The sequence below is a fragment of the Pseudomonas sp. ATCC 13867 genome (genome assembly GCF_000349845.1).
Taxonomy (GTDB): Bacteria; Pseudomonadota; Gammaproteobacteria; order Pseudomonadales; family Pseudomonadaceae; genus Pseudomonas.
In genome coordinates this window covers 5,479,151-5,536,821 of record NC_020829.1, presented here as the reverse complement: position 1 = coordinate 5,536,821, position 57,671 = coordinate 5,479,151, and the positions used below count along the sequence as shown (strand labels likewise).

48 protein-coding genes (1 of these 48 cut by a window edge) are annotated in these 57,671 nt (G+C 66.6%); 31 read left to right on the top strand and 17 right to left on the bottom strand.

The genetic code is table 11. The features are described from left to right. The 3 genes from oadA to H681_RS24765 all read left to right on the top strand — a co-directional run. Positions 1-771, top strand: partial view of a sodium-extruding oxaloacetate decarboxylase subunit alpha gene (gene oadA / locus H681_RS24775; RefSeq protein ID WP_015479645.1) — the final stretch only. The gene continues 1,044 nt to the left of window position 1, outside the view; 771 of the gene's 1,815 nt are visible here — the last part of the coding sequence; the start codon falls outside the window, past its left edge; its stop codon occupies positions 769-771. Positions 772-927: 156 nt separating this feature from the next. Continuing rightward, positions 928-1,554: a c-type cytochrome gene (locus tag H681_RS24770; protein ID WP_041712275.1), complete on the top strand. Its 627-nt coding sequence runs from the start codon at positions 928-930 to the stop codon at positions 1,552-1,554. 254 nt (positions 1,555-1,808) lie between these two features. Continuing rightward, positions 1,809-2,150, top strand: coding sequence for a zinc ribbon domain-containing protein YjdM (locus H681_RS24765; protein WP_015479643.1), 342 nt, complete (start codon positions 1,809-1,811; stop codon positions 2,148-2,150). 96 nt (positions 2,151-2,246) lie between these two features. Here H681_RS24765 and H681_RS24760 read toward each other — a convergent pair whose 3' ends face one another. The 3 genes from H681_RS24760 to H681_RS24750 all read right to left on the bottom strand — a co-directional run bounded on the left by H681_RS24760 (position 2,247) and on the right by H681_RS24750 (position 5,438). Further along, complete coding sequence (locus tag H681_RS24760) at positions 2,247-3,086, bottom strand: acyl-CoA thioesterase (RefSeq protein WP_015479642.1); 840 nt, start codon at positions 3,084-3,086, stop codon at positions 2,247-2,249. Between the two features lie 78 nt (positions 3,087-3,164). Beyond that, positions 3,165-4,193, bottom strand: coding sequence for a DUF5924 family protein (locus H681_RS24755; protein ID WP_015479641.1), 1,029 nt, complete (start codon positions 4,191-4,193; stop codon positions 3,165-3,167). Positions 4,194-4,529: 336 nt separating this feature from the next. Then, entirely contained in the window at positions 4,530-5,438 is a 909-nt protein-coding gene (locus tag H681_RS24750) for a LysR substrate-binding domain-containing protein (RefSeq protein WP_015479640.1), read from the bottom strand. Positions 5,439-5,747: 309 nt separating this feature from the next. Between H681_RS24750 and H681_RS24745 the strand changes: the two genes are divergently transcribed. The 9 genes from H681_RS24745 (at position 5,748) to H681_RS24705 (ending at position 18,134) form a co-directional block, all read left to right on the top strand. Further along, on the top strand, positions 5,748-7,238 hold the full coding sequence (locus tag H681_RS24745; RefSeq protein ID WP_015479639.1) for an aldehyde dehydrogenase: 1,491 nt from the start codon (positions 5,748-5,750) through the stop codon (positions 7,236-7,238). A 41-nt stretch (positions 7,239-7,279) separates the two neighbouring features. Further along, positions 7,280-8,707, top strand: a complete 1,428-nt coding sequence (locus H681_RS24740; RefSeq protein WP_015479638.1) for an APC family permease — start codon at positions 7,280-7,282, stop codon at positions 8,705-8,707. A gap of 29 nt (positions 8,708-8,736) precedes the next feature. Next, complete coding sequence (locus tag H681_RS24735) at positions 8,737-10,119, top strand: aspartate aminotransferase family protein (protein WP_015479637.1); 1,383 nt, start codon at positions 8,737-8,739, stop codon at positions 10,117-10,119. 219 nt (positions 10,120-10,338) lie between these two features. Beyond that, a complete protein-coding gene (locus tag H681_RS24730) occupies positions 10,339-11,385 on the top strand; it encodes an ABC transporter substrate-binding protein (protein ID WP_041712273.1) in 1,047 nt (348 codons plus the stop codon). 75 nt (positions 11,386-11,460) lie between these two features. Further along, entirely contained in the window at positions 11,461-12,852 is a 1,392-nt protein-coding gene (locus tag H681_RS24725; RefSeq protein WP_015479635.1) for a purine-cytosine permease family protein, read from the top strand. Continuing rightward, positions 12,849-13,961: a class II histone deacetylase gene (locus tag H681_RS24720; RefSeq protein ID WP_015479634.1), complete on the top strand. Its 1,113-nt coding sequence runs from the start codon at positions 12,849-12,851 to the stop codon at positions 13,959-13,961. Before H681_RS24725 ends, H681_RS24720 begins: the two co-directional genes overlap by 4 nt. Positions 13,962-14,114: 153 nt before the next feature. Beyond that, on the top strand, positions 14,115-15,239 hold the full coding sequence (locus tag H681_RS24715) for an acyl-CoA dehydrogenase family protein (protein WP_015479633.1): 1,125 nt from the start codon (positions 14,115-14,117) through the stop codon (positions 15,237-15,239). Between the two features lie 8 nt (positions 15,240-15,247). Next, the gene (locus tag H681_RS24710) at positions 15,248-16,486 is read left to right on the top strand and encodes an acyl-CoA dehydrogenase family protein (protein ID WP_015479632.1); all 1,239 of its coding nucleotides are present in this window, start codon (positions 15,248-15,250) and stop codon (positions 16,484-16,486) included. A gap of 70 nt (positions 16,487-16,556) precedes the next feature. Further along, positions 16,557-18,134, top strand: a complete 1,578-nt coding sequence (locus H681_RS24705) for a fatty acid--CoA ligase (protein WP_015479631.1) — start codon at positions 16,557-16,559, stop codon at positions 18,132-18,134. A 43-nt stretch (positions 18,135-18,177) separates the two neighbouring features. On the opposite strand, the gene H681_RS24700 is transcribed toward H681_RS24705, so the two are convergent. The 8 genes from H681_RS24700 to glyA all read right to left on the bottom strand — a co-directional run bounded on the left by H681_RS24700 (position 18,178) and on the right by glyA (position 28,396). Beyond that, positions 18,178-18,750 (bottom strand): DUF1993 domain-containing protein, encoded by a 573-nt coding sequence (locus H681_RS24700; RefSeq protein ID WP_015479630.1) that lies wholly within the window; start codon positions 18,748-18,750, stop codon positions 18,178-18,180. Between the two features lie 402 nt (positions 18,751-19,152). Beyond that, the gene (gene fdhA / locus H681_RS24695) at positions 19,153-20,352 is read right to left on the bottom strand and encodes a formaldehyde dehydrogenase, glutathione-independent (protein ID WP_015479629.1); all 1,200 of its coding nucleotides are present in this window, start codon (positions 20,350-20,352) and stop codon (positions 19,153-19,155) included. A 251-nt stretch (positions 20,353-20,603) separates the two neighbouring features. Next, a complete protein-coding gene (locus H681_RS24690) occupies positions 20,604-21,461 on the bottom strand; it encodes a formyltetrahydrofolate deformylase (protein WP_015479628.1) in 858 nt (285 codons plus the stop codon). 110 nt (positions 21,462-21,571) lie between these two features. Beyond that, a complete protein-coding gene (locus tag H681_RS24685) occupies positions 21,572-22,207 on the bottom strand; it encodes a sarcosine oxidase subunit gamma (RefSeq protein ID WP_015479627.1) in 636 nt (211 codons plus the stop codon). Between the two features lie 185 nt (positions 22,208-22,392). Continuing rightward, complete coding sequence (locus H681_RS24680; protein WP_015479626.1) at positions 22,393-25,413, bottom strand: sarcosine oxidase subunit alpha; 3,021 nt, start codon at positions 25,411-25,413, stop codon at positions 22,393-22,395. Continuing rightward, a complete protein-coding gene (locus H681_RS24675; RefSeq protein ID WP_015479625.1) occupies positions 25,414-25,743 on the bottom strand; it encodes a sarcosine oxidase subunit delta in 330 nt (109 codons plus the stop codon). A gap of 12 nt (positions 25,744-25,755) precedes the next feature. Next, positions 25,756-27,006, bottom strand: coding sequence for a sarcosine oxidase subunit beta (locus H681_RS24670; RefSeq protein WP_015479624.1), 1,251 nt, complete (start codon positions 27,004-27,006; stop codon positions 25,756-25,758). Between the two features lie 136 nt (positions 27,007-27,142). Further along, entirely contained in the window at positions 27,143-28,396 is a 1,254-nt protein-coding gene (gene glyA, locus H681_RS24665; protein WP_015479623.1) for a serine hydroxymethyltransferase, read from the bottom strand. Positions 28,397-28,663: 267 nt separating this feature from the next. Here glyA and H681_RS26165 point away from each other — a divergent pair, with 267 nt between their 5' ends. The 4 genes from H681_RS26165 to H681_RS24640 all read left to right on the top strand — a co-directional run bounded on the left by H681_RS26165 (position 28,664) and on the right by H681_RS24640 (position 32,208). Then, positions 28,664-29,812: a PAAR domain-containing protein gene (locus tag H681_RS26165; RefSeq protein ID WP_015479622.1), complete on the top strand. Its 1,149-nt coding sequence runs from the start codon at positions 28,664-28,666 to the stop codon at positions 29,810-29,812. Next, positions 29,793-30,311, top strand: a complete 519-nt coding sequence (locus tag H681_RS24650; RefSeq protein ID WP_015479621.1) for a hypothetical protein — start codon at positions 29,793-29,795, stop codon at positions 30,309-30,311. The genes H681_RS26165 and H681_RS24650 overlap by 20 nt, the downstream gene beginning before the upstream one ends. A gap of 62 nt (positions 30,312-30,373) precedes the next feature. After that, the gene (locus H681_RS24645; protein WP_041712272.1) at positions 30,374-31,054 is read left to right on the top strand and encodes a hypothetical protein; all 681 of its coding nucleotides are present in this window, start codon (positions 30,374-30,376) and stop codon (positions 31,052-31,054) included. A gap of 107 nt (positions 31,055-31,161) precedes the next feature. After that, positions 31,162-32,208 carry a threonine aldolase family protein gene (locus H681_RS24640; protein ID WP_015479619.1) on the top strand — a complete coding sequence of 349 codons (1,047 nt, stop codon included), beginning with the start codon at positions 31,162-31,164 and terminating at the stop codon, positions 32,206-32,208. Positions 32,209-32,475: 267 nt separating this feature from the next. Here H681_RS24640 and H681_RS24635 read toward each other — a convergent pair whose 3' ends face one another. After that, on the bottom strand, positions 32,476-32,793 hold the full coding sequence (locus H681_RS24635; protein WP_015479618.1) for a heavy metal-binding domain-containing protein: 318 nt from the start codon (positions 32,791-32,793) through the stop codon (positions 32,476-32,478). A gap of 925 nt (positions 32,794-33,718) precedes the next feature. Between H681_RS24635 and fusA the strand changes: the two genes are divergently transcribed. Continuing rightward, complete coding sequence (gene fusA, locus H681_RS24630) at positions 33,719-35,767, top strand: elongation factor G (protein WP_015479617.1); 2,049 nt, start codon at positions 33,719-33,721, stop codon at positions 35,765-35,767. A gap of 235 nt (positions 35,768-36,002) precedes the next feature. On the opposite strand, the gene gbcB is transcribed toward fusA, so the two are convergent. Continuing rightward, the gene (gene gbcB, locus H681_RS24625) at positions 36,003-37,106 is read right to left on the bottom strand and encodes a glycine-betaine demethylase subunit GbcB (protein ID WP_015479616.1); all 1,104 of its coding nucleotides are present in this window, start codon (positions 37,104-37,106) and stop codon (positions 36,003-36,005) included. Positions 37,107-37,534: 428 nt separating this feature from the next. Here gbcB and gbcA point away from each other — a divergent pair, with 428 nt between their 5' ends. The 9 genes from gbcA to H681_RS24580 all read left to right on the top strand — a co-directional run bounded on the left by gbcA (position 37,535) and on the right by H681_RS24580 (position 48,563). Then, complete coding sequence (gene gbcA / locus H681_RS24620; RefSeq protein ID WP_015479615.1) at positions 37,535-38,824, top strand: glycine-betaine demethylase subunit GbcA; 1,290 nt, start codon at positions 37,535-37,537, stop codon at positions 38,822-38,824. A 692-nt stretch (positions 38,825-39,516) separates the two neighbouring features. Then, the gene (locus H681_RS24615; protein ID WP_015479614.1) at positions 39,517-40,494 is read left to right on the top strand and encodes a dipeptidase; all 978 of its coding nucleotides are present in this window, start codon (positions 39,517-39,519) and stop codon (positions 40,492-40,494) included. 126 nt (positions 40,495-40,620) lie between these two features. Further along, positions 40,621-41,151, top strand: a complete 531-nt coding sequence (locus H681_RS24610; protein WP_015479613.1) for a 4-vinyl reductase — start codon at positions 40,621-40,623, stop codon at positions 41,149-41,151. A gap of 92 nt (positions 41,152-41,243) precedes the next feature. Beyond that, positions 41,244-43,304, top strand: coding sequence for a dimethylglycine demethylation protein DgcA (gene dgcA, locus H681_RS24605; protein WP_015479612.1), 2,061 nt, complete (start codon positions 41,244-41,246; stop codon positions 43,302-43,304). A 190-nt stretch (positions 43,305-43,494) separates the two neighbouring features. Continuing rightward, the gene (gene dgcB, locus H681_RS24600) at positions 43,495-45,462 is read left to right on the top strand and encodes a dimethylglycine demethylation protein DgcB (protein WP_015479611.1); all 1,968 of its coding nucleotides are present in this window, start codon (positions 43,495-43,497) and stop codon (positions 45,460-45,462) included. 142 nt (positions 45,463-45,604) lie between these two features. Then, complete coding sequence (gene etfA, locus H681_RS24595) at positions 45,605-46,837, top strand: electron transfer flavoprotein subunit alpha (protein WP_015479610.1); 1,233 nt, start codon at positions 45,605-45,607, stop codon at positions 46,835-46,837. Between the two features lie 98 nt (positions 46,838-46,935). After that, positions 46,936-47,712: an electron transfer flavoprotein subunit beta gene (gene etfB, locus H681_RS24590; RefSeq protein WP_015479609.1), complete on the top strand. Its 777-nt coding sequence runs from the start codon at positions 46,936-46,938 to the stop codon at positions 47,710-47,712. Between the two features lie 327 nt (positions 47,713-48,039). Continuing rightward, positions 48,040-48,270 carry a hypothetical protein gene (locus H681_RS24585; RefSeq protein ID WP_015479608.1) on the top strand — a complete coding sequence of 77 codons (231 nt, stop codon included), beginning with the start codon at positions 48,040-48,042 and terminating at the stop codon, positions 48,268-48,270. Then, the gene (locus H681_RS24580; RefSeq protein WP_015479607.1) at positions 48,267-48,563 is read left to right on the top strand and encodes a cell division protein ZapA; all 297 of its coding nucleotides are present in this window, start codon (positions 48,267-48,269) and stop codon (positions 48,561-48,563) included. Before H681_RS24585 ends, H681_RS24580 begins: the two co-directional genes overlap by 4 nt. Positions 48,564-48,950: 387 nt before the next feature. Here H681_RS24580 and H681_RS24575 read toward each other — a convergent pair whose 3' ends face one another. After that, positions 48,951-50,375 carry an aspartate ammonia-lyase gene (locus H681_RS24575; protein WP_015479606.1) on the bottom strand — a complete coding sequence of 475 codons (1,425 nt, stop codon included), beginning with the start codon at positions 50,373-50,375 and terminating at the stop codon, positions 48,951-48,953. A 202-nt stretch (positions 50,376-50,577) separates the two neighbouring features. Between H681_RS24575 and H681_RS24570 the strand changes: the two genes are divergently transcribed. Beyond that, positions 50,578-51,492 (top strand): LysR substrate-binding domain-containing protein, encoded by a 915-nt coding sequence (locus H681_RS24570; RefSeq protein ID WP_015479605.1) that lies wholly within the window; start codon positions 50,578-50,580, stop codon positions 51,490-51,492. 220 nt (positions 51,493-51,712) lie between these two features. Here H681_RS24570 and adhP read toward each other — a convergent pair whose 3' ends face one another. Next, positions 51,713-52,741, bottom strand: a complete 1,029-nt coding sequence (gene adhP, locus H681_RS24565) for an alcohol dehydrogenase AdhP (protein ID WP_015479604.1) — start codon at positions 52,739-52,741, stop codon at positions 51,713-51,715. 323 nt (positions 52,742-53,064) lie between these two features. On the opposite strand from adhP, the gene purE reads away from it, so the two are divergent. The 4 genes from purE (at position 53,065) to H681_RS24545 (ending at position 55,819) form a co-directional block, all read left to right on the top strand. Next, a complete protein-coding gene (purE, locus tag H681_RS24560) occupies positions 53,065-53,556 on the top strand; it encodes a 5-(carboxyamino)imidazole ribonucleotide mutase (RefSeq protein WP_015479603.1) in 492 nt (163 codons plus the stop codon). A gap of 56 nt (positions 53,557-53,612) precedes the next feature. Beyond that, the gene (locus H681_RS24555) at positions 53,613-54,698 is read left to right on the top strand and encodes a 5-(carboxyamino)imidazole ribonucleotide synthase (RefSeq protein ID WP_015479602.1); all 1,086 of its coding nucleotides are present in this window, start codon (positions 53,613-53,615) and stop codon (positions 54,696-54,698) included. Positions 54,699-54,946: 248 nt separating this feature from the next. Continuing rightward, positions 54,947-55,192 carry a GlsB/YeaQ/YmgE family stress response membrane protein gene (locus tag H681_RS24550; RefSeq protein ID WP_015479601.1) on the top strand — a complete coding sequence of 82 codons (246 nt, stop codon included), beginning with the start codon at positions 54,947-54,949 and terminating at the stop codon, positions 55,190-55,192. An 84-nt stretch (positions 55,193-55,276) separates the two neighbouring features. Next, the gene (locus tag H681_RS24545; protein WP_015479600.1) at positions 55,277-55,819 is read left to right on the top strand and encodes a DUF3299 domain-containing protein; all 543 of its coding nucleotides are present in this window, start codon (positions 55,277-55,279) and stop codon (positions 55,817-55,819) included. A gap of 186 nt (positions 55,820-56,005) precedes the next feature. Here the strand turns inward: H681_RS24545 and H681_RS24540 are convergent, their stop codons facing one another. Then, a complete protein-coding gene (locus H681_RS24540; RefSeq protein ID WP_015479599.1) occupies positions 56,006-56,917 on the bottom strand; it encodes a D-hexose-6-phosphate mutarotase in 912 nt (303 codons plus the stop codon). 73 nt (positions 56,918-56,990) lie between these two features. After that, complete coding sequence (locus H681_RS24535) at positions 56,991-57,671, bottom strand: GNAT family N-acetyltransferase (RefSeq protein WP_015479598.1); 681 nt, start codon at positions 57,669-57,671, stop codon at positions 56,991-56,993.

Sequence of the window (57,671 nt, the reverse complement as noted above, 5' to 3'; positions counted from 1 at the left end):
ACCCAGGCGTTCTTCAACGTGCTGGCCGGCGAACGCTACAAGACCATCACCAACGAGGTGAAGCTCTACCTGCAGGGCCGCTACGGCAAGGCGCCGGGTACCATCGACGAAGCACTGCGCCGCCAGGCCATCGGCAACGAGGAAGTGATCGACGTGCGCCCGGCCGACCTGCTCAAGCCGGAGCTGAACAAGCTGCGCGAAGAGATCGGCAGCCTGGCCAAGTCCGAAGAGGACGTGCTGACCTTCGCCATGTTCCCGGACATCGGCCGCAAGTTCCTCGAAGAGCGCGCCGCCGGCACCCTGAAACCCGAAGAACTGCTGCCCATCCCCAACGGCAAGGGCGTCGCCGCCGCCGGCGGTGAAGGCGTGCCGACCGAGTTCGTGGTCGACGTGCACGGCGAGAGCTACCGCGTGGACATCACCGGCGTCGGCGTGAAGACCGACGGCAAGCGCCACTTCTACCTGTCGGTGGATGGCATGCCGGAAGAGGTGGTGTTCGAACCGCTCAACGAGTTCATCGGCGGCGGCGGCAACAAGCGCAAGCAGGCCAGCGAGCCGGGCCATGTCAGCACCACCATGCCGGGCAACATCGTCGATGTGCTGGTCAAGGAAGGCGACAGCGTCAAGGCCGGCCAGGCCGTGCTGATCACCGAAGCGATGAAGATGGAAACCGAGGTGCAGGCGGGCATCGCCGGCACCGTGAAGGCCATCCACGTAGCCAAGGGCGACCGGGTCAACCCCGGTGAGATCCTGGTTGAAATTGAAGGCTGACCAAGGACAGACGGGTCTTTAAGGTTCAGTCCCCAGGGGAGCACGATGCTCCCCTTTTTTTGTCCGCACGATTTGTACGTTTGCTTGATCTGAGTCGGAAACTTCCTTCAGAAAGCCTCTATGTTCCATGCTGGGAAGACTGAGCATGGGTGCACGATGGGGAGAGTCGTTCTGCTGTGGGTGCTGTTGTGCGCGACCGCGCAGGCATCGGAGATGATGGACCGGCTCAACGCCCTGGAGAAAGACCCCGCCGCGCGGGAACAGTCTTATGCCGCGGCGCAGGAGCGCATCCTGCTGTGCAGCAAGTGCCACGGCGAAGACGGTAACAGCAAGCGCGACTACATCCCCAACCTCGCCGGACAGAACCCGCAATACCTGTTCGACGCCTTCGAAAAGTACGTGACCGGCCAGCGCACCGACTTCGTGATGAACCAGGCCGCGAAGTTGTTGACGCTCGATGAGCGGGTGAACATCGCCTTCTATTTCAGCCAGCAGCAGGTCCACCCCAGACCCGCCACCGACCCGCTGGACGCGGCGCTGGTGGAACAGGGCGCGCAGCGCTTCGGTACTGTCTGCGCCGCCTGCCACGGTGCCGCCGCCCTGGGCCACGACGGCATTCCGCGCATCGCCGGCCAGCCCGGGCAATACCTGAATCACGCCCTGCAGCGCTACCGGGACAAGGACCCCAGCCGGGCGGGTTCACCCATGCTCGGCGTGGCGGCGACACTCAGTGATGCGGACATCGCCGCTCTGACGGCCTATCTCAGCCAGTTGCAGCCCTGAGGAGCCCGGGCGAGTGATCGCCTGCGCAAGATACCCGGATGCAGAACCGGCGCCGCCGCTATGGCTGACCGAAGCCGGCCAGCTTTGTCGCGCGTTGACGGGGCGGAAATGGTGGAGGTTCCGAGGGTGATCGGGAGTTTTCCGAAGCGCTCTCACAGGCAAGGAAATGACCCACTACTCTCCTGTGGCCGACAGACAGGAGTTAAACCTTATATACTCTGCGGTCTTTCAACCGTTTCAATGTGAGAATCGCCGTGAGCACCTTGCCTGCCTGCCCGAAATGCAACTCCGAATACACCTATGAAGACGGCACCCTGCTGATCTGCCCGGAGTGCGCCCACGAGTGGTCCGCCGACGGCGCGGCCGAGGCCGAGGGCGATGCCCGCGTGATCAAGGACTCGGTCGGCAACCTGCTGCAGGACGGCGATACCGTGACCGTGATCAAGGACCTGAAGGTCAAGGGTTCGTCCCTGGTGGTGAAGGTCGGCACCAAGGTGAAGAACATCCGCCTGGTGGACGGCGACCACGACATCGACTGCAAGATCGACGGCATCGGCGCGATGAAGCTGAAGTCGGAGTTCGTGAAGAAGGTCTGAGCCTTCTCGCAGCCTATGAAAAAGCCCGGCCAAGTGCCGGGCTTTTTCATAGGGCTCTTCGTAGCAGCAAGCTCGCTACAAAAGAAGGCTTGGGGTTTATTCCTTGTAGTAGACGATCTGGTTGCTGGTCGCCAGCAGTTGGCCCGACTCGCTCCACAGTTCCGCCGTCTGGTCGAAGAAACCGTTGCGGAAGGCCTGGCCACGGGCGTCGCCGAGCAGGTAGCCGGTGCCGGCTTCGCTCAGTTGGGCGGTGTCGGTATGGAAATAGGTGGTGATCGACACGGTGCCCGCCGGCACCGGGGTAGCACGGCGTAGCCAGACGCGCGGGTAGAAGATGTCGCTCATCGCCGCCAGGGACAGGAAGTCCAGCGGGCGGGCCTCGGCGTCGCGCAGCCAGAACTGGCTGCGGCTGTGCTCGCCGCCGCCGTCCCAGCGGGTCGGAATGCCGCCGCTGATGGCGCGCAGTTCGTACTGTTGCACCCAGGCCACGCCCTTGCCGAGGTTGGTCATCCGCGCCAGTTCGGCGGCCGGGGCTGCCTGCGGCATGTGCAGGTCGGAGTGGCTCCAGGTTTCGCGGCGCAGGGCGGTGACCAGGGTGGCGGTGGTGGTGACCTGCTGCTCGCCGTTTTCGTCGACCTGGGTCAGCTGCAGCAGCCAGTGCTGGGTGGAACGGTTGGTGCGGACCGGCGTGGCCTGGACCTGGAAGGCCCCGGCCACCACGGCGCTGGCGTAGTTGACCGTCAGCGAGAGAGGGCTGCCGAGCAGTTGCGGATGGCGCAGCGCGCCCTGCAGGAGGACGGCCGCGGTGATGCCGCCGAACGGGCCCACCATGTTCCAGTAGTCCTGGCTGGTGTGGCCATCGTAGAGGCCGGGCTGGCCGTCCACGGGTTGCAGGGCGACGGCGCGGTCGAATGGGTGCAGGGCGGTATCGGTCATGACTCTCTCGGCGCTTTTTGTTCTGGGAAGAGGGTCTTGTAGGGGAAAGCGCCGAGGCGGGTCAAGCGAACCGATGGGTCAGGGCGTGACCTCGAAGCGGAGCGTACCGATGACCTGGCCGGCTTCGGTGAGGACCTGCACCTGCCAGCGTCCGGTGGGGTCGCTGGGGAAGTTCTGCTTGTGCGTCCAGGCGCGGTAGCCGGCTTCGCGGCCGCCCTTGATGTCCAGGGCGATGCGGTCGACTTCCTTACCTTCGTGGCGCCAGGCGTGGTAGATGCGCTCGTCGAGCCCGCGCGGCGCGTTGATCGCGGTGTAGGCGTAGAGGCCCTGGCTCTTGATCTGCGCGAGGCTCACGGTTTCCAGGCTGTCGCCGGGGGTGCGCTGGGCGTTGTCGAAGCTCTCGGTCACCGCCATCTCGGTCATCCACAGGGTCGAGGGCGGCACCCAGGCGCGGGCGAACCAGCCCACCGCGCCGATGGACAGCGTCAGGCCTACCAGGGCGAACCAGCGCCACCATTTGTGGATCTTCACCGTCACCGCCAGGCTCGGGAAGGACAGCAGCACGGCGATGCCCAGGGCCAGCCGGTAACTTTCCGGCGTGCTCAGGTGGAGGATGATCGGCAGCGCGGTGAGCAGCACCGCGAACAGCGTCAGGGTGTGGTAGCCGAGGAAGGTCCAGCGCCGCACCGACAGCCACTTGTAGTAGAGCGGATCGGTGATCGCCATCAACCCGGCCACGGCCAGCGCGCCGGTGAACAGGGCCTGGCCGCTGTTCCAGGTGGTGGTGACGAAGAAGAACGGCAGGCAGAAGAACAGGCTTTCCTGGTGGATCAGCTGGGTCGCGTAGCGCAGCAGCCCCGGCGGCACCTCCCAGCCGAAGCGACGCTTGAAGCGGTCGGTGAGCAGGTTTTCCAGCATCAGCCAGACCCAGCTCACCAGCATGACGATGGCCATCACCCGGGCGAAGCCGGCGCGGTGGCGGTCCACCATGATGAAGCTGAACACCCCGGAACAGAAGCCGAACAGGGCGACGATGTGCGGGTAGCGCTGCAGCAGGCCGAGGACGAGGGTGATCAGGCGCTGCGCGCGCTCTTTCCAGATGAGCATGGGGCGGTGAGGAGAAGAAAAGCTGAAAAGGGGGGCAGGATTGTAACCCCCTGGGGACGATTGGGGGCAGCGGGGGATGACGGGAGGGATTTTCCTGCGCCTGCGATTGCACCGGTGGCTGCATTGTGGCCAGACGGCTCTTCGTAGGAGCGAGCTTGCTCGCGAATCGCACGGCACGGTACCGGGCCGGAAAATCGCGGGCATGGTCCGCTCCTGTGGGGGACGTTTGGACGGCTTTTGCGGGAGCGAGGGGCGCCCAGTCCTTGCTTGCGAACAGCCCTGCAGTTGGGCGGGTTCGCGAGCAAGCTCGCTCCTACGAAAAAGCAAAAAGCAGCCTCAGTGCTTCCCGCTCAACTCTTCCCGCGCGTAATCGACGAACAGCTGCGCCGGCTTGGTCAGCTGGGCGCGCTTGAGCCAGGCGGCGACCAGGCCGGAGGTGCTGACCTCTTCGGCGACATCCACGGTCACCACCTTCTTGCCGTCGTAGGTGCATTCGGAATGCGGGCGGGTCACCAGCAGCGAGAAACCGAAGCCCTGGCCGACCATGCCGCGTACCATCTCGATCGACGGCGAGCTGAAGGCGATGTGCGGGTTCAGCCCCAGTTCCTCGAAGATGCGCACGAAATAGGTACGGCTGGGCTGCACGTCGAGCAGGATCATCGGCTCCAGCGCCAGGTCGCGCAGGGACACCTTGTCCTGCTTGGCGAAGCGGTGGTCCTCCGGCAGCAGCGCGTAGGGACGCTGGGCCGGCATCAGCGGGTCGGTGACGATGGTGGCGTCCAGGTCGTGCTCGTAGAGCAGCGCCAGGTCGAAGCGACCGCCGGTGAGGCCCTGCACCAGCTCCTGCTGTTCGCCGTCGCTGATGCGGATTTCCACGCCCGGATAGCGCTCGCGAAAGCCCGCGATCAGGCGCGGCAGGTAGAGTGGGGCGACGGTCTCGAAGCAGCCGATGTCGATCTGCCCGGCCACCACGTCGTTGTCGGCCAGGGCGTTCTGCTCGAACTCGTGGGCCATGCGCAGCAATTCCTGTGCCTTGCGGTAGAAGCGCGCGCCACTGGGGGTCAGGGAAACGCCCTGGGCATGGTGGCGGATGAACAGCTGTACGCCGAAGCTCTCCTCCAGGCCCTTGATCGCCGTGGAGATGGAGGGCTGTGCGATGTACAGCTTGCGCGAGGCCTCGGCCACGCTGCCGCATTCCACGGTGGTCACGAAATACTTCAATTGCCGCAAGGTATAGGAAGCCACTGCACGCCTCGTTGATGCTTTTTTATACAAGATACCGTGTTGCGCCGGCCCGCGGGGGCCGCCCGTGGCGAAGATTTTCCTCGCCGCCGACCACATTTTTCATGGCCTTGGCCGCCTGCTGCGTCCCGCCGAGCCCGGAGCGCCACATGTCGGTGCGGCGCGAACCGAAGCGGTGCAGGCTGCCCAGCTTTTTCATATACCCCGAAGACAAATTTAATAATTTTCCTTGGCGGGGGGTTGGGCGACCATCGATTGCACATCCAGAACAACAAAGTCGCCGCATGATGCGACTGAAGCAGGAGTGCCTTGGTGTACGAGCTCAATGACTGGCAGCAGCGCGCTGCCCGGCAGACCTTCATCGACAGCGCGCTGATCGGTGGCCGCCGCGTGGCCGCCCGTGACGGCGCTACCTTCGCTTCCATCGACCCGGCGACCAACCGTCTGCTGGCGAATGTCGCCGCCTGCGGCGAGGCCGAAGTCGACGCCGCCGTGCGCGCCGCCCGCCAGGCCTTCGAGACCGGTCCCTGGGCGCGCATGGCGCCGCGTGAGCGCAAGGCCGTGCTGCAGAAGCTCGCCGAGCTGATGATGGCCAACCGCGACGAACTGGCCCTGCTCGACACCCTGAACATGGGCAAGCCGGTGATGGACGCCTGGAACATCGACGTGCCCGGCGCCGCCGGCGTGTTCTCCTGGTACGCCGAAAGCCTCGACAAGCTCTACGACCAGGTCGCCCCGACCGCGCAGGATGCCCTGGCCACCATCACCCGCGCGCCGCTGGGCGTGATCGGCGCCGTGGTGCCGTGGAACTTCCCCCTCGACATGGCCGCCTGGAAGCTGGCGCCCGCGCTGGCCGCCGGCAACTCCGTGGTGCTCAAGCCCGCCGAGCAGTCGCCGTTCTCCGCCCTGCGCCTGGCCGAGCTGGCGCTGGAAGCCGGCATCCCCGAAGGCGTGCTGAACGTCGTGCCGGGCCTGGGCGAGACCGCCGGCAAGGCCCTGGGCCTGCATCCGGACGTGGACGCCCTGGTGTTCACCGGTTCGACCCAGGTCGGCAAGTACTTCATGCAGTATTCCGCCCAGTCCAACCTCAAGCAGGTCTGGCTGGAGTGCGGCGGCAAGAGCCCGAACCTGGTGTTCGCCGACTGCCGCGACCTCGATCTGGCCGCCGAGAAGGCCGCCTTCGGCATCTTCTTCAACCAGGGCGAAGTCTGCTCGGCCAACTCGCGCCTACTGGTGGAGCGCTCGATCCACGACGAGTTCGTCGAGCGCCTGATCGCCAAGGCCCGCGACTGGGCGCCGGGCGACCCGCTGGACCCGGCCAGCCGCGCCGGCGCCATCGTCGATGGCAAGCAGACCGCCGGCATCCTGCGCTGCATCGACCAGGCCGCCAGCGACGGTGCGACGCTCGCCTGCGGCGGCCGTCAGCTGAGCTTCAACGGTTCGGACAATTTCATCGAGCCGACCCTCTTCACCGGTGTGCGTCCGGAGCAGAGCCTGGCCCGCGACGAAGTGTTCGGCCCGGTGCTGGCGGTGATCCCGTTCGACAGCGAAGACGACGCCGTGCGCATGGCCAACGACAGCATCTACGGCCTGGCCGCCTCCCTGTGGAGCGACGACCTGCACCGCGCCCACCGGGTGGCGCGCCGCCTGAACGCCGGCACTGTGTCGGTGAACACCGTGGACGCCCTGGACCCGGCCATTCCGTTCGGCGGCGGCAAGCAGTCCGGCTTCGGCCGCGACCTGTCGCTGCATTCGTTCGACAAGTACACGCAGCTCAAGACCACCTGGTTCCAACTGCGCTGACTTCCATCCGGACCCGATAAACACAATAAGAGAGTCTGCGAATGAGTGTGAACGCACAACAACCCGCTTTGCGCCGCGTGCTCGGCCTGGGCCCGTTGCTGGCCGTGGCCATCGGCCTGGTGGTGTCCCAGGGTGTGATGGTGCTGATGCTGCAGGGGGCCGGCAGCGCCGGCCTCGGCTTCATCGTGCCGCTGGGCCTGGCCTACCTGCTGGCCCTGAGCTATGCCTTCTCCTTCTCCGAACTGGCGCTGATGATCCCGCGCGCCGGCGGCCTGAGCAGCTACACCGAAGTGGCTATCGGGCATTTCCCGGCGATCCTGGCGACCTTCTCCGGCTACGTGGTGGTGGCGATGTTCGCGCTGTCCGCCGAACTGCTGCTGCTCGACATGATCATCGGCAAGGTCTACCCCGGCAGCGTGCCGCCGATGCTCATCGCCTACGGCGTGCTGGGCCTGTTCACCGTGCTCAACCTGCTGGGCATCGACATCTTCGCGCGCCTGCAGAGCGCATTGGCGCTGGTGATGATGATCGTCCTGCTGGCGCTGGGCCTGGGTTCGGTCGGCAGCGAGCAGGCGTCCGCCGAACTGGCCCTGGCCAGTGGCTGGAACCCGCTGGGCGTCGGCGTGCTGGCGCTGACCGCGATGGCCGTGTGGGGCTTCGTCGGCGCCGAGTTCGTGTGCCCGCTGGTAGAGGAAACCAAGCGTCCGGAGCGCAACATCCCGCGTTCGATGATCCTCGGCCTGACCATTATCTTCCTGACCATCGCCCTGTACTGCCTGGGCGCGCTGATGCTGATCCCCGGCGAGGAACTGGCCGGCAGCCTGCTGCCGCACTTCCTGTTCGCCAACCGCGCCTTCGGCGAGTATGGCCAGCTGTTCCTGGTGATCGCCGCCATCACCGCCACCTGCAGCACCCTGAACTCGTCGCTGGCGGCCATCCCGCGCATGCTCTACGGCATGGCGCAGAACGGCCAGGCCTTCCCGCAGTTCCAGTGGCTCAGCCGCGAGGCGCGCACGCCGTGGGTGGCCGTGCTGTTCGTCGCCGCCATCACCGGGCTGCCGATCGTCCTGCTGGGCGACAACCCGGACGCCATCAACATCCTGCTGCTGGCCGCCGCGCTGTCCTGGCTGCTGGCCTACATCATCGCCCACGTCGACGTACTCGCCCTGCGTCGCCGCTACCCGCAGCTGGCCCGGCCGTTCCGCACGCCGTTCTACCCGCTGCCCCAGTTGTTCGGCATCGCCGGCATGCTCTATGCCGTGGTGCACGTGTCCCCGACCCCGGAAATGACCGGCCGCATCTTCGCCAGCGCAGGCGTGGTGCTGGGCGTGGTCTCGCTGGTCGCGGTCGTGTGGATCAAGCTGGTGATGCGCAAACCGCTTTTCGTACCCGAACCGCTCGAGACGGCCGGTGAGACTGCCCAGGGTAAGTCCGTCGCCCTCGATCCCCTGCAATCCCCGACGGCCTGACGTACGCCTCGGGAACTTGGAGAATGTCGATGACCGACCAGACCAGACCGCAACGTGAAACCCGCGATTACCAGAAAGCGGATGCGGCTCACCACATCCACGCCTTCCTCGACCAGAAGGCGCTGAACGCCGAAGGCCCGCGCGTGATGGTGCGCGGCGAAGGCCTGCACCTGTGGGACAACGACGGCAACCGCTACCTGGACGGCATGTCCGGCCTGTGGTGCACCAACCTGGGCTACGGCCGCAAGGACCTGACCGCCGCCGCCACCGCCCAGCTGGACGAACTGCCGTACTACAACATGTTCTTCCACACCACCCACCCGGCGGTGATCGAGCTTTCCGAGACCCTCTTCAGCCTGCTGCCCGAGCACTACAGCCACGCGATCTACACCAACTCCGGCTCCGAGGCCAACGAGGTGCTGATCCGTACCGTGCGCCGCTTCTGGCAGATCGAAGGCAAGCCGCAGAAGAAGATCATGATCGGCCGCTGGAACGGCTACCACGGCTCCACCCTGGCGGCCACCGCGCTGGGCGGCATGAAGTTCATGCACGAGATGGGCGGCCTGATCCCGGACATCGCGCACATCGACGAGCCCTACTGGTTCGCCGCCGGCGGCGACCTGACCCCGGCCGAATTCGGCCGCCGCTGCGCGCTGCAGCTGGAAGAGAAGATCCTCGAGCTGGGCGCCGACAACGTCGCCGGCTTCATCGCCGAACCCTTCCAGGGCGCCGGCGGCATGATCTTCCCGCCGGAAAGCTACTGGCCGGAAATCCAGCGCATCTGCCGTCAGTACGACGTGCTGCTGTGCGCGGACGAAGTGATCGGCGGCTTCGGCCGTACCGGCGAATGGTTCGCCCACCAGCACTTCGGCTTCCAGCCCGACACCCTGTCCATCGCCAAGGGCCTGACCAGCGGCTACATCCCGATGGGCGGCCTGGTACTGAGCAAGCGCATCGCCCAGACCCTGGTGGAAGAGGGCGGCGTGTTCGCCCACGGCCTGACCTACTCCGGCCACCCGGTGGCGGCGGCGGTGGCCGTGGCCAACCTGCGCGCGCTGCGTGACGAGGGTTGGGTCAATGCGGTGAAGAACGACACCGGTCCGTACCTGCAGCAGTGCCTGCGCGAAGTCTTCGGCAACCACCCGCTGGTGGGCGACATCCAGGGCACCGGCTTCGTCGCCGCGCTGCAGTTCGTCCAGGACAAGGCCACCCGCAAGCGTTACGACAACGAGAACGACCTGGCCTGGCGCTGCCGCACCATCGGCTTCGAGGAGGGCGTGATCATTCGCTCCACCCTCGGCCGCATGATCATGGCCCCGGCGCTGGTCGCCGGCCGTACGGAGATCGACGAACTGGTCGAGAAGACCCGCCGCGCGGTCGACCGCACGGCCGAGGAAATCGGCGTGCTGTAACGGCACCCGCTTCCGCTCTTTTGTAGGAGCGAGCTTGCTCGCGAACCCGCCCCGCTGCGGAGTCTGTTCGCGAGCAAGCTCGCTCCTACGAAGAACAAAAGCTCTACAACAACGCCGCGAGCGCGAAGACGCCCGCGCGATGGAACCCTTTTGCCCGGCATTTGCCGGGGGTACTGCCCAGCAACACAACAACGCCAATCCGGCTGTGGGAGTCGTTCCATGAAATCGTCCTTGCTCGTGCGTGTGTCCCTCACCTGTGCTCTCGCCGCCGCTGTCGGCGGCGTTCAGGCCCAGTCCCAAAGCATCACTGTCATCTCCTTTGGCGGCGCCACCAAGGCGGCCCAGGAGCAGGCCTATTTCAAACCCTTCGAAGCCAGCGGCGCCGGGAAGATCGTCGCCGGCGAGTACAACGGCGAAATGGCCAAGGTCAAGGCTATGGTGGACGTCGGCAAGGTCACATGGGATGTGGTGGAAGTGGAAAGCCCCGAGTTGCTGCGCGGCTGCGACGAGGGCCTGTTCGAGCGCATCGACCCGGCGGCCATCGGCGATCCGAAGAACTTCGTTCCCGGCACCCTGAGCGAATGCGGCGTGGCCACCTACGTCTGGTCGATGGTCATGGCCTACAACGGCGCCAAGGTCGCCAAGGCGCCGCAGTCCTGGGCCGACTTCTGGAACACTACCGAATACCCGGGCAAGCGCGGCCTGCGCAAGGGCGCCAAGTACACCCTGGAGATCGCCCTGCTGGCCGACGGCGTGAAGCAGGCGGACCTGTACGAGGTGCTCGGCACCAAGGCCGGCGTCGACCGCGCCTTCGCCAAGCTCGACCAGCTCAAGCCGAGTATCCAGTGGTGGGAAGCCGGCGCGCAGCCGCCGCAATGGCTGGCCGCCGGCGATGTGGTGATGAGCGCCGCCTACAACGGCCGCATCGCCGCCGCGCAGAAGGAAGGCGTGAAGCTGGGCATCGTCTGGCCGGGCAGCCTCTACGACCCGGAATACTGGGCCGTGGTGAAAGGCACGCCGAACAAGGCGCTGGCCGAGAAGTTCATCGCCTTCGCCAGCCAGCCGCAGACCCAGAAGACCTTCTCCGAGAACATCCCCTACGGCCCGGTGCACAAGGGCACCCTCGACCTGCTGCCGGCGGATGTACGCGACGCGCTGCCCACCGCACCGACCAACCTGGAAGGCGCCCGCGCCGTCGATGCCGCCTTCTGGGTGGATCACGGCGAAGAGCTGGAACAGCGCTTCAACGCCTGGGCCGCACGCTGATCCTTCCCTGACGCGTGCCCGGCGTCCGCGCCGGGCACGCGCCTTGCATTCCGCGCTGTGCGGATGAGACAGACCATGACGACGACACAGAACCCGTCGGCGACCCTGGAGCTGAGCACCATTCAGCCCATCGCCGCCCATGAACGCCACGGCCGTGCCCGTGATCTCTTCACCATCTGGTTCGGCAGCAACATCATGCTGCTCACCGTAGTGACCGGCGCACTGGCGGTCACCATCTTCAAGCTGCCGTTCTTCAGCGCCGTGCTGGCGCTGGTGCTCGGCCATTTGCTGGGCGGGATATTCATGGCCCTGCATTCGGCCCAGGGGCCGCAGCTGGGCGTGCCGCAGATGGTGCAGACCCGCGGCCAGTTCGGCTCCTACGGCTCGCTGCTGGTGGTCGCCCTGGTGGTGATCATGTACCTGGGCTTCTTCGCCTCCAACCTGGTGCTCGGCGGGCAGACGCTCAGTGCGCGCTTCCCGGTGATCAGCACTAACCAGGGCATCCTGCTGGTCGGTGCGCTGAGCGTCATCGCCAGCATCTTCGGCTACCGCCTGATCCACGGTTACACCCGGCTGATGTGCTGGCTGTCCGGCGCGGTGCTGCTGGTCTGCTTCATCTGGCTGCTGTTCGTCCACGGCCTGCCGGCGGACCTGCTCGAGCGCAACCAGACCACCATCCCCGGCTTTCTCGGCGCACTGTCCATCGCCGCGCTCTGGCAACTGGCCTACGCGCCCTACGTCTCCGATTACTCGCGCTACATGCCGCAGGGCACCGGCTCGCGCACCGCGTTCTGGTCCAGCTACTGGGGCTGCTGCCTGGGTTCGATCCTGCCGATGCTGCTGGGCGTGCTGGTCGGCCTGTCGGTGGGCGAGGGCGATGTCATCGCCGGGCTGATCGACATGACCGGCGGCTTCAGCGCGGTGATGGTCGCGGTGTTCTCCATCGGCATCGCCGCCACCAACTCGATGAACCTGTACTGCGGCACGCTCTCGACCATCACCGTCGGGCAGACCCTGATTCCGGCGTGGAACGCCCAGGCCGGCTGGCGCGCGGTGATCTCCCTGGTGCTGTTCGGTGGCTCGCTGGCCATCGCCCTGCTCGGCCAGGACAACTTCATGGCCAACTACACCAACTTCATCCTGCTGCTGCTCTACGTGCTGGTGCCCTGGAGCGCGATCAACCTGGTCGACTACTACCTGGTGGCCCACGGCGAATACGACGTGCTGTCGTTCTTCCGCCGCGACGGCGGTATCTACGGCACCTTCAACTGGACCGCGGTGAACTGCTACATCCTCGGCATCCTGGTGCAGATCCCCTTCATGTCCACCGCGCTCTACACCGGCGTGGCCGCCCAGGCCATGAACGGTGCTGACATCTCCTGGGTGGTCGGCCTGGGCGTGGTCTCGCCGGTCTACTGGCTGTTCAGCCGCAAGCGCCAACGCAGCCTGAAGGAGGCCCGCGCATGAGCCGTCGCAGCGGATTCTTCTTCGACGAACGCTGCTTCTGGCACGCCGCCGGGCTGCACGCGCTGATCCTCCCGGTGGGCGGCTGGCTGCAGCCGCCGGCCGGTTCCGGGCATGCCGAATCGGCGGAGAGCAAACGCCGGCTGAAGAGCCTGATGGACGTCTCCGGCCTCAGTGACCGGCTCAGGCTTTCCAGCGCGCCGCTGGCCAGCGAGGAAGACCTGCTGCGCGTTCACCCGGCGGACTACCTGGCGCGTTTCAAGGCCATGAGCGCTGCCGGCCACGGCGAACTGGGCGAGGAAGCGATGGTCGGTCCCGGCACCTACGAGATCGCCCGGCAGTCCGCGGGGCTCGCCATTGCCGCGGTGGACGCGGTGATGCGCGGCGAGCTGGACAATGCCTACGCGCTGTCCCGTCCGCCGGGTCACCATTGCCTGGCCGATCGCGGCATGGGCTTCTGCTACCTGGCGAACATCGCCGTGGCGGTGGAAGCGGCCAAGGCGCGCCACGGCCTCACGCGCGTGGCGGTGCTGGACTGGGACGTGCACCACGGCAACGGCACCGAGTCGATCTTCTATGGCCGCGACGACGTGCTGACCCTGTCGATCCACCAGGCCGACTGCTTCCCCACCGGCTCCGGCGCGGTGGAGGACATCGGCGAGGGCGCGGGCACCGGCTACAACTTCAACGTGCCGCTCTATCCGGGCAGTGGCGACGACGCCTATCGCATGGCGATGGAAACCCTCATCGTTCCGGCGCTGGAACGCTTCCAGCCCGAGCTGATCGTGGTCGCCTGCGGCTTCGACGCCAACGGCGTGGACCCGCTGGCGCGCATGCTCGCCCACAGCGAGACCTTCCGCGCCATGACCGCATCGGTCCGCGACGTGGCGGAGCGTCTGTGCGGGGGCCGGCTGGTGCTGGTTCACGAAGGCGGTTACGCCGAAGCCTACGTGCCGTTCTGCGGCCACGCGGTGATCGAGGAACTGGCCGGCGTGCGCACCGAGGTGGTCGATCCCTTCCTGCCGATGCTCGAAGGCCAGCAGCCGGACGCGGACTTCCGCGCCTTCCAGCGTCAGGCCCTGGAGCGGATGGCGGCGAAGCTGCTGGGCTGAGGCCGGCGCCTGCGTCCATCCAGCGGTTGGCGAATGCCTGCGCGGGTGATGGACGTCGTCCTCGCGCAGTGCGAATAGTTCCTTCGAACGTCGCTGGCGGGGGGCGGCACGACACAGAATGGCTGGATCTCGTTCGCACCGAGGGGCCGCCCCGTGGATTTCCGCTTCAGCGAGGAACAGGACCTGCTGCGCGACATGCTCGCGCGCTACTTGTCCGATCATTACACGTTCGATGCGCGTCAGGCCGCCGTGAACTCGGCAATCGGCTGGCGTCCCGACTGCTGGCGGGCATTCGCCCAGGACCTGGGGCTGCTGGGCATCGGGATTCCCGAGCGCTTCGGTGGCTCGGGCGGCGGCATCGTCGACTACCTCGCGGTGATGGAGCAGTTCGGTCGCCACCTGGTGCTGGAGCCGTACCTCGGCACGGCCATCCTGGCGGTCGAGGCGCTGCAACACGCCGATGAGACGCTGGCGGCCGACGTGCTGCCGGCCATCGCGGCCGGCGAGCGGGTGGTGGGCTGGGCCCATGCCGAACCGGAGCTGCGCTACGGCATTGCGCCGCGGGTCCGCGCGGAGGCCGACGCCGGAGGGTACCGCCTGCATGGGCGCAAGGCGCTCGTCAGCGGGGCGCCCTGGGCTACGCACTTCATCGTCAGCGCGAACACCGCCGAGGGGCCGACGCTGTTCTGGGTCGAGCGCACGGCGCCGGGCCTGACATTGATCGAGTCCCCCACCTTCGACGGCGGCCGGACCGCCGACCTGGTGCTGGCCGGCGTGCGGGTGAGCGCGGCACAGGTGTTGGGAACGCCGGGGGGCGCATTGCCCTTGCTCGAGCGGTTGTGCGACATCGCCACGCTGGCCCTGTGCGCGGAAGCGACCGGCGCCACCGCGCGAATGCTGGAGGACACCGTCGCGTACGCGCGCCAGCGTCAACAGTTCGGACAGGCCATCGGCAGCTTCCAGGCTTTGCAGCATCGCATGGCGGACATGTACATGCTGCACGAGCAGGCCGTCGCCCTCACCCAGGTGGCGGCCATGCGTGTTTCCGACGAGCCCCGGGAGCGCGCGCTGGCCGTCAGCACCGCCAAGGCGCATGTCGACGAGGCCGGCCGGCGCATCGGCCAGGGGGCGGTACAGATCCACGGTGGCATGGGGGTGACCGAGGAAACGGCGGTGGGTCACTACTTCAAGCGCGTCACCGCGATCGGCCTGCAGTTCGGCAACATCGCCTACCACCTGCGGCGCTGCGTCGACCTGCGCTACCCGGCCAACGTATAAGGATCGTCATGGACATCAACGACTCTCCGCAGGACCTGCAGTTTCGCGCCGAGGTGCGCGCCTGGATCGCCGAGGCGTACGACGCCGAACTGCGCGCGATGATGGCGCAGTCGAAGAACGGCTACCTCGACAAGGCGGCACAGGTGCGCTGGCAGAAGGCACTGCACGCGCGCGGCTGGGCGGCGCCGAACTGGCCGCAGGCGCATGGCGGCCCCGGCTGGACGCCCACGCAACGTCATCTCTTCCAGAGCGAACTGGCCGCCACCGGTTGCCCGCCGGTGTCGCCGATGGGACTGAAGATGGTGGCGCCGGTCATCATGAAATACGGCACCCCCGAGCAGCAGGCCCGCTTCCTGCCGCGCATCCTCTCGGCCGACGACTTGTGGTGCCAGGGCTATTCCGAGCCGAACGCCGGCTCCGACCTGGCTTCGTTGCAGATGCGCGCGACGCGTGGTGCCGATGCGAACGGCGAGCACTACGTCCTGAACGGTTCGAAGATCTGGACGACACACGCGCAGTGGGCCGACTGGATGTTCTGCCTGGTGCGCACCTCGCGCGAGGGCAGGCCGCAGGAGGGCATTACATTCCTGCTGCTCGACATGCGCACGCCCGGTATCACCATCTCGGCACTGCCCACGCTCGACGGCCCGATGGAAGGCCAGCAGGAGGTCAACCAGGTCTTCTTCGACGACGTGCGCGTACCGGTCACGCAACGCCTCGGCGAGGAAGGCATGGGCTGGACCGTCGCCAAGTACCTGCTCGAGTTCGAGCGTGGCGGCAGCTATGCGCCGATGCTGCGCCGGCAGCTGGACAAGGTGGCGGCGATTGCCGCCGCGCAGCCCGGTGAAGAGGGCAACGGACGGCTGATCGACGATCCCGTCTTCCGGCAACGGCTGGGCGCCATGCATGTGCGCGTGGCGGCGGCCGAGGCGACCGAGCAACGGCTGTTCTCCGGCGTGGCCTCGGGCGCGTCGATCGGCGCGGCCTCGAGCATGATCAAGGTCGTCGGCACCGAGACGGCCCAGGCCATCTCCGAGCTGGCCGTCGATGCGCTCGGGCCTTATGCGCTGCCATTCGTACGGGACACCTGGGCCGAGATCCAGGGGCGCGCCGCCAGCCCGCGCCTGGGGCCGGACGATGCCGCTCCGGTCGCGCCGCGCTACTTCAACTATCGCAAGGCATCGATCTACGGTGGTTCCAGCGAGATCCAGCGCAACATCATCGCGCGACAGGTCCTGCAGCTCTGAGCGCACCCATCAGCCCCCTTGGCATCGTTACCCACCCTCTCTACAAAAATCAGAACAGGAGGCAAGGTTCATGAAGACGGAATACCTCGCGACGTTGTCCAGCGCGATTCGCCACTTCGCCCGGGAGCGGGCCGGGGCCATTGCATATGCCTTCGAAGGCCGCGAGACCACCTTTGGCGATTTCGACCGGCATACCGATCGCGTTGCGCAGGCCTTGCTGGCCGACGGCGTGAAGGCCGGCGACCGTATCGCCTATGTCGGCAAGAACAGCGACCACTATTTCGAGCTGTTCTTTGGCGCGGCCAAGATGGGCGCCGTCATCACGCCGGTGAGCTGGCGGCTGGCGGGGCCCGAGATCCAGTACATCGTCTCGCATTGCGACGCGACGCTGGTTTTCGTCGGCACGGAGTCATCGGCGCTGGTGCGCGGCCTGCTGCCAGCGCTGCCGCTGGTGCGTCGCGCGGTGGCGATGGAGGGCGGAGAAGCTGATTGGCCGGCCTATCCGGACTGGCGCGACGCCTGCCCGGATACCCCGCCGACGCATGAAGCGCAGCCCAACGACGTGGTGCTGCAACTCTATACGTCGGGTACGACCGGACGTCCCAAGGGCGTGATGCTGATGCATCGCAACCTGACCTGCGGTACCGAGATCGCCCTGCACGACGGAGCGGACTGGTCGCAATGGAGCGACGACGACGTCTCTCTGGTGGCCATGCCGGTGGCGCATATCGGCGGCTCGGGTTGGGGCGTGCGTGGCGTCCTGGTCGGCTGCAAGGGGGTCGTGGCGCGCGAGTTCGATCCGAGCAAGGTGCTCGACTACATCGAGCACGACCGCATCAGCAAGTTGTTCATGGTGCCGGCGGCCATGCAGATCGTACTGCGCGACCCGCGTGCGCGGCAGGTGGACTATTCGCGTCTCAAGCACATGCTGTACGGCTCGTCGCCGATCCCCGCCGCGTTGCTGCGCGAGGGCATGGCGGTCTTCGGCTGTGGCTTCGTGCAGCAGTACGGCATGACGGAGACCACCGGCACCATCGTGGCGCTGCCGCCGGAAGACCACACGCCCGCCGATGTCCCGCGCATGCGCGCCGCCGGCAAGGCCATGCCCGGCAGCGAGGTGGCGGTGGTCGGGCCGGACGGCCGGAGGCTGCCGGCCGGAGAGGTGGGCGAAGTGGTGATCCGCTCGCCGCAGAACATGGCCGGCTACTGGAAGCAGGAGGAAGACACCGCCCGCACCCTCGACGCCGACGGCTGGCTGCGCAGCGGCGATGCCGGCTACATGGACGCGGACGGCTATCTCTACATCCACGACCGGGTCAAGGACATGATCATCAGCGGCGGGGAAAACATCTATCCGGCCGAAGTGGAGAGCGCCATCTACGGTCACCCGGCCGTTGCCGACGTGGCCGTGATCGGCGTGCCCGACGAGCGCTGGGGCGAGGCGGTCAAGGCGATGGTGGTGCTGCGTCCGGGCGTGGCGGCGGACGTCGACGGCATCCTGGGCTGGGCGCGTGAGCGCATCGCGGGCTTCAAGGTGCCCAAGAGCATCGACTTCATCGACGCCATGCCGCGCAATCCGGCCGGCAAGCTGCTGCGCAGGGCGCTGCGGGAGCCGTACTGGGTGGGTTGCAGCCGCCGGGTGAACTAGGCCCACGGATCGAGGCGAAGGGGCTGGGCGCCGCAGCCTGGCTTCAGCCCTGGGGCATCGAGCCTGGCCGGATGAAGGCCAGCATGTGCGCCACATAGTCGGCCTTGCCGAGCTCGATGCCGTGGTGGCGCAGGATCGCGTAGGCGGTGACGCAGTGGAAGTAGAACTGCGGTAGCGCCCAGTCGCGCGCGTACTGCTCGCGGGTCAGGTCGAACACGATGCCGTTGGGCAGGTCCAGCGCGATCGCCGATGGGGACTCGCCATCCAGTGCCGTGGGTTGCAGGTCGCCGAGCACCGCCAGCGCCTCGGCAACGCAGGCCCGTGCGTCGTCCGGCGAACCCGGCCGTTCGTTCGCTTCCCAGCCGTCCTGGCGCACGCCCAGCCAGTGCTCGGGAATGGCCAGGCCACGAAGCCGATAGGTCGGTTCCAGCGCCTGGAAGCAGGTGAAGCGCACCTGTGACGCCAGCGGGTACATGTCCGCCGCCAGCCGCATCGACATCAGCGCTTCGACATCACCGCCCGTGGCCCTCTGGTGCGCCTCGGCCTTGTCGAGCCATTGCCCGAGGTTGGTGAGCATCCGGGTGAAGGTCGGAACGAGCAGATGGGTCAGCGACATGGTGTTCTCCAGGGCAAGGGAGTTTCCAGTTTAGCCCGAGACTGCCTGCCGCGCGGCTCGATACTGCCTTGCGCTAGAGAGTCCGGCTGCCGCCGCCTGAAGGTGATGACCGAGTGCCGCATCGAAGAGTTGCGGACACTCTCGATTGCCAGGACGGCGACTTCGACTGTGCCCTGTGCCCTGTGCCGAAACTGTGATCTTGCGCCTTTCGTAGGAGCGAGCTTGCTCGCGAACAGGCTCCGCAACTGGGCGGTTCGCGAGCAAGCTCGCTCCTGCAGGATCCGTCCGTGACTTGCGGTACGCCTGGGAGCGCGTGGCGTATGGGCAAAAAAAGGGAGCCTTGCGGCTCCCCTGGAGAGACGGCCGCGGAAGTGGAGTCGCGGCCGGGGGGCGGGTGCGTCGTCAGGCGGCGCGGAACAGGTTGTGCGGGTCGATGACGAATTTCTTCGGCACGCCGGCATCGAACTCGCCATAGCCTTTGGGCGCTTCGTCCAGGGTGATGACTTCCACCCCGACGACATCGGCGATCTTGATGCGGTCCCACATGATCGCCTGCATCAGCTGGCGGTTGTACTTCATCACCGGGGTCTGGCCGGTGTGGAAGCTGTGCGACTTGGCCCAGCCGAGGCCGAAGCGGATGCTCAGCGAGCCCTGCTTGGCGGCCGCGTCCACCGCGCCCGGATCCTCGGTGACGTAAAGGCCCGGAATGCCGATCTTGCCGGCGACCCGCACCACACCCATCAGCGAGTTCAGTACGGTGGCCGGAGCCTCGTGCTGCGAGCCGGAATGACCGTGGCCACGGGCTTCGAAGCCCACCGCGTCGACCGCACAGTCCACTTCCGGCTCGCCCAGCAGGTCGGCGATCTGCTCGTGCAGCGGGGTGTCCCTGGACAGGTCGGCGATTTCGAAGCCCTGGGCCTTGGCGTGGGCCAGGCGGGTCGGGTTGACGTCACCGACTATCACCACGGCGGCGCCCAGCAGGCGGGCCGAGGCGGCAGCGGCGAGACCGACCGGACCGGCACCGGCGATGTAGACGGTGCTGCCCGGACCGACGCCGGCCGTCACCGCTCCGTGGTAGCCAGTGGGCAGGATATCGGAGAGGCAGGTCAGGTCGCGGATCTTCTCCATCGCCGCGTCGCGGTTGGGCAGGCGCAGCAGGTTGAAGTCGGCGTAGGGAACCATCACGTACTCGGCCTGGCCACCGACCCAGCCGCCCATGTCGACGTAGCCGTAGGCGCCGCCGGCGCGGGACGGGTTGACCGTCAGGCAGACGCCGGTGTGCTGCTCCTTGCAGGTGCGGCAGTGGCCACAGGCGACGTTGAACGGCACCGAGACCAGGTCGCCGATCTTCATGGTTTCCACGCCTCGACCGATCTCCACCACCTCGCCGGTGATCTCGTGGCCCAGTACCAGGCCTTCGGGAGCGGTGGTACGGCCACGGACCATGTGCTGGTCGGAGCCGCAGATGTTGGTGGACACCACGCGCAGGATCACCCCGTGGTCGATCTGCTTGCCCTGCGGGTCCTGCATCTTCGGATAGGGGATGTTCTGTACCTCGACCTTGCCCGGGCCGAGATAAACCACACCACGATTGCCAGACATACGCATTCCTCATTGTGTTTGTGGGTACAAAGGCGGGCCTTGCGGCTCGCGGTTCTGCACTGGGATGTCGTGTGTTGCGCGACAGGGCCGGGGGATTGGCAGCCGGCGGTCTGTCGATGTTGCTCGGTGGTTGGGTGGGCGCTCAGGGAGCACCTCACTCCAGCCCTCTCCCAGAGGGAGAGGGGGTGTTTGTCGATGTTTCGGCCTCAGCCGGCTGCGTTGCGTGAATGGGTTCGCGAGCAAGCTCGCTCCTACAAAACCACCGTCCGGTTGGCGTTCAGGAACACGCGTTTCTCGATGTGGTAGCCCACGGCTTTCGCCAGGGTCAGGCACTCCACGTCGCGGCCCTTGGCGATCAGGTCCTCGGGGTAGTGGGCGTGGTCCACCGGCTCGACGCCCTGGGCGATGATCGGGCCCTCGTCGAGGTCGTTGTTGATGTAGTGGGCGGTGGCGCCGACCAGCTTCACACCCTTCTGGTAGGCCTGGTGGTAGGGCTTGGCGCCCTTGAAGCCGGGCAGCAGCGAGTGGTGGATGTTGATCGCCCAGCCGTCCAGGCGGCGGCACAGCTCGGGGGATAGCACCTGCATGTAGCGGGCGAGGATCACCAGTTCGGCGCCGGTCTCCTCGATCACCTGCCACACCTTCGCCTCCTGCGCGCCCTTGTCGTTGGGGTCGAGCGCGAAGTGGTGGTAGGGGATGCCGTGCCAGCGCGCCAGGGGTTCCAGGTCCGGGTGGTTGGAGACCACCGCCACCACGTCCATCGGCAGCTGGCCGATGCGCTGGCGGTAGAGCAGGTCGTTCAGGCAGTGGTCGGCCTTGGAGACCATGATCACCACCTTGCTGCGGTAGCCCGGCGGGGTCAGTTCGACGTTCATCTGGAAGGGCGAGACGCGGTCGGCGAGGCCGGCGCGGAAGGCCGCTTCGTCGAAGCCGTCGCCGGCGCGAAATTCGATGCGGATGAAGAAGCGCTGCGCCAGGCGGTCGTCGAAGGAGTGGTGCTCGGTCACATAGCAGCGCTGCTCGAACAGGTAGCGCGTGACCACGTCCACCGTTCCCAGCAGGCTCGGGCTGTCGGCGGTGAGGATCCAGGTATCGGGGGTGCGGCTCATGGTCAGGCTCCGAAGCATTTCTCTCGTTGGAGCGGCTCTCACTGGAGAGGTTGGAGTGAGGTCTCCCTCACCCCGGCCCTCTCCCGGAGGGAGAGGGGGAAGAGCGTTTCTTACGCCGCCACCTGCAGGCCGTACTCGGCGCAGGCGTCCTGCAGCCACAGCCAGAAGTAGTCGGAGAAGCTGCGGCGCACCACCAGCTCCCAGGTGTGCTCGCCGGTATGGCGGATCACCAGCTGGGACTTGGCGAAGTTGGTGCCTACCGCCTTGCCCACCGGGAAGTTGCTTGGGTGCACGTCGTAGCCGGTGGACTTCATCAGCACTTCGCGGACCTTGGCGCCTTCGAGTTCCAGCAGGGTCTGGCCGCCGCTGACGTTGATCACCGAGTAGTGCAGGTCCTCGCCGAGGGCTTCGCGCAGGCGCTGCTCGACGGCGAACTCCTCGCCGCCGGGGACGATCAGCAGCCACTCGTCCGGGCCGAGCCACTGCAGCGAGGTGTCGCCCTTGGCCACCAGGCCCAGGGCTACCGGTAGCTCCAGGCCCAGGGCCTTGTGCACGCCGCCGGCGAAGGCCGGGTCGTGGGCGTCGCCACGCAGGGTCAGGTGGCCGAGGAATTTCTTCTCGCGCAGGGTCACGCCGGCGTTGGCCACCTTGCGGTTGGCGAGCTTGTCCAGCTCGGCGTGGTGCAGGGGCGACTCGGCCTGGATGCCGTCTGCGGGGCGTTGCTGGTAGAGATTGGCTTTGCTCATGTTCTGTTCACCTTGGGGGCGCTTATCGCCTGTTTCCCCTCACCCCGGCCCTCTCCCGCAGGGAGAGGGGGCCGAGCTGAGTGTGCTGTGAGTGTCGTGCTCGCCGGCGGCTCCGAACCGTCCCCTCTCCCTTTGGAGCGGGGCGCGCAGCCAGGGGCAGGGTGAGGGCGGCCGGCGACGCCGCATCAATCCACGTTCTGCCGTTCGCCTTTCGGGTCGTAGAACACCGAGCTGCAGATCTGCGCCTCGATCACCCGGCCATCGGCCAGCGGGGCGTAGACCTTCTCGCCCATGCGCTTGAGCCCGCCCTTCACCACGGCCATCGCGAAGCTGTAGCCGAGGGTGGAGCTCATGTAGCTGGAGGTGACGTGGCCGACCATGTTCATCGGGATCGACTGCTGGGTGTTGAACACCAGTTGCGCGCCTTCGGGCAGCAGGTCCATCGGGTTGGTGGGCTTGAGGCCGACCAGCTGCTTGCGGTCTTCGCGCTGGCAGTCGGCGCGGTTCATGCCACGCCAGCCGATCCAGGAGAACGGCTTGGTGCGACCCACCGCCCAGCCCATGTTCAGGTCGTCCGGGGTGACCGAGGCATCGGTGTCCTGGCCGACGATGATGAAGCCCTTCTCGGCGCGCAGGACGTGCATGGTCTCGGTGCCGTACGGCGTCAGGTTGTACTTGGCGCCGGCGGCGACGATGGCCTCCAGCACACCCATGGCGTAGTTGGCCTGGATGTTCACCTCGTAGGACAGCTCGCCGGTGAAGGAGATGCGGAACACCCGCGCCGGTACGCCGGCGACCTTGCCTTCCTTCCAGGTCATGAAGGGGAAGGCGTCCTTGTCCAGGTCGATGTCGGTGACCTCGGCCAACAGCTTGCGGCTGTTGGGGCCGGACAGGGTGAGGGTGGCCCAGTGGTCGGTGACCGAGGTGAAGTACACCTTCAGCTCCGGCCATTCGGTCTGGTGGTACAGCTCCAGCCACTCCAGCACGCGCGCCGCGCCGCCGGTGGTGGTGGTCATGACGAAGTGGTTGTCCGCCAGGCATGCGGTGACGCCATCGTCGAAGACCATGCCGTCTTCCTTGCACATCAGGCCGTAGCGGGCCTTGCCCACGTCCAGCTTGGTCCAGGCGTTGGTGTAGACGCGGTTGAGGAACTCGCGGGCGTCCGGGCCCTGGATGTCGATCTTGCCCAGGGTCGAGGCGTCCAGCAGGCCGACCGACTCACGTACGGCGCGGCACTCGCGGGCCACGGCGGCGTGCATGTCTTCGCCGCGCTTGGGGAAGTACCACGGGCGCTTCCACTGGCCGACGTCCTCGAACTCGGCGCCGTTCTTCACGTGCCAGGCGTGCAGGGCGGTGAAGCGCACCGGTTCGAACAGGTGGCCGCAGTGACGGCCGGCGACGGCGCCGAAGGTTACGGGGGTGTAGTTCGGGCGGAACATGGTGGTGCCGGTGTCGGCGATGCTCTTGCCCTGGGCGCGGGCGGCAATCGCCAGGCCGTTGATGTTGCCCAGCTTGCCCTGGTCGGTGCCGAAGCCCAGCGCGGTGTAGCGCTTGACGTGCTCGATGGACTCGAAGCCCTCGCGGCAGGCCAGTTCGATGGCGGCGGCGGTGACGTCGTTCTGGGTATCGACGAACTGCTTGGGCGCACGGGAGGTGGGCTTCTCGTGGGGCACCTGGAACAGCGCCAGGGTGGCTTCCTCGACACGCTCGGAAGCGGCCGGCAGGTCGCCTTCGACGGCCTTGAAGCCGGCGTCGACTGCCGCCTGGCTGCCGGCCTGGTAGCCGTCGGCCAGGGCATCGGCGAGGCGGAACACGCCGTTCACCGCACCGGCGCAGATGCGCTTCTGGAAGGCCAGGCCGGGTACGAAGGCGAGGATGTCTTCACGCCATTCCGGCTTGCCGCCCAGGTGCGAAGCCAGGTGCACCACCGGGCTGTAGCCGCCGGAGCTGGCGATCAGGTCGCAGTCCAGCCAGTCGCCCGGGGCGTTGACCTTCATGCGGAAGGTATCGATGGAGGCCACCTTGGCGCCGGTCACGCGCTTGCTGCCGCGGGCTTCGATCACCGAGCTGCCGGTGATGACGCGCATGCCGCGCTTGCGTGCTTCCTCGACCCACTGGCCCTGCGGATTGGGACGCGCATCGGCGATGGCGACCACTTCCAGGCCGGCTTCCTGCCAGTCCAGGGCGACGCGGTAGGCGTAGTCGTTGTTGGTGGACAGCACCAGTTTCTTGCCCGGCGCCACGCCGTAGCGGCGTACATAGGTGGAGACGGCGCCGGCGAGCATGTTGCCCGGCACGTCGTTGTTGCCGTAGACCAGCGGACGCTCGTGGGCGCCGGCGGCCAGCACCACGCGCTTGGCGCGGACGCGGTGCACGCGCATGCGCACCTGGCCCAGCGGGGCGGTTTCGCCCAGGTGGTCGGTACGGCGCTCGTGGATGGTGAGGAAGTTGTGGTCGTGGTAGCCGTTGACGGTGGAGCGCGGCAGCAGGATCACGTCCGGGTTGCCTTCCAGCTCGGCGATGGCCTTGGCGACCCACTCCGCGGCGGGCTTGCCGTCGAGGGTTTCGCGGGTGTCGAGCAGGCTGCCGCCGAACTCTTCCTGTTCATCGGCGAGGATCACCCGCGCGCCGCTGCGCGAGGCAGCCAGGGCGGCGGCCAGGCCGGCGGGGCCGGCACCGACGATCAGCACGTCGGCGTGGTGGTTCATCCAGTCGTAGCTGTCCGGATCCACTTCGGTGGGCGCGCGGCCCAGGCCTGCGGCCTTGCGGATGTACTTCTCGTAGGTCAGCCACATGGACTGCGGGTACATGAAGGTCTTGTAGTAGAAGCCGGGCGGCATCATCTTGCCGCCGACCTTGCCGAAGATCCCCATGAGGTCGTTCTGCACGTTCGGCCAACCATTGGTGGCGCTGGCCACCAGGCCGTTGTACAACGCCTGCTGGGTAGCGCGCACGTTGGGCACCTGGGTCGCTTCGCGCGAACCGATCTGCAGGATGGCGTTGGGCTCTTCGGCGCCGGCGGCGACGATGCCGCGCGGGCGGGAGTACTTGAAGCTGCGGCCGAGGATGTCGACGCCGTTGGCCAGCAGCGCGGCGGCCAGGGTGTCACCGGCGAAGCCCTGGTAGCTCTGGCCGTTGAAGCTGAAGGTGAGCGGCTTGTTGCGGTCGATGCGACCGCCACGGGACAGGCGATTGATCTGGCTCATTTAGGCCTTCTCCACGGCGGGCTGGACGGCAGATTTCTTCTCGGAGTCGGCGGCGGTGACGCTGGGTTTCTCGCCGATCTTGTAGGTTTCGAGAATCTCGTAGGTCACCGTGTGGCGGGTGACGTTGAAGTACTGGCGGCAGCCGGCGGCGTGCACCCACAGCTCGTGGTGGATGCCGCGCGGGTTGTCGCGGAAGAACATGTACTCGCCCCACTCGGCGTCGGTGCAGGCAGCCGGGTCGAGCGGGCGCGGGATGTGCGCCTGGCCCTTGGCGTGGAATTCCTCTTCGGAACGCAGCTCGCCGCAATGAGGGCAGAAGATATTCAGCATGGTCGGGCCCTCTTAGTGTGCGACGGCGGCGGCGCCGTGTTCGTCGATCAGTGCGCCGGTGTGGAAGCGCTCGATGGAGAAGGGCGCGGCCAGCGGATGTGGCTCGCCCTTGGCGAGGGTGGCGGCGAAGACGTTGCCCGAGCCGGGAGTGGCCTTGAAGCCGCCGGTTCCCCAGCCGCAGTTGAAGAACAGGTTCTGCACCGGGGTCTTGCCGATGATCGGGCAGGCGTCCGGGGTGGTGTCGACGATGCCGCCCCACTGGCGGTTCATGCGTACCCGCGAGAGCACCGGGAACATCTCGACGATGGCCTGCAGGGTGTGCTCGATCACCGGGTAGGAGCCGCGCTGGCCGTAGCCGTTGTAGCCGTCGATGCCGGCGCCGATGACCAGGTCGCCCTTGTCCGACTGGCTGATGTAGCCGTGCACGGCGTTGGACATGATCACGCTGTCGATGATCGGCTTGAGCGGCTCGGAAACCAGCGCCTGCAGCGGGTGCGATTCGATGGGCAGGCGGAAGCCGGCGAGCTTGGCCATGTGCCCGGAGTTGCCGGCGGTGACCACGCCGACGCGCTTGGCGCCGATGAAGCCGCGGTTGGTCTCGACGCCGATCACCACGCCGTCCTGCTTGCGGAAGCCGATCACTTCGGTCTGCTGGATCAGGTCAACGCCCAGGGCGTCGGCGGCACGGGCGAAGCCCCAGGCCACGGCATCGTGACGGGCCACGCCGCCGCGACGCTGCACGGTGGAACCCATGATCGGGTAGCGGGCGCTCTTGGTGCAGTTCAGGTAGGGGATCTCTTCCGCCACCTGCTGCGCGTTGAGCAGTTCGCCGTCCACGCCGTTCAGGCGGTTGGCGCTCACGCGGCGCTCGCCGTCGCGCATGTCCTGCAGAGTGTGGCAGAGGTTGTAGACGCCGCGCTGGGAGAACATGACGTTGTAGTTGAGGTCCTGGGACAGGCCTTCCCACAGCTTCATGGCGTGTTCGTAGAGCAGCGCCGACTCGTCCCACAGGTAGTTGGAACGCACGATGGTGGTGTTGCGCGCGGTGTTGCCGCCACCCAGCCAGCCCTTCTCGACCACCGCGACGTTGGTGATGCCGTGCTCCTTGGCCAGGTAGTAGGCCGTGGCCAGGCCGTGCCCGCCGCCGCCGACGATGACCACGTCGTAGACCTGCTTGGGCGTGGGCGTGCGCCACATGCGTTGCCAGTTCTCGTGGTGGCTCAGGGAGTGCTTGAACAGGCCGAAGCCGGAGTAGCGTTGCATGGGGTGCTCCTGAAATCTCTAGTCGCGGTGCCGCTCTTCGTAGGACCGAGGGGGGGCGCCTAGCTCTTGCTCGCGAATGGCCTCGCGGCGGGGCTGGTTCGCGAGCAAGCTCGCTCCTACAAAAGCGCTCCGGAATTCAACGGTAGACCGGGAAGTCCGCGCACAGGCCCGCGACCTGGGTGGCCACCTTGGCCTCCACGTCGGCGTCGCCCAGGTGGTCCAGCACGTCGCTGATCCAGCCGGCCAGCTCGCGGCACTGTTCTTCCTTCAGGCCACGGGTGGTCACCGCCGGGGTGCCGATGCGGATGCCGGAGGTGACGAACGGGCTCTGCGGATCGTTCGGCACGGCGTTCTTGTTCACCGTGATGCCGACGCGGCCGAGGGCGGCGTCCGCTTCCTTGCCGGTCAGGCCCTGCTTCACCAGGCTGATCAGCATCAGGTGGTTGTCGGTTCCACCGGAGACCACGTCGTAGCCGCGCTCGATGAACACCGAAGCCATGGCCTGGGCGTTCCTGATCACCTGGGCCTGGTAGTCCTTGAAGCCGGGCTCCAGCGCTTCCTTGAAGCACACCGCCTTGGCGGCGATCACGTGCATCAGCGGGCCGCCCTGGGCGCCGGGGAAGACGGCGGAATTGAGCTTCTTCTCGATCTCTTCGTTGGATTTCGCCAGGATCAGGCCGCCGCGCGGACCGCGCAGGGTCTTGTGGGTGGTGGTGGTGACCACGTCGGCGTAGGGCAGCGGGTTCGGGTACAGGCCGGCGGCAACCAGGCCGGCGACGTGGGCCATGTCGACGAACAGCAGCGCCCCGACCTTGTCGGCGATGGCGCGGAAGCGCGGGAAGTCGAGGGTCTTGGAGTAGGCGGAGAAGCCGGCGACGATCATCTTCGGCTGGTGTTCCACGGCCAGGCGCTCGACTTCGTCGTAGTCGATCAGCCCGGTGTCGGTGTTCAGGCCGTACTGCACGGCGTTGTACAGCTTGCCGGAGGACGACACCTTGGCGCCGTGGGTCAGGTGGCCGCCGTGGGCCAGGCTCATGCCCAGGATGGTGTCGCCGGCATTGATCAGCGCCAGGTACACCGCGGAGTTGGCCGAGGAACCCGAATGCGGCTGGACGTTGGCGTAGTCGGCGCCGAACAGCTGCTTGGCGCGATCGATGGCCAGTTGCTCGACTTTATCCACATGCTCGCAGCCACCGTAGTAACGCTTGCCCGGATAACCTTCGGCGTACTTGTTGGTCAGCCCGCTGCCCTGGGCCTGCATGACGCGCTTGCTGGTGTAGTTCTCCGAAGCGATCAGCTCGAGGTGGTCCTCCTGGCGCGCTTCCTCGGCGTCCATCGCCGCGAGCAGTTCGTCGTCATAGCCCTGGATCTGGTCGTGCTTGCTGAACATCGCTGCGTCTCCCTGCGGCGCGACAGTCGCGCCGGAATGGCTGGTGCCGGGCCGCATGAGGCCCCTTGGCAGCGATGGTATGACTGGCCCTTGCGCCCCAGATGCCTATGTACGCCACGGGGGAGTGCGTTTGCGACATGGCGCCGCGGGAGGAAGTTGACGGTTTGTGGAAACGACCGCTCCAGACAGGCAGAATTGCGGCAGGACGCCAGGAAGGCGTGAATGGCCCCCGAGGGGAGCCGCCACTATCCAGGAGGGACTCCGCGCATGTCCAAACCCGCCGCACGACTCAGCGACAAGGATGCCTGTCCGAAGCCCGGACACGGTGTCAACCCGACCGTCACCGGCTCTCCCAGCGTCATCATCAACGGCCTGCCCGCGTTGCGCGTGGGTGACAGCAGCGCCTGCGGCGATGCCGTGACCGAAGGTATCGGCAGCATTCTGGTCGACGGCCAGCCCATCGCCTTCCTGGGCAGCGCGACCGCCCACGGCGGCTCGATCATCAGCGGCTCGGGCGATGTCCTGGTCGGCACCCAGCACAGCCCGGCGCCGTTCGTCGCGCCGCTGCCTGTCGCGGTGGGCTTCAGTTGCCAGTTGCAGCTTTCCGCCGCCAACGGCCAACCCTATTCCAGCCTGCCGTACCAGGCCGTGCTTGCGGACGGCTCGGTGCACACGGGCGTGACCGATCTCGCCGGCGCGACGCAGCCCATCCGCTCGGCGACGCAGATGGCCGTCACCAGCCTCCGCCTGCTGCCGCCCGCCATCGCCACGGCCTGCTGCGCCCGGCACGATCCGGCGCAGGGCCAGGGTATTTCCCTGCCGGTGTCGGGTGTCCAGACGTCGAAGGCGCAAGCCCAGGGCGCGACGCTCGTGCCCGTGCAGAAAGACGACAAGTCGCGCCCGCTGACCAGCGGCGAGCTGAGCATGGCGCAGAGCCTGTTCAAGGACTCGGTGGACTACGCCCGGGTGCGCGTGCACAACGAGGAATACCTGCCGTTCGGTCTGCAGCCCGACAACACGGCGATGACGCCCAACGGGGAGATGTACTTCAACCCGGACTTCTACAAGGCGGACTTCTCCGTGGATGCCCGCGACCGCCACTGGTTCATGCACGAGATGGTGCACGTGTGGCAGCACCAGCTTGGCTACTGGGTGCGGCTGCACGGCATGCTGCTGCATCCGGGCACCTTGTGGGGGCTGCTGGGCGACCCTTACGTCTACGAGTTCAAGCCGGGCTCGAAGTTGCAGGACTTCAACATGGAACAGCAGGGCGACATCCTTGCCGACTATTTCAGCTGGTCCACCGGCAACTCGGTCATGAGTGAAAGCGGCAGGAATGTCCGCAGCCTCGCCGAGTTCGAGGCGGTCCTGAGCGATTTCCTGAGGAACCCCAAAGATGCGTCACTGCTTCCCTGAGCTTCTGGGCGGCCTGTTGGCCGTCGTACTCGCCGGCTCCGTACAGGCGACTTCCCGGCACCACGACGGCGAGGCCCGGGTATGGATGAACGGCGAACAGCTCTGCGTCGGTGCGACCGGCACCTATGAGGTGGGCGGTCTGTTCTCAGGCTCGACGAAGGTCGCCGACAACGTCGTCACGCTGCACTCGGTGTCCGTGCTCCGCGACGCGAAGGAAACCTGGGCGCAAAGCGTGCCGCCCGGAACGCCTGGCGCCGGCCTGCGCCTGGTGGCAGATCAGTGCATCGGCTACGGGCGCCTGCCGGCAGACTTCGTGACCAGCACCCCGGCGCAGCCGTTGCAGGCAGGCATGTACGAGGTGTACCTGCTGGCGGGTGACCAGAAGCGTCGGCGGGCGTGGTTCTACAAGCGCTTCTGCCTGGAGCGCGGCGGTGAGGGCTGGCGAGTCGGCGAAGCGCGCTTCGTGGAGAGCGCCGGCCAATGGCAGTGCGTGCCCTGAGGCGATAGGAAAGAATCACCGCGAAGGCATAAACTGCGCGTCTCACGAAATGCGAGGACGCCATGAAACACCCCCTTCCCCTGATGTCCGCCCTGCTGCTCGCCGCGACGCTGCAGGGTTGCGGTGACGACAGCAAACCCGCCAAGGCCGAGGCCCCGGTGGCCGTCGACTCCGCCAGCGCCAGCGCTCCTTCCGGCGACAGTTGCAGCGGCCACGAGCTGGAGAAAGCCCTACCCCCGGCCAAGGCCGTCTACGGCTATCCCTTCATCTCCCGCGAGTGCGGCTACGACGACGCCACCATCGTCTACGGCAAGGCCGACGGCAGCCAGCGCCTGGTGGTGACCCTGACCGACACCGGCATGCCGGCGCCCGGCAGCGATCCGCAGAGCGAGACCGCCAAGCAGTACCAGGCCGCCCAGGCCAAGCTGCGCGACACCACCGCCAAGAACGTCTCGCTGCTCAACCAGGCGCGCCAGGCCGCGCTGCAGAACGGCACCGCCGCGCAGTTCGGCGGCGAACAGTACCTGCCGGTGATCGACAGCACCCGCATGGGCGACCCGCTGGCGATCAGCGTGCCGGCGCCGGACGACAAGACCGGCGAGGCGACCCTCACCGGCCTGATCAAGGGCCGCTACGTGCTCAACATGAGCTCGCCGGACAAGCCCAACGGCGGCACCGCCCAGTCCCTGCGCGAACTCTTCGTGCCCATCTCCGAACAGATGGCGCTGACCAAGCTGCCCTGATCGACCGCCTGGCCTCTCGCGCAGAGAGGCCCCGCGCCCCTCCGGCGGCGAGTGACTATCCGTTGCTACGCTGCTGCCAGACGTACAACGTTTTTCGAGGCCGTCCCATGACCGACAACACCCAACAGTTCGCCAGCGACAACTATTCCGGCATCTGCCCCGAAGCCTGGGCCGCGATGGCCGAAGCCAACCGCGGCCACGAGCGCGCCTACGGCGAGGACCAGTGGACCGCCCGCGCCTCCGATCACTTCCGCGAGCTGTTCGAGACCGACTGCGAGGTGTTCTTCGCCTTCAACGGCACCGCGGCCAACTCCCTGGCCCTGGCGTCGTTGTGCCAGAGCTACCACAGCGTGATCTGCGCCGAGACCGCCCACGTCGAGACCGACGAGTGTGGCGCGCCGGAGTTCTTCTCCAACGGCTCCAAGCTGCTGCTGGCGCGCACCAACGCCGAAGGCAAGCTGACCTCCGAGGCGATCCGCGAGATCGCCCTCAAGCGCCAGGACATCCACTACCCGAAGGCGCGCGTGGTCACCATCACCCAGGCCACCGAGGTCGGCACCGTCTACCGCCCGGACGAGCTGCAGGCGCTCAGCGCCACCTGTCGCGAGCTGGGCCTGCACCTGCACATGGACGGCGCGCGCTTCTCCAATGCCTGCGCCTCGCTGGGTGCCACGCCAGCGGAGCTGACCTGGAAGTCCGGGGTCGAGGTGCTGTGCTTTGGCGGCACCAAGAACGGCATGGCGGTGGGCGAGGCCATCCTGTTCTTCAACCGCGAACTGGCCGAAGGCTTCGACTACCGCTGCAAGCAGGCCGGCCAGCTGGCGTCGAAGATGCGCTTCCTCGCCGCGCCCTGGGTCGGCGTGCTGCAGGACGGCGCCTGGCTGCACTATGCCAACCACGCCAACCAGTGCGCGCGCCTGCTGGCCGAACGCGTGGCGGACGTGCCGGGCGTCAGCCTGATGTTCCCGGTCGAGGCCAACGGGGTCTTCCTGCAGATGTCCGAGCCGGCGCTGGAAGCCCTGCGTCAGCTGGGCTGGCGCTTCTACACCTTCATCGGTGCCGGCGGCGCGCGCTTCATGTGTTCCTGGGACACCGACATCGCCCGTGTCGAGGCGCTGGCGGCCGATATTCGTCGGGTGATGGGCGCAAGGTAATGGGCGCCTGAGCCTGAGTTGTCCCCAGGTGCTGGGGACGGTTGCTCGCGCAAGCTGTCCCCAACCTGTGGATGGATGCCTGCAAGCCACGGTTGGAGCGGCGCGCAGGTTGTTGAACGAAATTTGAACGGCGTGGCTTTTTGTAGGAGCGAGCTTGCTCGCGAGCCGAATCCCGCTTCATCCCACGGTGTGAAGTGAAGCCACGGATGTTCGCGAGCAAGCTCGCTCCTACACGCCATCCTGCGGGCCTGCCAAAGACCGTTGTTTCTACACCCGCACCGCGGTCCCGCTCACGCTGACCATCAGCATGCTGCCGTTCTGCCCCACCACTTCGTAATCCAGGTCGATGCCGACCACCGCGTTGGCGCCCAGTTCTTCCGCGCGCTCCCGCAGCTCTTCGAAGGCGATCTCCCGCGCGCGACCCAGTTCCTTCTCGTAGGCGCCGGAGCGGCCGCCGATGATGTCGCGCAGTCCGGCGAACAGGTCGCGGAACACGTTGGCGCCGAGGATCGCCTCGCCCACCACGATGCCGCGGTATTCCTGGATGGTCTTGCCCTCGATGGTCGGTGTGGTGGTCAGGATCATGGGACTGGCTCCTCTGCTGGGGGAAATCCAGCATAGCTCCTCACCCCACGAGAGACCGTTCCGGCTGTGTTTCAGCGTTTGGCGAAAATCCGCTGCAATCTTGTGATAAAGCTGTGGATAAGCTGGTGGAAAATGACGGCGGCGAGGCACTTTCATGAACAGCGGAAAATCACCGATCATTTTCATGGGACGCCCGTAGTTCGTGGCTTTCAAGTGTTGGTCAGGGTGTTGTGGAGATCTCCACAGCGGCTGTGGAGGCAGGCTTGTCCAACCTGTGGAAAAACTGTTGGGAGGTGCCTGTGGAGCTGATGGCGCGGGGCTTTCCTGAAGCTGGCTATTTTCTGATCAATCCAGTCTTTTCAATCACTTGTGGGCCTGTGTATCGATTGTGGTGGAATTTCTGTGCATGAAGTTTCCAGCGCTATCCCCGGTTTATGTTGACCCTCTTGTGAGCCTCCTGTGGAAAACATCGCCGAAGGAGCATTTGGCGAGGCCTGCGCGGCCTTGATCGAATAATGACCAGGCTTCGGCGCAACTGACTGATCCACAGGGGCTTTTCCCTGACCTCGAGGCCCGCGTGAAACTTTCCACAGTGCCTGTGGGGCGAATCTCGCAGAAGGTGTGGACAACCTGTACCCAGATCGCCGGAAGCCTCGCCGGGCGCGGATCCGTCAGTCCAGGTCATTTTTTGATCAATCGCCGAATGTCCGATGGATTCTGGCTTCCGGCGAATTTCATGCGGTGTTTTCCACATTGGCTGTGCAGCGTTCTGCCGGGAAGGTGTGGGCGGGTTGTGGATGGATGGCTGTAGCCGCGATGGTCACTGGGTTGCGTGGCGCTGGTCAATTTTCGTCCACGGGCGCCGGAGGTGACTGCCTATAATCCATGAACTGCGTGGCAGGAACCCTGGGGGCGGGAGATCAGCATGTCCAGTTACTCGGTGGAACAGATCCGCACGGTCGCCCTGGTCGGCCACGGCGACAGCGGCAAGACGCTGCTCGCGGAAGCGCTGCTGCAGGGTTGCGGCGCGATCACCAGCATGGGCTCGCTGGAGCGCGGCGACACTGCCTGCGACTCCGATCCCCTGGAGCGCGAATACCATCACTCGCTGGCCGCCGCCCTGGTGCATTTCGAGCATGAAGGCGCGCACGTCCGCCTGATCGATACGCCCGGCTATCCCGATTTCATCGGTCACGCACTGCCTGCGCTGGCGGCGGTGGAAACCGCCCTGGTGGTGGTCAATGCACAGAACGGTATCGAACTGACCACCCGGCGGATGATGGACTGGGCGGGCGAGCGCGGCCTGTGCCGGATGCTGGTGGTGAACAAGATCGACGCCGAGCGCGTGGACCTGCCGGCCTTGCTGGCGGATCTGCGCGAGGCGTTCGGCAAGGAGGTCCTGCCGCTGAACCTGCCGGCGGAGGGCGGCGCGCGGGTGGTGGACTGTTTCTTCGAGCCCGACGGCGAGGCGGACTTCTCCTCCGTGGCCGAGGCGCACCAGGCGCTGGTGGACCAGGTGGTGGAGATCGACGAGGCGCTGATGGCGCACTACCTGGAGGAGGGCGAGGTGGTGCCCGAAGCGCTGCACGAACCGTTCGAGCGGGCGCTGCGCGAGGGCCATCTGATTCCGTTGTGCTTCGTCTCGGCGCGCACCGGCGCGGGCATCGCGGAGCTGCTGAATGTGCTGGCGCGGCTGGCGCCCAATCCCGCCGAGGGCAATCCGCCGCTGTTCGTGCGCACCGACGAGAGCGGTGCGGTGGAGGGTTTCCATTCCGTGCCGGACCCCAAGGGCCACGTCCTGGCCCATGTGTTCAAGGTCGTGATCGACCCCTTCGTCGGCCGCCTGGCGGTGTTCCGCGTGCACCAGGGCACGCTGCAACGGGACATGCAACTGTTCGCCGGCGATGGCCGCAAGGCGTTCAAGGTCGGCCACCTGCTGCGCCTGCAGGGCAAGAAGCATGAAGAGGTGTCGCACCTGATTCCCGGCGACTTCGGCGCCCTGACCAAGGTCGACGAGCTGGAGTACGGCGTGGTGCTGCACGACTCCCACGACGAAGACCATATCCGCCTCACGCCGCTGAATTTCCCCACGCCCATGCAGGGCCTGGCGATCGAGGCCAGCCGCCGGGGCGACGAGCAGCGCCTGGCGGAAATCCTCCAGCGCCTGCAGGCCGAAGACCCCTGCGTGCGCCTGGACTACAACGCCTCGACCCAGGAAACCGTGCTGCGCGGCATGGGTGAGATGCACCTGCGCTACCTGCTCGAACGCATGTCCGGCCAGTACAAGCTGGAGGTGCAGACCCGCGCGCCCAGCGTGCCGTACCGGGAAACCGCCACGCGCATGGCCGAGGGGCACAGCCGGCACAAGAAGCAGACCGGCGGCGCCGGGCAGTTCGGCGAGGTGTTCCTGCGGGTGGAGCCGTTGCCGCGTGGCGGCGGGTTCGAGTTCATCGATGCGGTCAAGGGCGGGGTGATTCCCGGCCAGTTCATCGTGTCGGTGGAGAAGGGCGTGCGTTCGGCGCTGGCGGCGGGGCCGCTGGCGGGGTTCCCGGTGGCCGACGTCAGGGTCACCGTCTATGACGGCAAGAGCCATTCGGTGGATTCCAAGGACATCGCCTTCCAGGCCGCCGGGCGCAAGGCGATGCTCGATGCGCTGCGCAACGCCGGCGGGATCGTCCTGGAGCCGGTGGTGAGCATCGAGGTGACCGCGCCGGATACGCGCCTGGGCGACATCACCGCCGACCTGACGGGACGGCGTGGCCAGGTGATGGGCACCGAGTCGCTGTCGACCCATGTCGCGCTGATTCGTGGCCAGGTGCCGCTGGCGGAGCTGGAGGGCTACGCCAACCGGCTCAAGTCGATCACCGCCGGGCAGGGCCTCTACGACCTCTCGCCCAGTCACTACAGCGCAGTGCCGCAGGATGTGCAGCAGCGCCTGTCCAGCGGCTACAAGGCGACGCCGGAAGAAGATTGAAGCAATGTGGATAGTTGTCGCAGCCGGGGCGCGAAAGGCGCTCCGGCCGTGCGGTTGCGCGCCCGTTGCGGCTGACCCCGGCGGGAAGGGAAAAGCCAAGTGGCATGCGGGTTGCAGGCGGGATCGGAGCGGCCATCAGGTTCGGCCAGAGGTGTCTCCGGCCTTGCGCCGGGACACCCTTGGTCTGTGGATAACTCAGTGGGTAACGTGTGCGGCAGGTGGGGGCAGGCTGTGATCAGTACTCAATCACCACGTCGCCCTTGGGCACGCTGCAGCAGGACAGGATGTAGCCTTCGGCGACGTCCTCGTCGGTGATCCCGCCGTTGTGCTCCATCTCCACTTCGCCTGCGCGCTTCATCACCTTGCAGGTGCCGCAGATGCCCATGCCGCAGGCCTTGGGAATGTGCAGGCCGAGCTGCGCGGCGGCGGCGTGGACGGTCTCGCCCGGCGCCACGCGGATGCTCTTGCCGGTCTCGCAGAATTCCACGAGGTTCTGCTCGGCCAGGGGCACGGCCGGCGCCTCGGCGGCTTCGGCGGCCAGTTCCTTCACGTCGGCGCGGACTTCCGGCGGGGTCGGGCCGAAGGCCTCCTCGTGGTAGCGCGACATGTCGTAGCCCTCGGCTTCGAGCAGGCGCCTGACCGCGTGCATGTAGGGCGTCGGACCGCAGCAGAACACCTCGCGCTCGAGGAAGTCCGGCGCCATCAGCTGCAGCATCGCCTTGGTCAGGAAGCCCCGGTAGCCGGCCCAGGACTCGCCCATCTCGTACTTCTCGCAGATCAGGTGCAGCTTGAAGTTGTTGATCCGCGAGTTCATGTGCTCCAGCTCGCGGTGATAGATGATGTCCTTGGGCGTGCGCGCGCTGTGTACGAAGACCATGTCGACGTTGCCGTTGGTGTCGAAGAACCAGCGCGACATGGACATCACCGGAGTGATGCCGACGCCGCCGGAGAGGAACAGCACCTTCTCGGCCGGGAAGTCGATGGCGTTGAAGTTGCCCACCGGCCCGTGCACCGGGAGCTGGTCGCCTTCCTTGAGGTTGTCGTGCAGCCAGTTGGAGACCTTGCCGCCGGGCACGCGCTTGATGGTGATGGAGAAGCTGTAGGGCACCGAGGGCGAGCTGGAGATGGTGTAGGAACGCATGATCGGCACACCGTCGATCTCCAGTTCCAGGGTGACGAACTGCCCGGGCTTGAAGAAGAACATGATCGGCGCGTCGGCCATGAAGCAGAAGGTGCGCACATCCCAGGTTTCCTGGATGGCCTTGACGCAGCGCACCAGGTGGCGGCCGTTGGCCCAGGTCTGGGTGTTGACCGGATTGAGGAAGGTGTTCGTCGACATGCTGTCTCTCCGCGCACGCGGACCGTGCTGGGCCTGATGGGGCAGCGCCGGGGCCCGGTGTGCGCGTCGCGCTCGACGCACAGGTCACGGGGCCTTTCGGCATGCCTGATGGGGCGGATTGTGTGCACGACGATGCCCGCTGCATTTACCTGCCAGCGACATTTGCATGCTTATCGCGACCTGCCGCCTGGCACGTGCGGTTGCGCGTCGGGAAATGATCTGGCCGTGTCGCCCATGGATAAGGGTAATCCCGGGGTGCGGCCCCACACTCAGCTCCATGCCGAGCAACCCCCAAGGTTGAGCGAGACGGCGGGAAACGGCGCACTCGGCGCGCCTGGCACCCGCCGCGAACCCGCCCTGCGTGGCAACCGTATCAGCCACTTATTTCCGCCGGCGGCCCGTCGAGGCTGCGGCATGAGGACCTACCGATGGACGTCACCACTACCCTGAGTCTGGGCGATCCGCTGGAGCCGGCCCGCAAGGCCACCGCCGAGATGCTGCAGAGCCGCGACCACAGCTTCTCGCTGCCGCAGCCCTTCTATAACGACGAGCGCCTGTTCCAGATCGACATGCAGGAGATCTTCCACAAGGAGTGGCTGATTGCCGGCATGACCTGCGAGATTCCGACCAAGGGCAGCTTTCTCACCCTGCAGATCGGCGACAACCCGGTCATCGTCCTGCGCGGCGCGGAAGGGCAGATCCACGCCTTCCACAACGTCTGCCGCCACCGTGGCTCGCGCCTGTGCGTCAGCGACAAGGGCAAGGTCGCCAAGCTGGTCTGCCCCTATCACCAGTGGACCTACGAACTGGACGGCCGCCTGCTGTTCGCCGGCACCGAAATGGGCGCCGACTTCGACATGCAGGACTACAGCCTGAAACCGGTGAACGTGAAGACCGCCGGCGGCTACATCTTCATTTCGCTGGCGGAGAATCCGCCGGCCATCGACGACTTCCTGCGGACGCTCGAGCACTACATGGAGCCGTACGACATGGAGAACGCCAAGGTCGCGGTGCAGACCACGATCCGCGAAGCGGCCAACTGGAAGCTGGTGCTCGAGAACAACCGCGAGTGCTACCACTGCAACGGCTCGCACCCCGAACTGCTCAAGACCCTGCTGGAGTGGGACGATGTCACCGACCCGCGCGCCAGTCAGGCGTTCAAGGATCAGGTCGCCGCCTGCACCAGGGCCTGGGACGAGGAGAAGATCCCCTACGCCCACGAAAGCTTCGGCCTGCGCAACCGCATCGTGCGCATGCCGCTGCTCGACGGCACCGTGTCCATGACGATGGACGGCAAGCAGGGCTCGAAGAAGCTGATGGGTCGCATCAAGAACCCGGACCTGGGCTCCATGCGCATCCTGCACCTGCCGCACTCGTGGAACCACTGCATGGGCGACCACCTGATCGTCTTCACCGTGTGGCCGATCAGCGCCCAGGAAACCGTGGTCACCACCAAGTGGCTGGTGCACAAGGACGCGGTGGAGGGCGTCGACTATGACGTGGCGCGCCTGCGCGAAGTGTGGGACGCCACCAACGACCAGGACCGCCGGCTGGCCGAAGAGAACCAGCGCGGGATCAACTCCACCGCCTACCAGCCGGGGCCGTACTCCAAGACCTACGAGTTTGGCGTGATCAACTTCCTCGACTGGTACAGCGAGCGGCTGCTGAACAACCTGGGCGAGGAATCCGCCCACGCCCGCCTGGTCGCCGAGAAGTAACCCCTGCCCACCCAGCGCCCCCGCTTCCGGGGGCGTTGTCGTTCGGAGGAATCCACGTGGACGCCATGCTCTTCTACAGCAGCTCCGCCTTCGTCACCGGCCTGGTGGCGTGGAACCTCTTCGCCTGCTGGCGCAAGCGCTGAAGCCGCTGACGCGTTCCGCTTCCCTGTAGGAGCGAGCTTGCTCGCGAACCGGCCTGGCGCTGGCCCTGCCGGCGGATCGCGGACTTAGTTCTCTCGCGCAATACCCCCACTCGGCCTCCTGACGGGGCTCTGCGCGCCGGAGGCTCCCCTGGGAAAGCTCAGGAAGCGCTGCGTTTTGGAGCGAAGCGATACCCATCGCGGTGGATAACGCTGCGCGTTATCCATCCTACGGCGCTAGGGAGCCTCCTGTGGCGAAACAGCGGCAGGGTGCGGTTCGCGAGCAAGCTCGCTCCTACAGGTGCAGGCGCAGCGACACCCACAACCCTTCGTTTCCAGCCCGGTTTTCCCCACTGCGACGCAAACGCTGTCGCCCATGTCGCCGGCTTGACGCTTTCGGTATGACCCTGGTCGTTTTCGAAGCGGGTCGCCTCGGGGTGCAGGGATATCCTGCCTGCAAAGCGTCGGGGAAAAACCCGCCGCGCCAAGCCTGACAAGCCTTGCCTGACCAGCCGGCCCCGATAAGCCGACCCCGATAAGAGAGACGCCAAGATGAGCCCAGCCGAACTTCACGCCGACAGCATCGTCATCGATGGCCTGATCATCGCCAAATGGAACCGCGAGCTGTTCGAAGACATGCGCAAGGGCGGCCTGACCGCCGCGAACTGCACCGTGTCGGTGTGGGAAGGTTTCCAGGCGACGGTGAACAACATCGTCTCCAGCAGCAAGCTGATCCGCGACAACAGCGACCTGGTGCTGCAGGTGCGTACCACCAACGACATCCGCAAGGCCAAGGAACAGGGCAAGACCGGCATTCTCTTCGGCTTCCAGAACGCCCATGCGTTCGAGGACCAACTGGGCTACGTCGAGGTGTTCAAGCAGCTGGGCGTGGGCATCGTGCAGATGTGCTACAACACCCAGAACCTGGTCGGTACCGGCTGCTACGAGCGCGACGGCGGCCTCTCCGGCTTCGGCCGCGAGATCGTCGCGGAGATGAATCGCGTCGGCATCATGTGCGACCTGTCCCACGTCGGCTCGAAGACCTCCGAGGAAGTCATCCTCGAGTCGAAAAAGCCCGTCACCTACTCCCACTGCCTGCCGTCCGGCCTCAAAGAGCACCCACGCAACAAGTCCGACGCCGAGCTGAAGTTCATCGCCGACCACGGCGGCTTCGTCGGCGTGACCATGTTCGCGCCGTTCCTCGCCAAGGGCATCGACTCGACCATCGACGACTACGCCGAAGCCATCGAGTACGTGATGAACATCGTCGGCGAGGACGCCATCGGCATCGGCACCGACTTCACCCAGGGCCACGGCCAGGACTTCTTCGAGTGGCTGACCCACGACAAGGGTTACGCCCGCCGCCTCACCAGCTTCGGGAAGATCGTCAACCCGCTGGGCATCCGCACCGTGGGCGAATTCCCCAACCTCACCGAGACCCTGCTCAAGCGCGGCATGCCCGAGCGCGTGGTGCGCAAGGTCATGGGCGAGAACTGGGTGCGCATCCTCGGCGAAGTCTGGGGCGAGTAATCCGCTTTTCCCCCTCTCCCTCCGGGAGAGGGCCGGGGTGAGGGCCTGCCGCGCTCACCCGTAGATCCCCTCACCCCAACCCTCTCCCCAAGGGAGAGGGAGCCAAAAGAATTGGAGCGAAACCTCATGGCCAAACACGCCCCCGAACTGCCCATCGAAGTCGACAGCGAAACCGGCGTCTGGACCACCGATGCCCTGCCGATGCTCTACGTACCGCGGCACTTCTTCGTCAACAACCACATGGGCATCGAGGAAGAGCTGGGCGCCGAGCGCTATGCCGAAATCCTCTACAAGGCCGGCTACAAGTCCGCCTGGCACTGGTGCGAGAAAGAAGCCGAGTGCCACGGCCTGGTCGGCGTGGAAGTCTTCGAGCACTACATGAAGCGCCTGTCCCAGCGCGGCTGGGGCCTGTTCCAGATCGAGCAGATCGACCTCGACAAGGGCACTGCCCAGGTGCGCCTGAAGCATTCGGCCTTCGTCTACGTCTACGGCAAGGTAAACCGCAAGGTCGACTACATGTTCACCGGCTGGTTCGCCGGCGCCATGGACCAGATCCTCCAGGCCCGCGGCAGCGACATCCGCACCGTCGCCGAACAGGTCTACAGCGGCGCCGAGGAAGGCCACGACGACGGCCTGTTCGTCGTCAAACCGCTCTGACCTTCCTCGTGTAGGAGCGAGCTTGCTCGCGAACCAGCGGCCCGCAGGGCCGCCAGACAACAAGAAACCTCTGATCCCGTGAGGATGCCGCAATGGCTTTCGAGGCAATGTTCCAGCCGATCCAGATCGGCAAGCTGACCATCCGCAACCGCGTGCTCTCCACCGCCCACGCCGAGGTCTACGCCACCGATGGCGGCATGACCACCGAGCGCTACGTGAAGTACTACGAGGAGAAGGCCAAGGGCGGCATCGGCCTGGCCATCTGCGGCGGTTCCTCCGTGGTCGCCATCGACAGCCCGCAGGAATGGTGGAGCTCGGTGAACCTCTCCACCGACCGCATCATCCCGCACTTCCAGAACCTGGCCGACGCCATGCACAAGCATGGGGCCAAGATCATGATCCAGATTACCCACATGGGCCGTCGCTCGCGTTGGGACGGCTTCAACTGGCCGACCCTGATGTCGCCGTCCGGCATCCGCGAGCCCGTGCACCGCGCCACCTGCAAGACCATCGAGCCGGAAGAGATCTGGCGCGTGATCGGCAACTACGCCCAGGCGGCACGCCGGGCGAAGGAAGGCGGCCTGGACGGCGTCGAGCTGTCCGCCGTGCACCAGCACATGATCGACCAGTTCTGGAGCCCGCGCGTCAACAAGCGTACCGACGAGTGGGGCGGCTCCTTCGAAGGCCGCATGAAGTTCGGCCTGGAAGTGCTCAAGGCCGTGCGCAAGGAGGTCGGCGACGACTTCTGCGTCGGCATGCGCATCTGCGGCGACGAGTTCCACCCGGACGGCCTCACCCACGACGACATGAAGCAGATCGCCAAGTACTACAGCGACACCGGCATGATCGACTTCATCGGCGTGGTCGGCTCGGGCTGCGACACCCACAACACCCTGGCCAACGTCATCCCGAACATGACCTACCCGCCGGAGCCGTTCCTGCACCTGGCCGCCGGTATCAAGGAAGTGGTCAACGTGCCGGTGCTGCACGCGCAGAACATCAAGGACCCGAACCAGGCCACGCGCATCCTCGAAGGCGGCTACGTGGACATGGTCGGCATGACCCGCGCGCACATCGCCGACCCGCACCTGATCGCCAAGATCAAGATGGGCCAGGTCGACCAGATCAAGCAGTGCGTCGGCGCCAACTACTGCATCGACCGCCAGTACCAGGGCCTGGACGTGCTGTGCATCCAGAACGCCGCCACCTCCCGTGAATACATGGGCGTGCCGCACATCATCGAGAAGACCACCGGCGTGAAGCGCAAGGTCGTCGTCGTCGGTGGCGGCCCGGCCGGCATGGAAGCGGCGCGCGTCGCGGCCGAGCGTGGCCATGACGTCACCCTGTTCGAGAAGAAGGATCAGCTGGGCGGGCAGATCACCACCGCCTCGAAAGCCCCGCAGCGCGACCAGATCGCCGGCATCACCCGCTGGTACCAGCTGGAGCTGGCGCGCCTGAACGTCGACCTGCGCCTGGGCACCGGTGCGGACGCCGACACCATCCTCGACCTGCGCCCCGACGTGGTGGTGCTGGCCAACGGCGGCCATCCGTTCCTCGAGCAGAACGAGCACTGGGGCGCCGCCGACGGGCTGGTGGTCAGCAGCTGGGACGTGCTCGACGGCAAGGTCGCGCCGGGCAAGAACGTGCTGGTCTACGACACCATCTGCGAGTTCAGCGGCATGTCGGTGGCGGACTTCCTCGCCGACAAGGGCGCCCAGGTCGAGATCGTCACCGACGACATCAAGCCGGGCGTGGCCATCGGCGGCACCACCTTCCCGACCTACTACCGCAGCATGTACCCCAAGGAAGTGATCATGTCCGGCGACCTGATGCTGGAGAAGGTCTACCGCGAGGGCGACAAGCTGGTGGCGGTGCTGGAAAACGAATACACCGGCGCGAAAGAAGAGCGGGTGGTCGACCAGATCGTCGTGGAGAACGGCGTGCGTCCGGACGAGACGCTGTACTACGCACTCAAGCAGGGCTCGCGCAACAAGGGCCAGATCGACGTCGAGGCGCTGTTCGCGATCAAGCCGCAGCCGTGCCTCTCCGAACCGGGCGACGGCTACCTGCTGTTCCGCATCGGCGACTGCGTGGCCCAGCGCAACACCCACGCCGCGATCTATGACGCGCTGCGTCTGTGCAAGGACTTCTAAGGCACGCCCCATGAGGGTTTGAAATGTCCGGCAGGCACGGACGGCCCCCTCTCCCTCTGGGAGAGGGCGGGGGGTGAGGGTGGAACAGGTCGCGCCGATGTGTGGCTGGGAACACCCTCACCCTAACCCTCTCCCGGAGGGAGAGGGGACGAGCCCGCTGCCGACCTGAGGTCCCGTAGGGAGACCAGAAATGCTCAACATCATCCTCCCCATCCTGCTCTTCACCGCCCTCGGCCTCGCCGTGCTGGGTGCTGTGAAGCGCTTCTCGATGTGGCGCCGTGGCCGGCCCGCCCAGGTCGACTGGATCGGCGGCCTCATGAAGATGCCGCGCCGCTACCTGGTGGACCTGCACCATGTGGTCGAGCGCGACAAGTACATGTCCAGGACCCACGTGGCGACTGCCGGCGGCTTCGTTCTCGCCGCGCTGCTGGCCATCGTCGTGCACGGCTTCGGCCTGCACAGCCGGGTTCTTGGCTTCGCCCTGCTGGCGGCCACCGCGTTGATGTTCGGCGGCGCGCTGTTCGTCGCCAAACGACGCCTCGACCCGCCGTCACGGCTATCGAAAGGCCCGTGGATGCGCCTGCCGAAAAGCCTGCTGATGTTCTCCGCGAGCTTCTTCATCGCCACCCTGCCGGTGGCCGGCATCCTGCCCGAAGGCTTTGGTGGATGGTTCCTCGCGACGATTCTCGCGGTGGGCGTGGCCTGGGGCGTGTCCGAGCTGTTCTTCGGCATGACCTGGGGCGGCCCGATGAAGCACGCCTTCGCCGGCGCCCTGCACCTGGCCTGGCACCGCCGCGCCGAACGCTTCGGAGGAGGCCGCTCCACCGGTCTCAAGCCGCTGGACCTGCAAGACCCGATGGCACCCCTGGGCGTCGAGAAACCCACCGACTTCACCTGGAACCAGCTCCTCGGCTTCGACGCCTGCGTGCAGTGCGGCAAGTGCGAGGCCATGTGCCCGGCCTTCGCCGCCGGCCAGCCGCTGAACCCGAAGAAGCTCATCCAGGACATGGTCATCGGCCTGGCCGGCGGCAACGACGCCAACTTCGCCGGTAGCCCTTACCCCGGCAAACCGTTAGGTGAACACAGCGGCGGCCCGCACCAGCCGATCGTCTCGCTGGACGGCAAGGCGCTGGTGGATGCCGAGACCCTCTGGTCCTGCACTACCTGCCGCGCCTGCGTCGAGGAATGCCCGATGATGATCGAGCACGTCGATGCCATCGTCGACATGCGCCGCCACCTCACCCTGGAGAAGGGCGCGACCCCGAACAAGGGCGCCGAGGTGCTGGAAAACCTGATCGCCACCGACAACCCCGGCGGTTTCGCCCCCGGCGGCCGGCTGAACTGGGCGGCGGATCTGAACCTGCCGCTGCTGAGCGAGAAGAAGCAGGCCGACGTGCTGTTCTGGGTTGGCGACGGCGCCTTCGACATGCGCAACCAGCGCACCCTGCGCGCCTTCGTGAAGGTCATGCGCGCGGCCAACGTCGACTTCGCCGTGCTCGGCCTGGAAGAACGCGACAGCGGTGACGTGGCTCGCCGTCTGGGTGACGAGGCAACCTTCCAGACCCTCGCCAAGCGCAACATCACGAGCATGGCGCAGTACCGCTTCAAGAAGATCGTCAGCTGCGACCCGCACAGCTTCCACGTGCTGAAGAACGAGTACGGCGCGCTGGGCGGCAACTACGAGGTCCTGCACCACAGCACCTTCATCAACGAGCTGGTCGAGGCCGGCTCGTTGAACCTAGGGGAGCACAAGGGCGGCAGCGTGACCTACCACGACCCATGCTACCTGGGCCGCTACAACGGCGAATACGAAGCCCCGCGCGCTGTGCTCAAGGCCATCGGCATCGAGGTGAAGGAGATGCAACGCTCCGGCTTCCGCTCGCGCTGCTGCGGCGGTGGCGGCGGCGCGCCGATCACCGACATTCCCGGCAAGCAGCGGATTCCGGACATGCGCATGGTCGACATCCAGTCGACCGGCGCGGAGCTGGTGGCCGTGGGTTGCCCGCAGTGCACCGCGATGCTCGAAGGCGTGGTCGCCCCGCGCCCGGAGATCAAGGACATCGCCGAACTGGTCGCCGACGTGCTGATCGAGGCCACCGAGGTGCCGGCAAAAAAGCCGTCGCTGGCCAAGCGTGACGAAATGGCGGAGGTGCACTGATGAACTCATTGCACAGACCTGAACCTGTAGGAGCGAGCTTGCTCGCGAACCGCCCAAACTTCGGTGCTGATCCGTTCGCGAGCAATAACGAGGGCGTCCCCCTCGCTCCTACGAAAAGCACCTTCGCGCTGGAGGTCCAGTCATGAGCGACATCATCCGCCGCGACCCGCGTGCCGAGTGGATCGCCCGCAACCGCCTGCACCCGCTGCACGCGGCCATGCAATCGGCCCAGGGGGGTGAAACCCGCTGGATGGGGCCCAACGGTGTGGTGCGCAAGAACCCCCACGCAGTCGGCTTCATCGGCCCCAATGGCGTCAAGCGCATCGACCGCTCCGGTGGCCAGCAGGGGACCGGCGGCAAGCGCAGCAGCGCGCCGGAAGTGGTGCAGCTGCCGCTGGTGACGATCGAGCAACCGGCGTTCCTGATTGCCGTGGTGCCGGACATGGTCGGCGGCCGCCTCTCCAGCCACGACCGCGACCTGCTGGGCCTGGCCCGCAAGCTCGCCGGCAGCGACGGCGCGGTGCTGGCGGTGATCTTCGGCGAACACAAGGAATCCGCCTTCGATACCGCTGGCGTCGACCGCCTGCTGCAGATCGGCGGCAACGAATACGACGGCTACGCCCCGGAACAACGGGTGCTGGCGCTACGCTCGGTCAACAGCCAGTTCGCCCCGCGCCACTGGCTGCTGCCCGACAGTCGCAGCGGTGGCGGCGAACTGGGCCGGCGCCTGGCGGCAAGCCTTGGCGAGCGCCCGGCGACCCGCGTCTGGCAGGCCGAAGGCGAGCGCTGCGTCGGCCGTGCCGGTGCTGGCCAGCAGGACCTGCACCGCGAGCTGCCGCGGCTGATCCTGGCCGCAGCGGAGTGCGCCGAACCGGTCAGCGAGACCCGCCATGAAGCCCGCGCAGTCGAGTTGGACTCCAGCGTCGCGCGCAACCTCCCGCGTATCGAAGACCTCGGCCCGGTGGCCGTGGACCCGGCGCAGATTCCCATGGCCGAGGCGGAGTTCATCCTCTCCGGCGGCAATGGCGTGAAGGACTGGAGCCTGTTCCACAGTGCCGCCGTCGCCCTCGGCGCCACCGAAGGGGCTTCCCGCGTGGCGGTGGACGACGGCCACATGCCGCGCGCCCGCCAGGTTGGCGCCACCGGCACCTGGGTCACCGCGCGGGTCTATCTCGCCGTCGGCATCTCCGGCGCGATCCAGCACCTGCAGGGCATCGGTTCCTGCGACAAGGTCGTGGCGATCAACATGGACCCGGGCTGCGACATGATCAAGCGCGCCGATCTCTCGGTGATCGGCGACTCGTCGGCGATCCTCCAGGCGCTGATCCGTCTGGCCGAGGAATATCGCAATGGAGCGGCGCGCGATGCGGCATAGCAGTGCAACGTCCCCTGTAGGAGCGAGCTTGCTCGCGAACCTGCTGGGCCAAACGCTTCGCGAGCAAGCTCGCTCCTACACCGCTTCTGAGGTGTCTGATGAATGACCTGAACATCGTCGCCCTGGTTTCCATCGGAGCCCACCCGGCGTCCGGCCGAGCGCGCCGCGCCGACCAGGACGCCCGCGCGGTGGAGCTGGGCATGAGCCTTGCCGGCAAGCGCCTGCGCGTGGTGCATGCCGGCGATGCCGGGGAAGAAGCGCTGCGCGGCTACCTGGGCATGGGCCTGGACGAACTGGCGGTGCTGGAGCAGCCCGCAGGCGCCGATGCCTTGCCGGCGCTGGCGGCCTATCTCGGCGACAGCGATGCGCAACTGGTGCTCACCGGCACCCAGGCGGAGACCGGCGAAGGCTCCGGCATGCTGCCGTTCCTGCTTGCAGAACGCCTGGGCTGGCCGCTGGTGGTGGGGCTCGCGGAAGTGGAAAAGGTGGAGAACGGCAGCGCGCAGGTGTTGCAGGCACTGCCCCGTGGCCAGCGCCGCCGGCTGAAGGTGCGCCTGCCCTTCGTCGCCAGCGTCGACAATGCCGCCCCGGTCGCCCGGCAAAGCGCCTTCGGCCCGGCCCGCCGTGGCTATCTGGAGGCCACCGAGGTGGATGTGGTGGTCGATCCGCTGCTCGCAGAAGGCAACCTGCAATCCGCGCGCCCGCGTCCCAAGCGCCTGAAGGTGATCAAGGCCAAGACCGGCGCCGAACGGATGAAGGCCGCCACCGCCAAGGCTTCCGGCGGTACCGGCCAGGTGCTCAAGGACCTGTCTCCCGAGGCGGGCGCCGAGGCGATCTTCAAGCTGCTGCGCGAGGAAGGTGTGATTCGCGTCTGACCGAGCTGAACTGCTCTTCGTAGGAGCGAGCTTGCTCGCGAACCCGCCCGGCTTCGGTGCGGCCGGCAAACACTGTTCGCGAGCAAGCCCGCTCCTACAAAATCGCGCCTCTGCCTTCCTGGTAATTTCCGTAGGAGCGGACTTAGTCCGCGATTTTCCGGTCCAACCCCCGGTGGCGGCCGGAAACTATTGAAATAACACGAGAATCAGCTCGTAAGCCATTGAATTGACAGCATGCGGCTTATCCGAAGATCGCCGTTTTTGCTGGCCCCGAGGCGTCCCTTTCTTTATCCTCCGCACCCTTTGAAAGGCTTTGCGGAGGCTCCCATGCTCGATTCCACCCTCGAACAACTTGAACAGCTGGTCGCCGAACTGCTGCAGCAGAATGACGTGCTGGTGCAGGACAACGCCGCCGTGCGCGAAGAGCTGCTCAAGGTCCGTGAGGAAAACGACAGCCTGCAATTGTCCCTCATGGAGCAGGAAGAGAAGCACAACGCGACCACCACCCGCCTGCAGGCGCTGATCCGCCGCGTCAGCGACAGCCGCGCCCACGCATGAGTGACGACGGCGTCCGCGTCCTGCGCATTCTCGGGCGCGAATACAGCGTCCGGGCGCCGGCCGGTGAAGAGCGCCGGCTGCAGGACGCGGCCGCGCTGTTGCAGGCGGAGATCGCCGCCAGCAAGAAGAAATTTCCCTACGTCACCAGCAATGAACTGATGGTGCTCTCCGCGCTCAACCTGTGCGCTCGCCAGCTCGGCGAAGAGGGCCAGGCGCTCGACGATGCGGACACTGTCGAGCGTATCGCCGCCCTCAACCGGCGGATTCTCGATCACCTGCAGCGGCAGGACTGATCTCCGCGCATCTCTGCTTTTTGTAGGAGCGAGGGGGACGCCTTCGTTATTGCTCGCGAACCTAATCCTGCACCGGCACCACCGGGGTGAGATCGTGTTCGCGAGCAAGCTCGCTCCTACAGTCTGCGTCGGATAACCGCGAACGGTTTTACGCCCTGTGTCTCGCCACCAAATCGCAGGCAAAAAAAGGGGACACCGGGGTAAGCGGTGTCCCTTCTAAAGGAGAGTGGGCCAAAAGGCCCCTCAACCGGTGAGACGTGGCGCTGCGGGTAAACCCGCGGCGCCGGGTATAAAAGAAGGGATCGGGGGTAACCAATCCCTGAAAGGTGAGGGAGGAATACTCCCCCTCAACCGGTGAGACGTGCCCGGCTCGTGCCGGGCGGATGATCAGGCGCGCAGCGGAATCAGGCGCGGGGCGATCATGTTTTCCGGCTTGAGGATGTCGGCCAGGGTGGCCTCGTCCAGCAGCTTCTCCTCGCGTACCAGTTCCAGGACGCCGCGGCCGGTTTCCAGCGCGGTCTTGGCGATACGGGTGGAGTTCTCGTAGCCGATGTAGGGGTTCAGCGCGGTCACCAGGCCGATGCTGTGCTCCACCAACTGATGGCAGCGCTCGACGTTGGCGGTGATACCGCTGATGCAGTGCTCGCGCAGCATGTCCATCGCGCGCTGGAGCAGGCGGATCGAGTCGAGAACCTTGTAGGCGATCAGCGGCTCCATCACGTTCAGCTGCAACTGGCCGCCTTCGGCCGCGATGGTCAGCGCCAGGTCGTTGCCCATGATTTCGAAGGCGCACATGTTCACCGCCTCCGGGATCACCGGGTTGACCTTGCCCGGCATGATCGAGCTGCCCGGCTGGCGCGGCGGCAGGTTGATCTCGTTGATGCCGGTACGCGGACCGCTGGAGAGCAGGCGCAGGTCGTTGCAGATCTTCGACAGCTTGACCGCGGTGCGCTTGAGCATGCCGGAGAACAGCACGAAGGCGCCCATGTCGGAGGTGGCTTCGATCAGGTCGGCGGCCGGGACGACCGGCTGGCCGCTGATGGCTGCCAGGCGCTCGACGGCCAGCTTCTGGTAGCCGGGGTCGGCGTTGATGCCGGTACCGATGGCGGTGCCGCCGAGGTTCACCTCGGTCAGCAGCTCCGGCGCCAGGCGACGCAGGCGGTCGAGGTCTTCGCCCAGGGTGGTGGCGAAGGCGTGGAATTCCTGGCCGAGGGTCATCGGCACCGCGTCCTGCAGCTGGGTACGGCCCATCTTCAGTACGCCGGCGAACTCTTCGCCCTTGGCGGCGAAGGCCTGGATCAGGCTGTCGAGGCTGGCCAGCAGGGTGTCGTGGCCGAGCAGCAGGCCCAGGCGGATGGCGGTCGGGTACGCGTCGTTGGTCGACTGCGCCATGTTCACGTCGTTGTTCGGGTGCAGGTACTTGTACTCGCCCTTGGCATGGCCCATGGCTTCGAGCGCGATGTTCGCAATGACTTCGTTCGCGTTCATGTTGGTCGAGGTGCCGGCGCCACCCTGGATCATGTCCACCACGAACTGGTCGTGGAAGTCGCCACGGATCAGGCGAGCGCAGGCTTCGCTGATGGCGGCGTGCTTCTCGGCGGGCAGGTGGCCGAGCTGGTGGTTGGCATCGGCTGCCGCCTGCTTGACCATCGCCAGGCCTACGACCAGTTTCGGGTAGTGCGACAGCGGCACGCCCGAGAGGCGGAAGTTGTTCACAGCGCGCAGGGTCTGAATGCCGTAGTAGGCGTCAGAAGGTACTTCGAGGGTGCCGAGGAGGTCTTTCTCGATGCGGAACGATGCAACAGGGGACATGACGGGGATTGTCTCGGAGAAACACGGCCAGTGCCGCGATGCCCGGTAGACTAGGGATTTCGCCGATCGTCGGCCAATGCTGTTAAAAGCTGTCTCATGCACAAACGGCATAATGTACCCTGTGACGAATGGATGACGGCGAGCGTGTGACTGTGCTACGCACGCCCGGCTCCTGACCTTGTGAGAATGCGTTGGAGTTGACGTGAACCTCGAAACCAAATGGCTGGAAGACTTCAGCACCCTGGCCGCCACCCGCAGCTTTTCCCAGGCGGCGGAGAAACGCTTCGTCACCCAGCCGGCCTTCAGCCGGCGCATTCGCAGCCTGGAGGACGCCCTCGGGCTGACGCTGGTGAACCGCCAGCGCACGCCCATCGAGCTGACCGAGGCGGGGCAACTGTTCCTGGTCACCGCCCGCGCGGTGGTCGAGCAGCTCGGCCAGGTGGTGCGTCACCTGCACCATCTGGAGGGCGGGCAGGGCGAGGTGTTGCAGTTCGCCGCCGCGCACTCGCTGGCGCTGGGCTTCTTCCCGGCGTGGATCGCCCGCCTGCGTTCGGAAGGGCTGAACATCGCCAGCCGCCTGGTGGCGACCAACGTCGGTGAGGCGGTGCACCTGCTGCGCGAAGGCGGCTGCGACCTGATGCTGGCTTTCTATGACCCGGACGCCGCGTTGCAGATGGACCCGGAAGTCTTCCCCTCGCTGCACCTGGGCCGCACCGAGATGCTGCCGGTGTGCGCGGTGAACTCCGCCGGCGTGCCGCTCTACGACCTCGACAGCGGCCAGAGCGTGCCGCTGCTCGCTTACAGCGCCGGCGCCTTCCTCGGTCGCGGGGTGAACCTGCTGCTGCGCCAGCGCAACCTGCGCTACACCACGGTTTATGAAACGGCGATGGCCGACAGCCTGAAGAGCATGGCGCTGCAGGGCATGGGCGTGGCCTGGGTGCCACGGCTGAGCATGGAGGCGGAGCTGGCGCGCGGCGAGCTGGCGCTGTGCGGCGGCCCGCACTGGATCGTCCCGCAGGAAATCCGCCTGTACCGCTGTGCCCTGGTGCGCAAGGCGCAGATCCGCTTGCTGTGGCGCAAGCTGGAGGGCGGGCTGGGGCTGGGGGAGACCGCCTGAGGCGGGGAGGTTTGGCCGTTCGGGGGTTGCGTTGCAGTGGTGTGCTGAACTGTAGGAGCGAGCTTGCTCGCGAACCGTGTTTTCTGGTGGCTTCGGTGCTTGGCCTGAAGAGCGCCCTCTCCCTGAAGGGAGAGGGCGCGAAGTAATGCCCCGCTCCAAAGCCCCCGGCAAAACACCTCGCCCGTCACTCCCGCGAACGCGGGAGCCCAGCGCCTGAGTCCTACATCTCGACGACGATCCGCCCTTCGATCTGCCCGGCGCGCATACGGTCGAGGATGGCGTTGATGTCATCCAGCTTGCCGGAGGCGACGGTGGCCTTCACCAGGCCTTCGCCGGCAAAGTCCAGGGCTTCCTGCAGGTCGGCGCGGGTGCCGACGATGGAGCCGGTGATGTGCAGGCCCTTGAGCACCACGTCGAAGATCGGCGTGGGGAAGTCGCCCGGCGGCAGGCCGACCAGCGACACGCTGCCGCCCCGGCGAGCCATGCCGATGCCCTGGCCGAAGGCGCTGTTGGATACCGCCGTGACCAGCACGCCGTGGGCGCCGCCGATATCGCGCTGGACTACCTCGACCGGGTCTTCCGTCTTCGCGTTGACGGTCAGGCTGGCGCCCAGGCGCCTGGCCAGTTCCAGCTTGGCGTCGTCCACGTCCACCGCCACCACATGCAGGCCCATGGCCTTGGCGTATTGCACGGCGACGTGGCCGAGGCCGCCGATGCCGGAGATCGCCACCCACTGGCCGGGGCGCGCGCCGGTTTCCTTCAGGCCCTTGTAGACGGTGACGCCCGCGCAGAGGATCGGCGCGATCTCGAGGAAGCCGACGTCCCTGGGCAGGATGCCGACGTAGTTCGGGTCCGCCAGCACGTATTCGGCGTAGCCGCCGTTCACCGAGTAGCCGGTGTTCTGCTGGCTCTCGCAGAGAGTTTCCCAGCCGGTCAGGCAGTGCTCGCAGCAACCGCAGGCGGTATACAGCCAGGGTACGCCGACGCGGTCGCCTTCCTTCACGCGGGTGACGCCGGCGCCGACCGCGGCGACGAAACCGACGCCTTCATGGCCGGGAATGAACGGCAGGCTCGGCTTTACCGGCCAGTCGCCTTCGGCGGCGTGCAGGTCGGTGTGGCAGACGCCGGAGGCCTCAATCTTCACCAGGATCTGCCCGGGGCCGGGCAGCGGGACTTTGACTTCCTCGATCCGCAGCGGCTCGCCAAAGGCGTGGACGACGGCGGCTTTCATGGTCGTGGGCAGGGTCATGGACATTGCGCTCGCTCCTTGAAGGGTGAGGTGCCTGCCCCATCCGGGCAGGGATGTATCGGAAGAGTCTGAGCCTCTGAGACTAGGTCATCTTGAGTTGAGGCAAGCTTTTCCGAAGTCGCTGCAGGGCGATTCAATCGGGGAATGACGAAATCGGGACCAATGGTCATGCCCAGTGCACTCCGCCGCGCCCTTTGCGGTATACTGCGCCGCCTTCAAGCCGGCACTGCCCGCCGGTTTGGCCACGTACAAGCCACGCCTTTCACGAGCGTGGCTTGTTGGTTTCTGACGCGCCCAAGAGCGCACTTGAGAGAGGCACGACGATGAGCGCACTGGTTGGCGTGATCATGGGCTCCAAATCCGACTGGAGCACCCTGAGCCACACCGCGGACATGCTGGACAAGCTGGGCATTCCGTATGAAGTGAAGGTGGTTTCCGCCCACCGCACCCCGGACCTGCTCTTCCAGTACGCCGAAGAGGCCGACGGTCGCGGCATCGAAGTGATCATCGCCGGCGCCGGCGGTGCCGCCCACCTGCCGGGCATGTGCGCCGCCAAGACCCACCTGCCGGTGCTCGGCGTGCCGGTGCAGTCCTCCATGCTCTCGGGCGTCGATTCGCTGCTGTCCATCGTGCAGATGCCCGCGGGCGTCCCGGTCGCCACCCTGGCCATCGGCAAGGCCGGCGCCACCAACGCAGCGTTGCTGGCCGCCAGCATCCTGGGCGGCAAGTACCCGAAGTACCACGAAGCGCTGAAGCAGTTCCGTACCACCCAGACCGAATCGGTCCTGGACAATCCGGACCCGCGCGACGCGTGAGCAATGGGCGCCCGCGCGGCGCCCCCGAACAGTGTCAGCAAGCACAGGCTCGAACCATGAAAATCGGTGTCATCGGTGGCGGTCAGCTCGGCCGCATGTTGTCCCTGGCGGGTACTCCGCTGGGCATGAACTTCGCCTTCCTCGATCCGGCGCCGGACGCCTGCGCGCAAGCGCTCGGCGAGCATATCCGCGCCGATTACAGCGACCAGGACCACCTGCGCCAGCTGGCCGATGAAGTCGACCTGGTGACCTTCGAGTTCGAGAGCGTGCCGGCCGAGACCGTGGCCTTCCTCTCGCAGTTCGTGCCGGTCTACCCGAACGCCGAGTCGCTGCGCATCGCCCGCGACCGCTGGTTCGAGAAGTCCATGTTCAAGGACCTGGGGATCCCGACCCCGGCCTTCGCCGACGTGCAGTCCCAGGCCGACCTCGACGCCGCGGTGGCCAGCATCGGCCTGCCGGCGGTGATGAAGACCCGCACCCTGGGCTACGACGGCAAGGGCCAGAAGGTCCTGCGCAAGGCCGAGGACGTCACCGGCGCCTTCGCCGAACTGGGCAGCGTGCCCTGCATCCTCGAAGGCTTCGTGCCCTTCACCGGCGAAGTCTCGCTGGTGGCGGTACGCGCCCGCGACGGCGAAACCCGTTTCTACCCGCTGGTGCACAACACCCACGAGAACGGCATCCTGCGCCTCTCCGTGGCCAGCACCGAGCACCCGCTGCAGGCGCTGGCCGAGAACTATGTCGGCCGCGTGCTGGACAAGCTGGAATACGTCGGCGTCATGGCCTTCGAGTTCTTCGAGGTCGACGGCGGCCTGAAGGCCAACGAGATCGCCCCGCGCGTGCACAACTCCGGCCACTGGACCATCGAAGGTTCCGAGTGCAGCCAGTTCGAGAACCATGTGCGGGCCATCGCCGGCCTGCCGCTGGGCTCGACCGCGAAAGTGGGCGAGAGCGCCATGCTCAACTTCATCGGCGAAGTGCCGCCGGTGGCCGACGTGCTGAACATCGCCGACTGCCACCTGCACCACTACGGCAAGGCCTTCAAGGCCGGGCGCAAGGTCGGCCACGTCACCCTGCGCAGTGCCGACCTGCCGACCCTGAAGGTGCGCATCGCCGAGGTCGAGGCGCTGATCTCCAACGGCTGACGCCCCGCCGCACGCCGCGTTCCAGGAAAAGCCGCGTCGAGTTTCGACGCGGCTTTTTTCTGTCCGCTGTCCCGTCCTGAATAAGGTTTACACCTTCGCCCTTATTTTCAGGAGAACTCCGATGGTAGAAGGTGTGCGGCGCCGCCGATCGCTCTGGCCAGTGGCTGGAACACGGAACGCCGGCGTTTTCTACACTGTCCCATGACAGCGCGCACCCACCGCGCTCAAACCCACAAGGAGGGACTGTCATGGGCTTAATCGGAACCATCGTCATCGGCTTGATCGTCGGACTCATCGCGCGCTTCATCAAACCGGGCGACGACAGCATGGGCTGGATCATGACCATCCTGCTCGGCATCGGCGGCTCGCTGTTGGCCACCTACGGCGGCCAGGCGCTGGGCATCTATGCCGTGGGCCAGGCGGCGGGCTTCATCGGCGCAGTGATCGGCGCCATCGTCCTGCTGGTCATTTACGGTCTGATCAAGAAGAATTGACGGTGATTTCCGCCCCTCTCCCATGACGGGAGAGGGCGCTGGAGAAATTCCTGCCTGTGCCCGAGCGGGCCTTTCGAGTCCACGATGCGCCATACATTGCTTGCCTGCAGCCTGGTGCTGCTGACGTCCCTGGCATCCGCCGCCGAACTTCCCGAAACCGATTGGCTGTCCCTGATGCCGCCGAGCGACCGCCAGGCGCTGGAAGACATGCCGGAAATCACCCATGCTGGCCCCGAGGCCAACGGCACCTTCACCAACAAGGGAGGCCTGAAGCAGGCCGACAAGAAGTTGCCGCAGGTGATGTATTCCACGAAGACTGTCGCCGCTCTGAACGGCAAGGCGCTGCGGCTGGGCGGCTACCCGGTGCCGCTGGAGAACGACGCCAAGGGCCGCGTCACCGCGTTCTTCCTGGTGCCTTATCCGGGCGCCTGCATCCATGTTCCGCCACCGCCGCCGAACCAGATCGTGCTGGTGCGCTATCCCAAGGGCATCCAGATCGAGGACATCTACAACCCCCTCTGGGTCAGCGGCACGCTGAAGGTCGAAACGGTCAGCAACGACATGGCCGACGCCGCCTATGCCATCGACGACGCCAAGGTGCGGCCGGTGGAAGAGAGCGATCTGTAGCCGCCAGTTTTCGCAGGAACGGACCCTGTCCGCGATTGGAATGCTGCCGACGTGGTTCGCGAGCAAGCTCGCTTACGAAAATCGCGCCGGCGCAAACCTGTAGGAGCGAGCTTGCTCGCGAACCTGATCCGGCGCCGGCCTTGCCGGTGGATCGCGGACAAAGTCCGCTCCTACGCAGAGCAAGCCTCAGCCTTTCAGCGGCTCGCTCCAGATTTCCACCTTCATCGTCTCGCTGCGCCCCGGCGCGACGCTCATCACGTCATCCCAGACCCGCGCGGTCTCGATGCAGAGCATGTTCTCCCAGGCATCGTCGGGGAACTGCGACAGGCGCGCGGCCTTGTCGATCCAGGGGTTCCACACCACCGCCGAGCGCGAGCCGCTGGCCTGGATGTGAATGCCTCGTTCCCAGAGCGGGTCGCGGATCACCAGGGGTTTCTCCACATCCAGGTAGATGCGGTCGGTTTCCCCGGCGATGCGCACCAGGCCGTGTTGCTGGCGCTCTTCCCAGTTTTCCAGGGTCTCGATGTAGCGGCAGCCCTGCAGGCCGTCGATGCCGATCTCGCGGCTGTTGCTCACCGCGAAGTAGGTGTGCAGCGCCTGGCTGACCGGCAGCGGCTTGTCGCCGAGGTTGTGGGTGGTCAGTTCCAGCGTCAGGCGTTCGCCGAGGCGCATCACCAGTTCCAGGCGCGCCGCGTGCGGCCAGCCGGGCAGGCCGTGGCGCGCGTCGACGCTGAAGTGCACGGCCAGCTCACCCTGCTCGTCGGCGATGTCATCCAGTTGCCAGTCCACCGCGCGTACCAGGCCGTGGGCCGGGGCGCTGTCGCCGGTGAAGGCGGTACGGACATCCACCGGGTTGCGCTCCAGGCTGCCGAACCAGGGCCAGCACACCGGCACACCGCCGCGCAGGGACTGGCCGTAGCGAAACTCGGCGGTTTCGCTCAGCCATACCAGCGGCGGCTGTTCATGGGGCTGGTAGCTCAGCAGCTGCGCACCCTGCTGGGCGATCAGGGCTTCCCCGTGGGCCGTGTGGATGCGCCAGCAGGGCAGTTCATCGACCCGCACCTGTTCGACGCGGGGAGTCTGGATATCGCTGCTCATGATGATCTCCGGTCGGAAAAAGTCAGTATCACCGATCCTCCGCACGCCGGGCAGTTCCCGGAGAATGAAAAGATCAGCGCTGACGCAGCGCCGCCAGGTGCGTTCGCTGCCGCCCCTCGGCGTCGAAGTTGGACCCGTCCAGCCAGGCATCGAAGGCGTGCTGGCAACGCGGCCACTCGCTGTCGAGGATGGCGAACCAGGCGGTGTCGCGGTTGCGGTCCTTCACCACCATGTGCTGGCGGAAGGTGCCCTCGAAGGTGAAACCCAGGCGTTGTGCAGCGCGCATCGAGCGGGCGTTGAGCGCGTTGCACTTCCATTCCAGGCGCCGGTAGCCCAGCCCGAAGGCCAGCCGGGCGAGCAGGTAGACCGCCTCGGTGGAGGCCGGCGTGCGCTGCATGACGCGAGCGAAGGCGATGTGGCCGATCTCGATCACGCCGTCCCTGGGAGTGATGCGCAGGAAGCTGAGCAGGCCGACGGCGTGGCCGCTGGCGCGGTCGATCACGGCGAAGAACATCGGGTCGGCGCTGGCGGCGTTGCCGGCGAGCCAGTCGTCGAAGCTCGCCCGTTCGCTGAACGGGCCGTAGGCCAGGTAGTCCCACAACAGTGGGTCGGCGTCGGGGCCTTGCAGCGCCTGCCACAGGTCGTCGCCGTGGGTGGCCGGGTCCAGGGGCGCCAGGTTCACGTAGCGGCCGGGCAGGGCGCGGCGTTCGGGGCTGGCGAGCGGGCGCCAGTTCAGGGGGTGCGGCTCGGTCAT

Excerpts from the sequence above, each read along its gene's own strand:
- H681_RS24770 (WP_041712275.1), top strand. The coding sequence starts at position 928 with ATGGGGAGAGTCGTTCTGCTGTGGGTGCTGTTGTGCGCGACCGCGCAG.
- H681_RS24760 (WP_015479642.1), bottom strand. The coding sequence starts at position 3,086 with ATGACCGATACCGCCCTGCACCCATTCGACCGCGCCGTCGCCCTGCAA.
- H681_RS24755 (WP_015479641.1), bottom strand. The coding sequence starts at position 4,193 with ATGCTCATCTGGAAAGAGCGCGCGCAGCGCCTGATCACCCTCGTCCTC.
- H681_RS24740 (WP_015479638.1), top strand. The coding sequence starts at position 7,280 with ATGAGTGTGAACGCACAACAACCCGCTTTGCGCCGCGTGCTCGGCCTG.
- H681_RS24735 (WP_015479637.1), top strand. The coding sequence starts at position 8,737 with ATGACCGACCAGACCAGACCGCAACGTGAAACCCGCGATTACCAGAAA.
- H681_RS24730 (WP_041712273.1), top strand. The coding sequence starts at position 10,339 with ATGAAATCGTCCTTGCTCGTGCGTGTGTCCCTCACCTGTGCTCTCGCC.
- H681_RS24725 (WP_015479635.1), top strand. The coding sequence starts at position 11,461 with ATGACGACGACACAGAACCCGTCGGCGACCCTGGAGCTGAGCACCATT.
- H681_RS24720 (WP_015479634.1), top strand. The coding sequence starts at position 12,849 with ATGAGCCGTCGCAGCGGATTCTTCTTCGACGAACGCTGCTTCTGGCAC.
- H681_RS24710 (WP_015479632.1), top strand. The coding sequence starts at position 15,248 with ATGGACATCAACGACTCTCCGCAGGACCTGCAGTTTCGCGCCGAGGTG.
- H681_RS24705 (WP_015479631.1), top strand. The coding sequence starts at position 16,557 with ATGAAGACGGAATACCTCGCGACGTTGTCCAGCGCGATTCGCCACTTC.
- H681_RS24700 (WP_015479630.1), bottom strand. The coding sequence starts at position 18,750 with ATGTCGCTGACCCATCTGCTCGTTCCGACCTTCACCCGGATGCTCACC.
- fdhA (WP_015479629.1), bottom strand. The coding sequence starts at position 20,352 with ATGTCTGGCAATCGTGGTGTGGTTTATCTCGGCCCGGGCAAGGTCGAG.
- H681_RS24690 (WP_015479628.1), bottom strand. The coding sequence starts at position 21,461 with ATGAGCCGCACCCCCGATACCTGGATCCTCACCGCCGACAGCCCGAGC.
- H681_RS24685 (WP_015479627.1), bottom strand. The coding sequence starts at position 22,207 with ATGAGCAAAGCCAATCTCTACCAGCAACGCCCCGCAGACGGCATCCAG.
- H681_RS24680 (WP_015479626.1), bottom strand. The coding sequence starts at position 25,413 with ATGAGCCAGATCAATCGCCTGTCCCGTGGCGGTCGCATCGACCGCAAC.
- H681_RS24675 (WP_015479625.1), bottom strand. The coding sequence starts at position 25,743 with ATGCTGAATATCTTCTGCCCTCATTGCGGCGAGCTGCGTTCCGAAGAG.
- H681_RS24670 (WP_015479624.1), bottom strand. The coding sequence starts at position 27,006 with ATGCAACGCTACTCCGGCTTCGGCCTGTTCAAGCACTCCCTGAGCCAC.
- glyA (WP_015479623.1), bottom strand. The coding sequence starts at position 28,396 with ATGTTCAGCAAGCACGACCAGATCCAGGGCTATGACGACGAACTGCTC.
- H681_RS26165 (WP_015479622.1), top strand. The coding sequence starts at position 28,664 with ATGTCCAAACCCGCCGCACGACTCAGCGACAAGGATGCCTGTCCGAAG.
- H681_RS24650 (WP_015479621.1), top strand. The coding sequence starts at position 29,793 with ATGCGTCACTGCTTCCCTGAGCTTCTGGGCGGCCTGTTGGCCGTCGTA.
- H681_RS24645 (WP_041712272.1), top strand. The coding sequence starts at position 30,374 with ATGAAACACCCCCTTCCCCTGATGTCCGCCCTGCTGCTCGCCGCGACG.
- H681_RS24640 (WP_015479619.1), top strand. The coding sequence starts at position 31,162 with ATGACCGACAACACCCAACAGTTCGCCAGCGACAACTATTCCGGCATC.
- H681_RS24635 (WP_015479618.1), bottom strand. The coding sequence starts at position 32,793 with ATGATCCTGACCACCACACCGACCATCGAGGGCAAGACCATCCAGGAA.
- fusA (WP_015479617.1), top strand. The coding sequence starts at position 33,719 with ATGTCCAGTTACTCGGTGGAACAGATCCGCACGGTCGCCCTGGTCGGC.
- gbcB (WP_015479616.1), bottom strand. The coding sequence starts at position 37,106 with ATGTCGACGAACACCTTCCTCAATCCGGTCAACACCCAGACCTGGGCC.
- gbcA (WP_015479615.1), top strand. The coding sequence starts at position 37,535 with ATGGACGTCACCACTACCCTGAGTCTGGGCGATCCGCTGGAGCCGGCC.
- H681_RS24615 (WP_015479614.1), top strand. The coding sequence starts at position 39,517 with ATGAGCCCAGCCGAACTTCACGCCGACAGCATCGTCATCGATGGCCTG.
- H681_RS24610 (WP_015479613.1), top strand. The coding sequence starts at position 40,621 with ATGGCCAAACACGCCCCCGAACTGCCCATCGAAGTCGACAGCGAAACC.
- dgcA (WP_015479612.1), top strand. The coding sequence starts at position 41,244 with ATGGCTTTCGAGGCAATGTTCCAGCCGATCCAGATCGGCAAGCTGACC.
- dgcB (WP_015479611.1), top strand. The coding sequence starts at position 43,495 with ATGCTCAACATCATCCTCCCCATCCTGCTCTTCACCGCCCTCGGCCTC.
- etfA (WP_015479610.1), top strand. The coding sequence starts at position 45,605 with ATGAGCGACATCATCCGCCGCGACCCGCGTGCCGAGTGGATCGCCCGC.
- etfB (WP_015479609.1), top strand. The coding sequence starts at position 46,936 with ATGAATGACCTGAACATCGTCGCCCTGGTTTCCATCGGAGCCCACCCG.
- H681_RS24585 (WP_015479608.1), top strand. The coding sequence starts at position 48,040 with ATGCTCGATTCCACCCTCGAACAACTTGAACAGCTGGTCGCCGAACTG.
- H681_RS24580 (WP_015479607.1), top strand. The coding sequence starts at position 48,267 with ATGAGTGACGACGGCGTCCGCGTCCTGCGCATTCTCGGGCGCGAATAC.
- H681_RS24575 (WP_015479606.1), bottom strand. The coding sequence starts at position 50,375 with ATGTCCCCTGTTGCATCGTTCCGCATCGAGAAAGACCTCCTCGGCACC.
- adhP (WP_015479604.1), bottom strand. The coding sequence starts at position 52,741 with ATGACCCTGCCCACGACCATGAAAGCCGCCGTCGTCCACGCCTTTGGC.
- purE (WP_015479603.1), top strand. The coding sequence starts at position 53,065 with ATGAGCGCACTGGTTGGCGTGATCATGGGCTCCAAATCCGACTGGAGC.
- H681_RS24555 (WP_015479602.1), top strand. The coding sequence starts at position 53,613 with ATGAAAATCGGTGTCATCGGTGGCGGTCAGCTCGGCCGCATGTTGTCC.
- H681_RS24550 (WP_015479601.1), top strand. The coding sequence starts at position 54,947 with ATGGGCTTAATCGGAACCATCGTCATCGGCTTGATCGTCGGACTCATC.
- H681_RS24545 (WP_015479600.1), top strand. The coding sequence starts at position 55,277 with ATGCGCCATACATTGCTTGCCTGCAGCCTGGTGCTGCTGACGTCCCTG.
- H681_RS24540 (WP_015479599.1), bottom strand. The coding sequence starts at position 56,917 with ATGAGCAGCGATATCCAGACTCCCCGCGTCGAACAGGTGCGGGTCGAT.
- H681_RS24535 (WP_015479598.1), bottom strand. The coding sequence starts at position 57,671 with ATGACCGAGCCGCACCCCCTGAACTGGCGCCCGCTCGCCAGCCCCGAA.